We start from the raw sequence: 55,888 nt of genomic DNA, 5'->3' as shown, positions 1-55,888 counted from the left end.
GACGGTGTCGAACGACATCAGCGGCTCGGCCAGGACCGTTCGACGGAGTCGGCGAACTGGCGGGTGCTCGCGCCGCCGATCCAGTCGACGGATCCCTTCCAGAACGTCCCGGCGCCGACCGACGCCGGCATCAGGTCCGAACCGTCGAACCGGAACTGTGCCTTGGGATCCTGGAGCAGCTGGATGGAGAGCCTGTCGACCGGGGTCGCGGCGTTCGCCGGATCCACGCCCCGGTTCGCCGAGACGAAAGGGCCCTTCTTCATGCGTGCGTTCGCGAAGTCCGCGGAGGACAGATACTCCTGGAACGCCCGCACTTCGGGGCGGTCGGCGAACGCCGCGGTGAACACCCCGCCGCCCAGTACGGGGTGGCCGGCCGGCCCGGATCCTGGCATCAGGAAGGCGTAGACGTCCTTGTCCGGTCCGATCTTCGTGCCCTTCGGCCACAGATCGGCGTAGAACGAGGCCTGGCGGTGCATCGCGCAGTCGCCGGCGAGAATCGGTGTGCCGGCCTCCTGGTAGGAGATCGACGCCATCGACCGGGCCGGGCCGAAACCGCCGTTGGCGTACCGGTCGTTCTTGAGGATGGACCCCACGGTGTCCATGGCCTGGATCACCCGCGGGTCATTGAACGGGATCTTGTGGGTGACCCACTGGTCGTAGACCTTGGTGCCCTGCTGGCGCAGCAGGACGTCCTCGATCCAGTCCGTCACGGGCCAGCCGGTCGCCTCGGCGGACTCAATGCCCGCGCACCACGGCTTGACACCCGACGCCGCGACCTTCTCCGTCACCGCCATCAGCTCGGACCACGTGCGGGGAACGCTCAGTCCCCGGTCGCGGAAGAACTTCGGGGAGTACCAGACGAACGACTTCACGTTCGCGACCAACGGCGTGCCGTAGAGGGTGCCGTCCACGGTCGCGTAGCTGTTCCAGTCGGCCGACCAGCCCTGCTTCGCGAGGGCCACGACGCCGGCGCTCGCGGGCTTGAGCTTCCCCGCCCGCGCGAAGCGCTCCAGGAGGCCGGGCTGGGGAAAGAACGCCATGTCGGGCGCGCTCCCGCCATCGACCCGAAGCTGGATCTGCGCCTCGAACTCCCCGTCCCCCTCGTACTGCACGTCGATTCCCGTGCAGTGCGCGAAGTCCGCCCACGTCTCTTCGAACAGGTCGGCTTCCCGGTCCCGGTTCTCCGCGTAGACGGTGACCTTGGTGCCGGAGTGCTTGCCGTACCGGGCGTATGAGCCGCAGTCCGCGGTGGGGTGTGACCGCGAAGCGCTGTCCTGGGAGACACCACAGCCGGCGCCGAGGGCGGCAACGGCGATGACGGCGAGCGCGGTCCTCACGCCGAACCTCATGGGTGGATCTCCTCCGATCGCCCGCCGAGGCTCGGGGGCGATCAGAAGCTACCAGCGCTCGAACAACATCGACTAATCGTTCGAGTCGGCCTGATCGGGCCCGTGGGCGGTGGACCGGATCGCGTCCTGGATCAGCTCCACCACGGCCTTGGGATGGGCCAGCATGACCAGGTGGGAGGAGTCGACCTCGACGGTGGTCATCCCGGCGCGCTCATAGCCGTAGCGCTCCACATCGGGGTTGATCGTGCGGTCACTGGAGGCCACCAGACCCCACGAGGGCTTGGTCTTCCACGCGGCGACAGGCGCCGCCTCGGTGAAGGCACGTGCGGCCAGAGGGCGCTGAGAGACGGCGAGCACCGCGGCGAGGCCGGGGTCGACGTCCGCGGCGAACAGGGCGGGGAACCGGTCGACCGCCACCGAGACGTCGGTGCCGCTCTCCGTGGAGCCGGCCACCGGGAACGGGGTGTGGACGAGCGCGTCGGCGAGGCCGGAGTCGGGGAAGCGGCCCTGCAGCTCGCCCAGGCTCTCGCCCTCCTCCAGCGCGTACCCGCCACGTACACCAGTGCACGGACGTTGTCCTGCGTTCCGGCGAGGGTGACGACGGCGCCGCCGTAGGAGTGCCCCACCAGGATCACGGGGCCGTCGACGGCACGTACCACCGAGGCGATGTACGCGGCGTCCTCGACGAGGCCGCGGTTGGGCACCGCCGGGGCCGCCACCTCCACGCCGGCGGCGATCAGGTCGGGGATGACGCGGGCGAAGTTGGAGGCGTCGGCGAAGGCGCCGTGGACCAGGACGACGGTGGGACGGGACGGGCCGCAGGTGGACGAGGGTTTTCAGGGGCGCGGGGCAAGACGCTGTTCGTGCCGTAGCGGTCGTGCCGGGTGAATCTTTATCCACACCCTGTGGATAAAGATTCACCCCGAAGGGCGCGCTTCACCTGCGACCCGGTGACCGGCTGACCGCGCAGTTCCCCGCGCCCCTGAAAACCCTCGTCCACCTGCGGCCCGTGGAGGGTTGCTCGCGCAGTTCCCCGCGCCCCTGAGGGGACGTGCGGCTCGGGCCCGAGTGGGCCCCCACGGCGCAGGACTTCACCTGCGGCCCGGTGGGGGCTGGCCGCGCAGTTCCCCGCGCCCCTAAAAGCCCGTGGCTGAGCTGGGTTCTCCGGCTACGGCGCACCCCCTAAGGGGCGCGGGGAACTGCGCGAGCAACCACCCACGGCCCGCAGGGGAAATCCGGCCCCTTCCGGGGCGCGGGGAACTGCGCGAGCAACCACCCACGGCCCGCAGGGGAAATCCGGCCCCTTCCGGGGCGCGGGGAACTGCGCGAGCAACCACCCACGGCCCGCAGGGGAAATCCGGCCCCTTCCGGGGCGCGGGGAACTGCGCGACCAGCCGACCACCGGGCCGCACGTGAAGTACCGGGCGAAGATCCATTGTGTACGGGCGCCCCGCCCGAAACGTCCCATTCACCGTGATCGCATACTGATGCCATGCGCGCACAGCCAAACGTGGACAACGCCCCGGCCGGCCGGGGACGGGTGCGGCTGGCGCCGCCCGAGTGGCTGGTCAGCGGGCTGCGCCCACAGAGCACCCCGATCGTGTGGCCCGCAGTTGCCCGCGCCGGAATCGGCCTCGCGGCCCCCCTCGCCGTCGGCTTCGCCACCGACCAGCCCACGTACGGCGCACTCGTGTCCATGGGCGCCCTCTCCGGAGTCATCGGCGACACCGCCGACGCGTACCGGATGCGGGTCTTCAACATCGCCGTGCCGCAGCTCTTCGGCGCGATCGGCGTCACGCTCGGCACCCTGGTGTACGGCGAGGGCTGGCTCGCGGTCGCCGCGCTCACCCTGGTCGCCCTCGTCTCCGGAATGATCTCGTCCATCGGCGCCGTGGCCTCCGTGTCCGGGCTGCTGCTCCTGCTGAACGCGGTGGTCGGCGCCGGGCTGCCGATGCCGTCGCCGTGGTGGAAGGCGCCGCTGCTGCTCACCCTCGGCGGGCTCTTCGTCCTGCTGCTCACCCTGCTCGGCTGGCCGCTGCGCAACCGGGTCCCGGAGCGGGCGGCCGTCGCCGCGACCTACCGGGCGGTGGCCGATCTGCTGGAGGCGGCGGGCACCCCGGCGTACGACGCCAGACGGCAGACGGTCACGCAGTCGCTCAACACGGCGTACGACCTGGTGCTTGCGCGCCGCACCCGCGACCACGGACGGCGCAGCCCGCTGGTGCGGCTGCTGGCGCAGCTGAACGTGGTGATCCCGCTGGTGGAGGCGGCCCCGGCGGCGCATCTGAGGGGACGGCCGCTTCCGCCCGAGATCCCGTCCGCCGTACGGGAGTTGGCGACAGCGGTGGAGCAGGCGCGCACGGGCCCGGTGCCGGACCTGGCGCTCCCCGAGCCCGCCAAGCCGTCGGAGCGGGCGGTGGACGCGGCGCTGCGGCACGCGGCCGTGGTGGTCCACAAGCCCGACCCCGACCCGTACAACGTCGACGACCGGCTCGGGCGCCCGGCGGCGCTGCGGATCCGGCTGCGGCGGGGCACGCGCAACGTGCTGTTCTCGCAGGCGTCCTGGCGGTACGGGCTGCGGCTCGCGCTCTGCATCGGGCTCGCCCAGGCGCTGGTGTCGCTGGTGGCGGTGCCGCGCTCGTACTGGGTGGCGCTGACCGTCACGTTCGTCCTCAAGCCGGACTTCGGGTCGGTGTTCTCGCGCGCGGTGCTGCGGGCGCTGGGGACGGCGGTCGGCCTGGTCACGGCGGCGGCCGTGCTGGCGGAGGTGCCGCGCGGGTGGTGGGACGTGCCGGTGATGGTGGTGCTCGCGGCCCTGATCCCGGCGTTCTCGGCGAAGGGCTACGCCTTCCAGACGGCGGCGATCACCCCGGTGATCCTGCTCCTCTCCGACGTCCTGAACCACCAGGGTTTCGGCCTGGTGCTGCCGCGCCTGTGGGACAGCCTGATCGGCTGCGGGATCGCGCTGGTGGCGGGCTATCTGCTGTGGCCGGAGAGCTGGCACACCCGGATCGGGGACCGGCTGGCGGACGCGGTGGAGGAGGCGGCGGCGTACGTGGAGTGCGCGTTCGCCTCGGACGGCGAGGACCAGGGGGAACGGGTCCGGCGCCGCCGCCGCATCTACCGCGACCTGTCGGTGGTGCGCTCCGAGTTCCAGCGCGCCCTGACCGAGCCGCCGCCGACGGGGGCGCGGGCGGCGGCGTGGTGGCCGCTGGTGGTGGCGGTGGAGCGGATCGTCGACGCGACGACGGCGGGGCGGGTACGGGTCAGGCGGCGCGGGAGCTGCGCGCGCTGGCGGCCGGACTCCGGGCCTCCGCCACCCTGGTGGAGGTACGCGCGTCCCTGACGGGCCCGGAGGAGGGCGTACTCGGCCCCCTCCGCCAGGAGGTCCGAGCGGCCCGCGCGATCGCGTCCCCGTCCACCTGAAGCTGCCTCACAAGCTGCGCGCCGAGATGTCCCCGTACGACGTGGTCGCGTGGATGTCCAGCGTCTCCGCACCCCCGGCGTTCTTGAGCGCGTTCTCGATCCGGCCGTAGCCGGTGCCCGCGTCCAGGGACGCGGAGGCGCCCGCCGCGGCGCCGACCGCGATGTCGCCCGCCTGGGTGCGCAGCACCACCGTGCCGCGCGTCGCCTCGGTGATCCGGATGGCGCCCTTCTGGGTGCTGATCTCGGCGGGGCCGCCGAGGCGGCCGACCAGGACGTCACTGTCGTGGGCGGTGAGGCGGACGCTCGCGGCCTCGTCGATCTTGACCGTGCCGTACGCGCCGTCGAAGGTGACGTCACCGAACCGTCCGACGGCCCGGAACTCGGTGGCCGCCGCCGTCACCTCGACGTGGGAGCCGGTGGGCAGCTGGACCGTCACCTCGACGGAACCGGAGTTCCCGAGGACCCGGTTCTTCGCCGACGGGGCATCGACCCGCAGGACGCCGTCGACGTATCCGACCGTGGTGAGCTCGGCCGCCTTCACGTCGCGGCTCTTGGAGGCGTTCGCGGGGCGGATCTCGACCGTGGTGTCCGCCCGGTCGGCGGCGATGAACTGGACGCGCCCGGCGGGGATGTCGAGAACGGCGGAGATCGGGGCGGTGGTGATGAACTTCTGCAAGGTGCTGTCCTTCAGCTCGTCGTTTCTGATGAGCGAAAAGCTACGTTGCGTTCGAAGATCTGGCAACACAATCGTTGCGCGGGAGCGGCATTTCAGCAGCTCACAGCCACATTTTCATTGCAATGGATCTGAATCTAATGCAACATTCGACATGGTGTCGTTGCAATGGGTCGAGAGTGAACGCTATGCCGGGGCACCTGAAGTGACATCAGGAGCCCGTCTCGGCCTCGGGCGGGCCCCGTACCCTGGACGGGACGCCCACCACCCGAGGAGCGCCCCTGTGGCCGAGGACACCGAGAAGAGCAAGGAACGCGGCATCGCGCTGCGCGCCGGGTTCTACATCTTCGGCACCCACCTCTTCGCCGGCTTCGTCTGGCTCCTCTTCTACGTGGGTGAGCACGCCCACAAGTAAGGAAGCAGGGAAGCGAGGAACGGCCGGAAGTCCCTCCCCTCGGGACCCGCGCCCCCCTTACACTCCTCGTATGACTTCCGTGCAGCAGCAGACGCAGATGCAGACGCATCTCAGCTGGTGGCGCTCCTCCTAGGAGCGGCCACCCCATCTGCACGCACGATCAAGGGCCGTTCGACACGGACGGCCCTTTCGCATGCCCGGACCCCTCTGGTCCCGGACCCCGGCCGTCCCCGACGACCGCCCGTCCACCGAACCCCCAGAGAGGCTCACCCCATGCCCAGCGCAGCGCCCCGCATCCTCACCGGCGACCGCCCCACCGGCCCCCTCCACCTCGGCCACTACTTCGGCACCCTCCACAACCGCGTCCGCCTCCAGAACGAAGGCGTGGAGCTGCTGCTCGTCATCCCGGACTACCAGGTGATCACCGACCGGGACGTCGCCGAGGACCTGGTCACCCATACCGAGAACCTTGTCGTCGACTACCTCGCCGCCGGATTCGACCCCACCCGCTCCACCGTCTTCACGCACAGCGCCGTCCCCGCCCTCAACCAGCTCCTCCTCCCCTTCCTCAGCCTCGTCTCCATCGCAGAGCTCGGCCGCAACCCCACCGTCAAGGACGAGATCGCGCACTCGCGCCAGTCGGCGGTCAGCGGCCTGATGTACACCTATCCCGTCCACCAGGCCGCCGACATCCTCTTCTGCAAGGCCGACCTCGTCCCCGTGGGCCAGGACCAGGTCCCCCACCTCGAACTCACCCGCACCATCGCCCGCCGCTTCAACGACCGTTACGGGCACGTCTTCCCGGAGCCCGAGGCGCTGCTCTCCGCAACGCCCCTCCTCCTCGGCACGGACGGCACCAAGATGAGCAAGAGCCGGGGCAACTCCATCCCCCTCGGCGCCACCCCCGACGAGACCGCCGCCCTCATCCGCCGCGCCACCACCGACGCGGACCGGCGCATCACCTACGACCCCGACAGCCGCCCCGGCGTCTCCGGCCTCGTCCAGCTCGCCGCCCTCTGCCAGGACCGCGACCCGCACGCCGTCGCCGCCGAGATCGGCGACGGCGGCGCCGCGGCGCTGAAGCGGACCGTCACCGAGGCCGTCAACACCTACCTCGCCCCGCTCCGGGCCCGCCGGGCCGAGTACGTCCGCGACCTCTCGTACGTACGAGAGGTCCTCCGCGAGGGCAACAAACGCGCCAACGCCATCGCGGAGGTGACGCTCGACGAGGTACGGGACGCGATGGGCGGCTTCCGCTAGCCCTCGCCCCGCGTGCCGCACTCGAACCACACCGTCTTCCCGCCCCACACGTGCGGCACGACCCCCCACCGGTCCGCCACCGTCGCCACAATGAGCAACCCCCGCCCTGATTCGGCCAGTTGGTCGGGGTGGACGGGCATCACGGGCAGCTTCGGGCAGTCGTCCGTGAGCTCCACCCGGAGTACGCCCGACCGCGCGAATATCACCACCTGGCACTGCCGGCCGGGCACATGGCGTACGACGTTCGCCATGAGCTCGGTCAGCGCCAGCTCGGCGTCGTCGGCCATCTCGGTCATCGACCAGTTGGCCAGATACTGGCGGAGGATCCGGCGTAAGTGCCGTGCGGAGTGGTCGCCCACGGTGAGGTTCATGCCGTAGCGCCCTCCAACTTCCGCCTCGGAAGAGTGAGTTGCGTGATTCACGCCACCAGGGTGCGGTCATCTGCTTACGCTCGGCTACGGGCCGAAAATTCAGGCCCACACATACGGTTGGGGGTGACCCTTCGTCATGGTCAACATCCGAGACCTCGATCCCAGCGCCTCACCGCTGGACTACTACGGTTCCGAGCTGCGCCGCAAGCGCGAAGCGGGCGGAATGACGCAGGAGCAGCTGGGCGCCAGCATCTTCTGCGCGGCATCGCTCGTCGGCCAGATCGAAACGGCGCGGAAGGTGCCGACCAGGGACATCTCCGAGCGCTTGGACGCGGCGCTCCTCACGGAGGGGTTCTTCGGGCGGTTGGTGGGGCTGGTGCTGCGCAGCCAGCTGCCGGTGTGGTTCCAGCAGTACGCGGAGATGGAGGCGAGGGCGGCATACATCTCGTCGTTCCACGCCCAGTTGGTGGATGGCCTGTTGCAGACCGAGGATTACGCGCGCGCCGTGCTCGGCGTCCGGGACGACGGCGACATCGACGCGCGCGTCGAAGCCCGCATGGAACGCCAACGGATCCTGGACCGCGAGACGCCCCCACTGATCTGGGTGGTCATGAGCGAGGCTGTTCTCCACCAGGAGATCGGCAGCGGCAAGGTCATGCGAGAGCAGCTTCAGCACCTGCTGGACCTGAACAGGAACCGGGAGTGGGTGAAGTTGCAGGTGCTGCCTTTCAAGGCTGGTCAGCACGCCGGCCTGATGGGCTCGTTCAACCTTCTGCGCTTCGATGATGACCCGGACTTGGTCTACACGGAGGACTTCATCTCGGGGCACATGACGGCCAACCCGCAAGCTATCAGGGAGGGTTCACTCCGTTACGATCACTTGCAGGCCGCCTCGCTCTCCGTGGAGGATTCGGCGGCACTGATCGCGCGCGTATTGGAGGAACGGTATGGGGACCAACCAGCACCTGACGGGCGCCGTCTGGCGTAAGTCGTCCTACAGTGGCGACACCGGTGGTCAGTGCGTCGAGTGCGCCCCCCTCGGCGCCGCCGCCTGGCAGAAGTCGTCGTACAGCGCAGACACCGGCGGCGAATGCGTAGAAATCGCCACCCAGCCCCACCGCATCGCCGTTCGCGACTCCAAGAACCCCGACGGCGGGGCCTTCACCATCAGCCCCGCCGCCTTCACCGCCTTCGTCCGGACCCTCTGACGGCTCCCGTCAGAGCAGCGGGCCCGTGACCGGCAGTACCACCTGGCACGGGATCGCCCGGGGATGCGCCGGGTCGAGCGCGTTCAGGACGTGCGTGAGCGCGATCGGGTCGTACGAGATCTCCGTGTGATCCGTACCGTCGAGCACGCACTGATCCTGCACGGTGATGTTGGTGACGTGCGGCCCGGCGGCCAGGAACGCCGACGTGTACGGGGTGGTGACCTCGTCGAACTTCGTCGCGATGTTCGTGTAGGTCACCCCCGGCACCGTCTCGCCGCCCGCGTTCAGCGCCTTGAGGAAGTCGGAGCCGACCTCCTGCTCCAGGCACGCGGGGCACGCCGGGCCGACGACGAACTCGTTCATGGGCTCCAGGATGTGGAGCGTGCGGCTGAGCTCGGTGAGGCCGTCAAGGGTCGTACCGTGGTGGGGAGTCGACAGCGCGACCAGGCGGTCGACCCTTCCCGTGCCGCCGAGGTTCTTGAGGTAGTAGCGCGAGGTCAGGCCGCCCTGGGAGTGGGCGACGAGGTCGACCTTGGGCGCGCCGGTCGCGGTCCGCACGCGCTCGACGAACGAGGCCAGCCCCGCCGCGCCCTCCTCCAGCTTGCCGGTGCCCTGGATCGGGGAAGTCGGGGTCGTACCGCCGTAGGTGAAGGCGAAGACGCAGTAGCCCTCGTTGGCGAGCAGCGGCGCCGCTCCCCGCCAGTTGTCGTTCATGCTCTCCATCGTTCCGTGCACCAGGACCACCGGGTTGGGGTGGGCCGTGGAGCGGCACGAGAAGTCGTTCGCCCCGGGCGGGGCCTCGCCGGGTTTGAGGAAACCGGCGAGGAAGCCTGAGCTGAAGTGGGTCTCCACGGGGAGCGTGGCGGCGGTTCCCGCCTCGGACGCTCCGGCCGGCGCCGCGCTCGCGGCGGCCAGACCGGTGACCGCCAGCGCGACCGTCGCACAGGCTCGGGAAATACGGGAAAGTGCAGCTCTCATGTCCGGTTCCGTCCCTGGTTCGCGGTTCTCTGGAATTCGACCAGGCGAAGCTAGGGTTCGTTTCGGGGGGCATGCAACGGATCTTTCGCCCTCTCGGGCAAGTCGTCAGACATATGCCAGGAACGGGAAAGGGGGCGGCGGGAAGTTGTCACCCAGGTGAGCACTCCGCCACTCGAAGGGTGCTGGAGCTGTAACTACCGGGCACGTCAGGGCTATTGACTGGTGAGTAACAACCGCTCATACTCGCAGCCATGGCCGGGCCATGGGCCGCTCTGCCGCGTAATCTTGCCGCCGAGCTGCGAAAAGAACAGCGCTCCACAGCGGCCGAGGTAATTCGACAGATAAGACAGCACGTGCCGGAATTCTCCCGGCCGCTGCACGGGAAATTCCGGCACGGAATCCAGATGGGAGTGGAAACCGCACTCGCCGAATTCGCGGACCTCGTGGAAGGCGGCGGCGACGTCCCGCCCGGTGACCGGGGCGAGGACCGGTGGCGGGTCTACTGGGTGCTGGGGCGCGGGGAGTTCGCCGAGGGCCGCAGCCTGGACGCGCTCCAGGCCGCGTACCGGCTGGGCGCCCGCGTCGCCTGGCGGCGCTACGCGCGCGCGGCGCGGCGGGCCGGGGTGGGGGCCGACCAGGTCGTGCTGCTCGCGGAGGCGGTGTTCGCGCACATCGACGAGATCTCCGCCATGTCGGTGCGCGGGTACGCCGAGGCGCAGGCCGACAAGGCGGCAGGTGAAGGCCGGGCCCAAAAGGGGCGCGGGGAACTGCGCGACCAGCCGACCACCGGGCCGCACGTGAAGTACCGGGCGAAGATCCATTGTGTACGGGCGCCCCGCCCGAAACGTCCCATTCACCGTGATCGCATACTGATGCCATGCGCGCACAGCCAAACGTGGACAACGCCCCGGCCGGCCGGGGACGGGTGCGGCTGGCGCCGCCCGAGTGGCTGGTCAGCGGGCTGCGCCCACAGAGCACCCCGATCGTGTGGCCCGCAGTTGCCCGCGCCGGAATCGGCCTCGCGGCCCCCCTCGCCGTCGGCTTCGCCACCGACCAGCCCACGTACGGCGCACTCGTGTCCATGGGCGCCCTCTCCGGAGTCATCGGCGACACCGCCGACGCGTACCGGATGCGGGTCTTCAACATCGCCGTGCCGCAGCTCTTCGGCGCGATCGGCGTCACGCTCGGCACCCTGGTGTACGGCGAGGGCTGGCTCGCGGTCGCCGCGCTCACCCTGGTCGCCCTCGTCTCCGGAATGATCTCGTCCATCGGCGCCGTGGCCTCCGTGTCCGGGCTGCTGCTCCTGCTGAACGCGGTGGTCGGCGCCGGGCTGCCGATGCCGTCGCCGTGGTGGAAGGCGCCGCTGCTGCTCACCCTCGGCGGGCTCTTCGTCCTGCTGCTCACCCTGCTCGGCTGGCCGCTGCGCAACCGGGTCCCGGAGCGGGCGGCCGTCGCCGCGACCTACCGGGCGGTGGCCGATCTGCTGGAGGCGGCGGGCACCCCGGCGTACGACGCCAGACGGCAGACGGTCACGCAGTCGCTCAACACGGCGTACGACCTGGTGCTTGCGCGCCGCACCCGCGACCACGGACGGCGCAGCCCGCTGGTGCGGCTGCTGGCGCAGCTGAACGTGGTGATCCCGCTGGTGGAGGCGGCCCCGGCGGCGCATCTGAGGGGACGGCCGCTTCCGCCCGAGATCCCGTCCGCCGTACGGGAGTTGGCGACAGCGGTGGAGCAGGCGCGCACGGGCCCGGTGCCGGACCTGGCGCTCCCCGAGCCCGCCAAGCCGTCGGAGCGGGCGGTGGACGCGGCGCTGCGGCACGCGGCCGTGGTGGTCCACAAGCCCGACCCCGACCCGTACAACGTCGACGACCGGCTCGGGCGCCCGGCGGCGCTGCGGATCCGGCTGCGGCGGGGCACGCGCAACGTGCTGTTCTCGCAGGCGTCCTGGCGGTACGGGCTGCGGCTCGCGCTCTGCATCGGGCTCGCCCAGGCGCTGGTGTCGCTGGTGGCGGTGCCGCGCTCGTACTGGGTGGCGCTGACCGTCACGTTCGTCCTCAAGCCGGACTTCGGGTCGGTGTTCTCGCGCGCGGTGCTGCGGGCGCTGGGGACGGCGGTCGGCCTGGTCACGGCGGCGGCCGTGCTGGCGGAGGTGCCGCGCGGGTGGTGGGACGTGCCGGTGATGGTGGTGCTCGCGGCCCTGATCCCGGCGTTCTCGGCGAAGGGCTACGCCTTCCAGACGGCGGCGATCACCCCGGTGATCCTGCTCCTCTCCGACGTCCTGAACCACCAGGGTTTCGGCCTGGTGCTGCCGCGCCTGTGGGACAGCCTGATCGGCTGCGGGATCGCGCTGGTGGCGGGCTATCTGCTGTGGCCGGAGAGCTGGCACACCCGGATCGGGGACCGGCTGGCGGACGCGGTGGAGGAGGCGGCGGCGTACGTGGAGTGCGCGTTCGCCTCGGACGGCGAGGACCAGGGGGAACGGGTCCGGCGCCGCCGCCGCATCTACCGCGACCTGTCGGTGGTGCGCTCCGAGTTCCAGCGCGCCCTGACCGAGCCGCCGCCGACGGGGGCGCGGGCGGCGGCGTGGTGGCCGCTGGTGGTGGCGGTGGAGCGGATCGTCGACGCGACGACGGCGGGGCGGGTACGGGTCAACCACGGGGCGCCGCCTCCCCCCGCCTCCGAGGTCGCGGAGGCGGCGCGGGAGCTGCGCGCGCTGGCGGCCGGACTCCGGGCCTCCGCCACCCTGGTGGAGGTACGCGCGTCCCTGACGGGCCCGGAGGAGGGCGTACTCGGCCCCCTCCGCCAGGAGGTCCGAGCGGCCCGCGCGATCGCGTCCCCGTCCACCTGAAGCTGCCTCACAAGCTGCGCGCCGAGATGTCCCCGTACGACGTGGTCGCGTGGATGTCCAGCGTCTCCGCACCCCCGGCGTTCTTGAGCGCGTTCTCGATCCGGCCGTAGCCGGTGCCCGCGTCCAGGGACGCGGAGGCGCCCGCCGCGGCGCCGACCGCGATGTCGCCCGCCTGGGTGCGCAGCACCACCGTGCCGCGCGTCGCCTCGGTGATCCGGATGGCGCCCTTCTGGGTGCTGATCTCGGCGGGGCCGCCGAGGCGGCCGACCAGGACGTCACTGTCGTGGGCGGTGAGGCGGACGCTCGCGGCCTCGTCGATCTTGACCGTGCCGTACGCGCCGTCGAAGGTGACGTCACCGAACCGTCCGACGGCCCGGAACTCGGTGGCCGCCGCCGTCACCTCGACGTGGGAGCCGGTGGGCAGCTGGACCGTCACCTCGACGGAACCGGAGTTCCCGAGGACCCGGTTCTTCGCCGACGGGGCATCGACCCGCAGGACGCCGTCGACGTATCCGACCGTGGTGAGCTCGGCCGCCTTCACGTCGCGGCTCTTGGAGGCGTTCGCGGGGCGGATCTCGACCGTGGTGTCCGCCCGGTCGGCGGCGATGAACTGGACGCGCCCGGCGGGGATGTCGAGAACGGCGGAGATCGGGGCGGTGGTGATGAACTTCTGCAAGGTGCTGTCCTTCAGCTCGTCGTTTCTGATGAGCGAAAAGCTACGTTGCGTTCGAAGATCTGGCAACACAATCGTTGCGCGGGAGCGGCATTTCAGCAGCTCACAGCCACATTTTCATTGCAATGGATCTGAATCTAATGCAACATTCGACATGGTGTCGTTGCAATGGGTCGAGAGTGAACGCTATGCCGGGGCACCTGAAGTGACATCAGGAGCCCGTCTCGGCCTCGGGCGGGCCCCGTACCCTGGACGGGACGCCCACCACCCGAGGAGCGCCCCTGTGGCCGAGGACACCGAGAAGAGCAAGGAACGCGGCATCGCGCTGCGCGCCGGGTTCTACATCTTCGGCACCCACCTCTTCGCCGGCTTCGTCTGGCTCCTCTTCTACGTGGGTGAGCACGCCCACAAGTAAGGAAGCAGGGAAGCGAGGAACGGCCGGAAGTCCCTCCCCTCGGGACCCGCGCCCCCCTTACACTCCTCGTATGACTTCCGTGCAGCAGCAGACGCAGATGCAGACGCATCTCAGCTGGTGGCGCTCCTCCTAGGAGCGGCCACCCCATCTGCACGCACGATCAAGGGCCGTTCGACACGGACGGCCCTTTCGCATGCCCGGACCCCTCTGGTCCCGGACCCCGGCCGTCCCCGACGACCGCCCGTCCACCGAACCCCCAGAGAGGCTCACCCCATGCCCAGCGCAGCGCCCCGCATCCTCACCGGCGACCGCCCCACCGGCCCCCTCCACCTCGGCCACTACTTCGGCACCCTCCACAACCGCGTCCGCCTCCAGAACGAAGGCGTGGAGCTGCTGCTCGTCATCCCGGACTACCAGGTGATCACCGACCGGGACGTCGCCGAGGACCTGGTCACCCATACCGAGAACCTTGTCGTCGACTACCTCGCCGCCGGATTCGACCCCACCCGCTCCACCGTCTTCACGCACAGCGCCGTCCCCGCCCTCAACCAGCTCCTCCTCCCCTTCCTCAGCCTCGTCTCCATCGCAGAGCTCGGCCGCAACCCCACCGTCAAGGACGAGATCGCGCACTCGCGCCAGTCGGCGGTCAGCGGCCTGATGTACACCTATCCCGTCCACCAGGCCGCCGACATCCTCTTCTGCAAGGCCGACCTCGTCCCCGTGGGCCAGGACCAGGTCCCCCACCTCGAACTCACCCGCACCATCGCCCGCCGCTTCAACGACCGTTACGGGCACGTCTTCCCGGAGCCCGAGGCGCTGCTCTCCGCAACGCCCCTCCTCCTCGGCACGGACGGCACCAAGATGAGCAAGAGCCGGGGCAACTCCATCCCCCTCGGCGCCACCCCCGACGAGACCGCCGCCCTCATCCGCCGCGCCACCACCGACGCGGACCGGCGCATCACCTACGACCCCGACAGCCGCCCCGGCGTCTCCGGCCTCGTCCAGCTCGCCGCCCTCTGCCAGGACCGCGACCCGCACGCCGTCGCCGCCGAGATCGGCGACGGCGGCGCCGCGGCGCTGAAGCGGACCGTCACCGAGGCCGTCAACACCTACCTCGCCCCGCTCCGGGCCCGCCGGGCCGAGTACGTCCGCGACCTCTCGTACGTACGAGAGGTCCTCCGCGAGGGCAACAAACGCGCCAACGCCATCGCGGAGGTGACGCTCGACGAGGTACGGGACGCGATGGGCGGCTTCCGCTAGCCCTCGCCCCGCGTGCCGCACTCGAACCACACCGTCTTCCCGCCCCACACGTGCGGCACGACCCCCCACCGGTCCGCCACCGTCGCCACAATGAGCAACCCCCGCCCTGATTCGGCCAGTTGGTCGGGGTGGACGGGCATCACGGGCAGCTTCGGGCAGTCGTCCGTGAGCTCCACCCGGAGTACGCCCGACCGCGCGAATATCACCACCTGGCACTGCCGGCCGGGCACATGGCGTACGACGTTCGCCATGAGCTCGGTCAGCGCCAGCTCGGCGTCGTCGGCCATCTCGGTCATCGACCAGTTGGCCAGATACTGGCGGAGGATCCGGCGTAAGTGCCGTGCGGAGTGGTCGCCCACGGTGAGGTTCATGCCGTAGCGCCCTCCAACTTCCGCCTCGGAAGAGTGAGTTGCGTGATTCACGCCACCAGGGTGCGGTCATCTGCTTACGCTCGGCTACGGGCCGAAAATTCAGGCCCACACATACGGTTGGGGGTGACCCTTCGTCATGGTCAACATCCGAGACCTCGATCCCAGCGCCTCACCGCTGGACTACTACGGTTCCGAGCTGCGCCGCAAGCGCGAAGCGGGCGGAATGACGCAGGAGCAGCTGGGCGCCAGCATCTTCTGCGCGGCATCGCTCGTCGGCCAGATCGAAACGGCGCGGAAGGTGCCGACCAGGGACATCTCCGAGCGCTTGGACGCGGCGCTCCTCACGGAGGGGTTCTTCGGGCGGTTGGTGGGGCTGGTGCTGCGCAGCCAGCTGCCGGTGTGGTTCCAGCAGTACGCGGAGATGGAGGCGAGGGCGGCATACATCTCGTCGTTCCACGCCCAGTTGGTGGATGGCCTGTTGCAGACCGAGGATTACGCGCGCGCCGTGCTCGGCGTCCGGGACGACGGCGACATCGACGCGCGCGTCGAAGCCCGCATGGAACGCCAACGGATCCTGGACCGCGAGACGCCCCCACTGATCTGGGTGGTCATGAGCGAGGCTGTTCTCCACCAGGAGATCGGCAGCGGCAAGGTCATGCGAGAGCAGCTTCAGCACCTGCTGGACCTGAACAGGAACCGGGAGTGGGTGAAGTTGCAGGTGCTGCCTTTCAAGGCTGGTCAGCACGCCGGCCTGATGGGCTCGTTCAACCTTCTGCGCTTCGATGATGACCCGGACTTGGTCTACACGGAGGACTTCATCTCGGGGCACATGACGGCCAACCCGCAAGCTATCAGGGAGGGTTCACTCCGTTACGATCACTTGCAGGCCGCCTCGCTCTCCGTGGAGGATTCGGCGGCACTGATCGCGCGCGTATTGGAGGAACGGTATGGGGACCAACCAGCACCTGACGGGCGCCGTCTGGCGTAAGTCGTCCTACAGTGGCGACACCGGTGGTCAGTGCGTCGAGTGCGCCCCCCTCGGCGCCGCCGCCTGGCAGAAGTCGTCGTACAGCGCAGACACCGGCGGCGAATGCGTAGAAATCGCCACCCAGCCCCACCGCATCGCCGTTCGCGACTCCAAGAACCCCGACGGCGGGGCCTTCACCATCAGCCCCGCCGCCTTCACCGCCTTCGTCCGGACCCTCTGACGGCTCCCGTCAGAGCAGCGGGCCCGTGACCGGCAGTACCACCTGGCACGGGATCGCCCGGGGATGCGCCGGGTCGAGCGCGTTCAGGACGTGCGTGAGCGCGATCGGGTCGTACGAGATCTCCGTGTGATCCGTACCGTCGAGCACGCACTGATCCTGCACGGTGATGTTGGTGACGTGCGGCCCGGCGGCCAGGAACGCCGACGTGTACGGGGTGGTGACCTCGTCGAACTTCGTCGCGATGTTCGTGTAGGTCACCCCCGGCACCGTCTCGCCGCCCGCGTTCAGCGCCTTGAGGAAGTCGGAGCCGACCTCCTGCTCCAGGCACGCGGGGCACGCCGGGCCGACGACGAACTCGTTCATGGGCTCCAGGATGTGGAGCGTGCGGCTGAGCTCGGTGAGGCCGTCAAGGGTCGTACCGTGGTGGGGAGTCGACAGCGCGACCAGGCGGTCGACCCTTCCCGTGCCGCCGAGGTTCTTGAGGTAGTAGCGCGAGGTCAGGCCGCCCTGGGAGTGGGCGACGAGGTCGACCTTGGGCGCGCCGGTCGCGGTCCGCACGCGCTCGACGAACGAGGCCAGCCCCGCCGCGCCCTCCTCCAGCTTGCCGGTGCCCTGGATCGGGGAAGTCGGGGTCGTACCGCCGTAGGTGAAGGCGAAGACGCAGTAGCCCTCGTTGGCGAGCAGCGGCGCCGCTCCCCGCCAGTTGTCGTTCATGCTCTCCATCGTTCCGTGCACCAGGACCACCGGGTTGGGGTGGGCCGTGGAGCGGCACGAGAAGTCGTTCGCCCCGGGCGGGGCCTCGCCGGGTTTGAGGAAACCGGCGAGGAAGCCTGAGCTGAAGTGGGTCTCCACGGGGAGCGTGGCGGCGGTTCCCGCCTCGGACGCTCCGGCCGGCGCCGCGCTCGCGGCGGCCAGACCGGTGACCGCCAGCGCGACCGTCGCACAGGCTCGGGAAATACGGGAAAGTGCAGCTCTCATGTCCGGTTCCGTCCCTGGTTCGCGGTTCTCTGGAATTCGACCAGGCGAAGCTAGGGTTCGTTTCGGGGGGCATGCAACGGATCTTTCGCCCTCTCGGGCAAGTCGTCAGACATATGCCAGGAACGGGAAAGGGGGCGGCGGGAAGTTGTCACCCAGGTGAGCACTCCGCCACTCGAAGGGTGCTGGAGCTGTAACTACCGGGCACGTCAGGGCTATTGACTGGTGAGTAACAACCGCTCATACTCGCAGCCATGGCCGGGCCATGGGCCGCTCTGCCGCGTAATCTTGCCGCCGAGCTGCGAAAAGAACAGCGCTCCACAGCGGCCGAGGTAATTCGACAGATAAGACAGCACGTGCCGGAATTCTCCCGGCCGCTGCACGGGAAATTCCGGCACGGAATCCAGATGGGAGTGGAAACCGCACTCGCCGAATTCGCGGACCTCGTGGAAGGCGGCGGCGACGTCCCGCCCGGTGACCGGGGCGAGGACCGGTGGCGGGTCTACTGGGTGCTGGGGCGCGGGGAGTTCGCCGAGGGCCGCAGCCTGGACGCGCTCCAGGCCGCGTACCGGCTGGGCGCCCGCGTCGCCTGGCGGCGCTACGCGCGCGCGGCGCGGCGGGCCGGGGTGGGGGCCGACCAGGTCGTGCTGCTCGCGGAGGCGGTGTTCGCGCACATCGACGAGATCTCCGCCATGTCGGTGCGCGGGTACGCCGAGGCGCAGGCCGACAAGGCGGGCGCGCTCGGGCGGCGGCGCCACCATCTGCTCGGGCGGATCGTGTCGGGCGCGACCGCGTCCGCACTCGAACAGGCGGCGGTGACGGCGGCTTGGACCCTGCCGGACACTGTGGCGTGTGTCGCGCTCGGACCGCCCGCCGAGCGCGACCGCACCCATCGCAGGCTGCCTCCGGCGGTGCTGGCCGACCTGGACAGTCCGGAGCCGTATCTGCTGGTCCCGGACCCGGAGACGGCCTTCGACGACCAGGCGTTCGCGGGGGCGCTGGATGTGCGCGGGGCGGTGGTCGGGCCGACCGTGCCGCTCGCCATGGCGGCGGACTCGCTGCGCTGGGCGCGCACGCTGCTCGCGCGGCTCGAACAGCCGGCGGGGATCGTCCGCTGCGAGGAGCGGCTGCCGGAGCTGCTGCTCCTCGGGGATCAGCCGCTGGTCAGACTCTTCACCGACCGGCGCCTTCGGCCGCTCGACGACCTCACCCCGAAACAGGCCACCCGGCTCGCCACCACGCTGCTGGTGTGGCTCCAGTCCCATCGGGGCAGCGCTCCCGAGGTGGCGGAGCGGCTTGAGCTGCACCCGCAGACCGTACGGCAGCGCTTGCGCCGTATCGAGGAGCTCTTCGGGGCCGCGCTCGACGACCCGGACGCCCGCTTCGAACTCGAAGTGGCCCTGCGATTCCGATTGTTGGGTTCGGCGTCCGGCGTGTCCGGGGCGCGACCGCCCGCGATCCCGTAACGTCTCCCGGTCGCTCCGCGCGACGGATCGTTTCCGCGCGGTGCCCCCCGTACGGCCCCCTACGTCACTCACGTGGCGGAACCTTTCACCTCCACTTAGCGTGATGAAGGGCGCGTATCCCCCGTAAGGAGACGTACGCCATGGGTCGTCACACCAAGGACGCCGTCGAAGAGGGCAGGGCGGAACGGATCGCCGCCGCTTCGGCACCGGAGGAGAGCGCCGAAGCGGCGGCCGGGGCGAGTCCCGACGGACAGCCGCTGCGCGGCGGGGGCGCGGCCACGGCCGCCGCCGCTGCCGCCGGGGGCACCGGCCACCAGGGCGCCGCCCACGAACACCGCTGGCTGGTCCTCGCGGTCATCGGCGTCGCCCAGCTCATGGTGGTGCTCGACGCCACCATCGTGAACATCGCTCTGCCCTCCGCGCAGAGCGATCTCGGCTTCAGCGACGGCAACCGCCAGTGGATCGTCACCGCGTACGCCCTGGCCTTCGGCTCCCTGCTGCTGCTCGGCGGCCGGGTCGCGGACCTGGTGGGCCGCAAGGCCGTCTTCCTGACCGGCCTCATCGGCTTCGCCGTGGCCTCCGCGATCGGCGGCGCGGCGCCCAGCTTCACGGTCCTGGTCATCGCCCGCGCCCTCCAGGGCGTCTTCGGCGCGCTGCTCGCACCGGCCGCGCTCTCCCTGCTCACCACGACGTTCACCGACCCGAAGGAGCGCGCCAAGGCCTTCGGGATCTACGGCGCCATCGCGGGCACCGGCGGCGCGGTGGGCCTGCTGCTCGGCGGTCTGCTCACCGAGTACCTCAACTGGCGCTGGTGCCTGTACGTGAACCTGATCTTCGCGGCGATCGCCTTCCTCGGCGCGCTGCGCCTGCTCCACCCCGGAGCCCCGGCCGACCGCCCGAAGCTCGACATCCCCGGCACGCTGCTGGTCTCGGCGGGTCTGTTCTGCATCGTCTACGGCTTCTCCAACGCCGAGAAGCACTCCTGGAGTTCACCGCAGACCTGGGGCTTCCTCGCGGCGGGCGGGGTCCTGCTGGTCGCCTTCGTCCTGTGGCAACTGCGCGCCACGCACCCGCTGCTGCCGCTGCGGGTGGTCCTCGACCGGGACCGGGGCGCCTCGTTCCTCGGCATGTTCGTCTCCGGCGCCGGGATGTTCGGCGTGTTCCTCTTCCTCACGTACTACCTGCAACAGGTGCTGCGCTACTCGCCCGTGAAGACCGGACTCGCCTTCATACCCATGGTCGTGGTCATGATCGTGTCCTCGGTGATCGCGCAGAACAGGTTCGTGCCGAAGATGGGCGCCAAGCCGATCGTGCCGCTGGGCATGGGCCTCGGCGCGGCGGGGCTGGTGTGGATGACGGCCCTGGACGTCGACAGCACATACGCGCCGCACGTCCTGCCGCCCCTCCTGGTGCTGGGCTGCGGCATGGGCCTGATCTTCGCCCCGGCGATGAACCTGGCCACGGCCGGGGTCGCCGCCCATGACGCGGGCGTGGCCTCCGCGATGGTCAACACCAGCCAGCAGGTCGGCGGTTCGGTGGGCACCTCGCTCCTGAACACCCTGGCCACCAGCGCCGCCTCCAGCTATCTGGTGGGCAAGCAGCCGACCCCGCAGGTCCTCGCCAAGGCCCAGCTGCACAGCTACGCCACCGCCTACTGGTGGTCGGCGGGCTTCTTCGCCCTCGGCCTGCTGCTCACGGTCGTCCTCTACCGCAAGGGCCCGCCCCATCCGCACCCGACGGAGGGCGGAGACGCGGGCCCGATCCACATGTGACGTGCGGCGGCAGGTCAGGCGACGCGCATCCAGTGCTGGTCACGGTTGTCGTTGCAGTCCCAGAGGATGACCGGGGTCTCGTTGCCGGTGTTGCCGTTCAGGGCACCGACGCACTTGTTGCCGGAGTCGTTCTTCCAGGCGGCGTAGCTGCGGAGGTTGGAGTACCGCGGGTCGCTCGACACCTTGTCGATGAACCAGAGCTGGTCGGGGTTGCCGTTGCAGTCCCAGCCGACGATGTTCGTGCCGTTGTCGGTCGAACCCTGCCAGGTGCCGAGACACTGGCCGTAGCCGTTCTTGATCTCGTAGTAGGCGCCGTTGCCGTCGTCGGCCTTCATTTCGGCGTGCCACTGCTGGTCGGGGTTGTGGTTGCAGTTCCACAGGATCCCGAGGACCTGGTACTCCTTGGCCATGTCGATGGCCAGGCAGCGGTTGCTGTTCTGGTTGACGAACTCGCTCGTGGAGCTGGCCGAAGCCGTCCCCGCGGTCGAGAGCGCCGCCCCGGCGGTCATCGCCAGAGCCGATGCGGCGATGGCCGCCGTCCTGAGAACGCGCATGTTTCCCCCGATCGTCGAGCGGGCCGTCCTTCGACCCGCTCGACGATCTTGACGGCACCCGCCAACAACTGAATAACAGCTCACTCACAGCGGGCGTTCACCGCGCGCACAGACGCCCCGGCGCCCTTGGCCGTCCTCAGACGAACAGGAACCCCGTCGCCGTGGCCGCGCCCAGCGCCGCGCCCGCCACCGTCTGGGCCACCGTGTGATAGCTCAGGGCCACCCGCGACCAGCACACGGCGACGGTCACTGCGTAGCCGAGCAGCCACAGCGGCTGGTGCTGGACGGCGGCGAGCAGGGCCACCACCGCCGACGCCACCGACGCGTCCACCGAGATCTTCCAGACCGTGTTCACCGTGAGCAGCCCGATCGTCATCACCCACAGCCCGAGCATCGCCGTGAGGATGCCGACGGGCGCGTCCCCGAGGACCATGACGAGCGAGCCGGTGCCGATCGAGCCGAGGATGACGAAGAAGATCGGCGCCCGCTTCGTACGGTCGACCACATGCCGGTCGCCCCAGGTGCCGCGCCCGCGCTCCCACTCGATGTAGCCGGCCGGGATCAGCCCCGCGCACAGCGCCCCGAGGAACCCCCACAGCAGCCCGGTCCAGTCGCCCGCCGCCGCGAACCCGATGCCGAGCATGCCGGCCAGGAGGCAGTTGCGGGGCTGCAGGACGTTGGTGACGGCGAGGGCGACGGGGCGCCGGGCGGGGTCGTCGAGCCCGGCGGTGCGGCTCTCGATGGTGCCGGTCACGCGGTGGCCTCCTGAGCGTCCTGAGCACCGGCCCGCGTCGACGCCAGCACCTGGCGGGCCCGGTCGTGCCCGATCGTCTTGTACGCGGACGCCACCCGCACCAGCCAGGCGACCTCGCCGTCCTGGTCCGTGGCGTGCTGCGGCTCGATGGCGGCGGCCCGGCCCGCGGGAGCCCCGTCGGCCTTGGCGGCGAGCGCGGCCTTGATCCAGTGCGCGTCGGCGAGGGGTCCGGTCGCCTCGCTCCCGGCGGCCCGCTTGGCGGCGTCCAGGAGCTCGTCCGGAACGTAGTGGCGCAGCTTCTCCACCGCGTCCGCGATGTCCGCCGCCCACCGGTCGATCCGCAGGTCGGCCGGGGTGTCGAAGCGCGTCAGCTCACGTACGAGCGAGGCGGGCGGCTCGAACGGCTGGTCCGGGAACGCCGTCATCAGCTCGTACCAGAGCGGGTGCAGCCGCGCCTGCGCCCGCCGCCCGCCACAGCCGCACCCGGCGCCAGCCCTTGTGGCACGCGGGAATGGACGCGCCGAGCGCGAAGAACGCGAACAGCACGATCTGCGAGGCCTCGGTGATCTCGTCGAAGCGCAGCGCGAACGACTTGCTCGGCCGGTCGATCACGCTCACCCACAGGAACAGCGTCCGGCTGAGGGTGTAGGCCACGCCGATGAACATGGCGAAGGTCATCATCCCCAGCCCGAGGCGCAGATGGCGCACCTTCGCGTTGCCGGTGGCCAGCGCCCACTGGTAGGCGCAGACGGCCGAGGAGGCGCCCAAGTACAGATAGAACACGCTCATGTAGAGCGTCGCGCCCCACTGGCCCGCGTGGTCGGAGACGAAGCGGTCGGAGGGCACGGAACGGTCGACGACCGTGAAGAACAGCACGGTCAGCAGGACCAGCGTGGCCGCGGACGCCTTGGCGGCGACCCGCTGCACGGTCCGCGCGAACCGCACGTGCCGGGGGACGGCGCCCTCGTCCGGGAAGTGGCCGTAGATCGCCACGATGTAGCTGAGGATCGCCAGGATGGCGATGGTGGCGGTGTAGTGCTTGATGAGGACGGCGAGGTCGGTGACCTCACTGTCGTTGAGTGTGATCCGTACGATCTTGGTCTTCGTCCACAGGGCGACGGCGAACCCGGCGTAACAGCCCCACAGGGCGCGGCGGCGTCTGTCCTCCTCGTCGCCCCACAGGGCGGCGGGCATACGCCACAGGGCGACGGCGGTCATCAGCGCGGCTATGAGATAGCCGGCGAGGTCGAGGGGGCTCACGGGTTCCTTCAAGCGGGGGGACGGGGAGGAGTTGGGGGTACGGGGAGAGGGGCACTCGTACTCCCTTCCGCCGGTGGATCTTTCTTGCGGATCCCAGGGTGAATTCGACCTCTTGTTTCGGCCGGTCCTATTCGCTTACGGTCACGCTCAAATCCGGATGGACCGCCGAATCCTGCCGCTGTCCGGAAACCTCCCACACACGAAAAGGCAGGAGCGGGGGACCCAGGTAGGCCGCCGAATCCGGATGACGGAACGGCTCGGGGTGAAGTCGCGTGCAGCGCGGCCGGGCAGCTCTCGCCCGAACCCGACAGCTCACCTCGCAGGCGAAGGAGAGGAATGCGCCATGCCTGCAAAGGGTAAGCACCGCCGCCCCAAGTCCAGCACCCTGACCCGGGGCATCGCCGCCGCGGGCACCGGTGGCGCCGCGCTCATCATCCCGGTGATCGGCGCGACCAGCGCCGGTGCCGCGACATCGGCCGCCCCGCACTCCGGCACCGCCGCGACGGCCGCGTCCGCCGTCACGGCCGCCGCCAAGGGCACGGTGTCAGCCGAGCCGATCGTGGCCAAGCAGGCCACCGCCGCGAAGGCCGCGGCGACGACCTACTCCGTCGTGGCCGGTGACTCCCTCTCCAAGATCGCCCAGGACCTCGACGTGAGCGGCGGCTGGAAGAAGCTCTACCAGGACAACCGCCAGGCCATCGGCGGCAACCCGGCCCTGATCCACCCCGGCCTCGCACTGTCGGTGGGCAAGAAGGCCCCGGCGTCCGCGGACCGTACGGCCACCTCGGACCGGGCCGACCGCTCGGCCCGTAAGGCCACGCCGCCCCAGAAGGCGACCGCCGCCGTGGCGAAGACGGCGACCTACGGCAACAACCTGGACGGCTGGATCCGGCAGTCGCTGGACATCATGGCCCAGCACGGGATCCCCGGCTCCTACGACGGCATCTACCGCAACGTCATGCGCGAGTCGTCGGGCAACCCGCTGGCCATCAACAACTGGGACTCCAACGCGGTGGCCGGCACACCCTCCAAGGGCCTCCTCCAGGTCATCGACCCCACCTTCCGGGCCTTCCACGTGCCCGGCACGTCGACGGACAGCTACGACCCCGTCGCCAACATCGTCGCCGCGTGCAACTACGCGGCCAACACGTACGGCTCGATCGACAACGTGAACGGCGCGTACTGAGGCGCTGACGGACATCTCCGCCCGATCGATCCCCCGCGTCGCGCGAAGCGTCGCGTGAGACGTCGCGTGAGACGTACGGACCATCTGGTCCATCAGGGACCAGATGGTCTGTTACGGTGGCGTGACCAGGCTCAGGGGAGGACCGTCATGCCACGCCCGACGCGCGCCGAGCTCGACGCCGAGATCGTCGAGGCCGCCGCCGAGCTCTTCACCGCGCAGGGCTATCTCGGCACCTCGGTGCAGGAGATCGCGGACCGGGTCGGCTACTCCAAGACCGGCCTGCTGCACCGCTTCCCCTCCAAGGAACGGCTGCTCGCGGCGACGCTGATCGGTCCGCTGACCGAGTTCGCCGCGCTGCGGGCCACCTGGGGCGCCCTGCCGGAGGGGCCCGAGCGGCACCGGCGGGCCTCGGCCGATCTGGTCGACCTGGCGCTGCGCCACCGCTCCCGGCTCGCTCTGCTCTTCAACTCCGGGCTGCCGGTGCTGCCCGGCGCGCTCGCCGGGGTGGAGGGCATGGGGGATCTGGGCGACCACCGCACGGAGACCCTCGCCGCCTTCGCGGACGCGGACGACCTGGACGGCACCATCCGGGCGCAGCTGGCCGTGACCGGGCTGCTCAGCACCGTCGCCGCCCGTCAGGACGTGCCGGACGACCTGCTGCGCGCCCCGCTGCTGAGCGCCTTCCGCGCCGCGTGCGGGATCGCCGCGCACCCCGTACCGCGTGAGGGATCGGCGTGCTGAGGCCGCGCCCCGTGGCGGGCCGGGCGCTGCGCGGGTGGCGCAAGTACGCGGTCGCCGCCGTCGTGCTCGCCGGGCTGGGCGTGGCGGGCGACCGGGCCGCGGCCGCCTGGACCGAACACCGCACGGCCGACGCCTTCCAGAAGGCTCAGGGGCTCAAGAGCGCGCCGCATGTGGAGGTGCACGGCTTCCCCGTACTGACCCAGTTGGCCGGGGGCACGCTCGACCGCGTCGACATCGAGGCCTCCGACATCCCCGCGGGCCGCGACGGCGGCAGACTCCCGATCACCACGCTGAACGTCGAGCTCGACCGGCTGCGCCGCTCCGCGGACGCCTCCGAGGCCCACGCCGCCTCCGCCAAGGCCACCGCCTTCGTGTCCTACCAGGACCTGTCCAAGGCGCTCGGCTTCGAGATCGGCTACAGCCGGGACAGCACGAAGGCCGAGCCGCGCGTCGCGGCCACCACCACCCTGCCGCTCGTCGGTAAGGTCGGGGCCAGCGCGCGGGTCGAGGTGGCGGGCGACCGCGCACTCGCGCTGCGGTCGGTGAAGGTCGGCGACGACCTGCCGAAGGCGATGCGGACGCTCGTCACCGGCATGCTGGAGCGCGAGCTGAAGCTCGACGGCATCCCGGACGGCCTGGCGCTCAAGTCCCTCACCACGACCGCCGACGGACTCACCGCGACGCTCTCCGGCGAGGACGTCACCTTCCGTACCGACGCCCGCGCCTGAGCACCGCCGGGCAGGTGCGACACCGGGTTTCGCGGCCGCCGACCGCCGCGATACGGCGTCCGCCGTGATACGCAGACCCCAGGACTCGTCGGGGTCAGGGGACTTCGCCGACCGGTCACGAGGGAAGGAGCGAGTCCATGGGTATCAAGGTGATCCTCTTCGGTGCGACCGGCATGGTCGGCCAGGGTGTCCTGCGGGAGTGCCTGCGCGACGACCGGATCGAGAGCGTCCTCGCGGTGGGCCGCACCCCGCTCGGCGACAAGCACCCCAAGCTGCGCGAACTCGTCCACCCCGACCTCGCGGCCCTGATGAGCCTGCCCGGCACACAGGACCAACTCACCGGATACGACGCCTGCTTCTTCTGTCTGGGCGTCTCCTCGGCGGGCATGGACGAGGCGGCCTACGGCCGTATCACCCACGACCTCACCCTCACGGTCGCACGCGCCCTCGCCTCCTGGAACCCGCGCTCCACCTTCGTCTACGTCTCCGGCCAGGGCACCGACAGCACCGAGCGGGGCCGCGTCAAGTGGGCCCGGATCAAGGGCAGGACGGAGAACGACCTGCTGGCGCTGGACCTGGACGCGTATATGTTCCGCCCCGGATACATCCAGCCCCTGCACGGAATCACCTCGAAGACCCGCCTCTACCGGGCCGCGTACGTGGTCACCACGCCGCTCTACCCCGTCCTGCGGCGACTGGCCCCGCACCACGTCACCACGACGGAGCAGCTGGGCCGGGCGATGATCGCGGTGGCGACCGAGGGGGCGCGCGTCCACGTCCTGGAGACCAGGGACATCAACAGCACGGCGTCCTGTCTCTGACGGAGCCTCACATGGCGGTCGCGGCGCCGCGGTACACCCTCAGCGCCGGGACCTCGAAGGACATCTCCGACACCTGTGGGTCCGGCGCCGGGTGGAAGCGGCCCGCGCTGACCGAGAGGTTGACGATGAGGTGGGCGTACCAGTGGCGGCCCACACCTCGGCGGTCGACGAAGACCCGGTCGCCGTTCACCCACCACGCCACCGAGCGGACGCCGAAGTCGACCCGCAGGTCGAGCAGGGCGCCGGGGGTGACGCAGGGGTCGCGGTAGGAGTGGTGGGAGCCCCGGACGTGGTTGGTCAGCTCCAGCAGATCGGGGTTGTCGGGGTGGTACTCGAACACGTCGACCTCCTGGCCGCCGTCCCGCCAGGTCCAGATCGCCGGCCAGGCCCCCCGCTCGCGCGGCAGCCGCACCCGGGCCTCCAGGACGTCGCCCGCGCGCACCGTGAAGTCCTCGTCGCTGCCCTCGGTGGTCAGCAGCCCCGTGCTCCAGGTGCCCTCGGGGCGGCGTCTCGCCAGGAACGTGCCGGTGCGGCTGTACGCGGCGTCGGGGACCAGGTGGTCGAGCTTGTCGTCGCCGGGGTTGACGGGGCCGCCCTCCGGATACGCCCAGGAGCGGCCCGCGACCCACTGCACGGGGGAGGTGAAGTCGGCCGTGAGGACGGGGAGCAGCGGGGCCTCGGTGAGCACGGCCACACTCTGGCACAGGCCGGACGCATACCTGCCGCGCCACCTGCGCGTCGCCCGGCCTCTCCGCCCCGTACCCCGAAAGTATGCTTTACGTAAGCAAATATCTGTTGTGGCAGGTAGGGGGCGCGTTCGGGCACTTTTTCCGTGGGGGGCGGGGATTCCGTGGCGCCCAGCCGAAAAAGTCGGCATTTGCTGTACGGGACGGCCACACCGTGCTACTGTTGATCCCAGTTGCAGTTGTGGTTCCCAAAGACTTCAAGTGCCTGGGCGGGCTTCTTTCCGTCGGGCACTTTTGTATTTCCGGTGCTTTATCCGGACGGGGCAATCATCGCGGCGACGCCGGGGTCCGCACAGTGTGGGCCCCAGGGCACTGCCCCGAAGGAGATATGACATGGCTACTGGCACCGTGAAGTGGTTCAACTCGGAAAAGGGCTTCGGCTTCATCGAGCAGGAGGGTGGCGGCCCGGACGTGTTCGCCCACTACTCGAACATCGCCACCCAGGGCTTCCGTGAGCTTCAGGAAGGCCAGAAGGTGAACTTCGACGTCACGCAGGGCCAGAAGGGCCCGCAGGCGGAGAACATCACCCCCGCCTGACGCCACTGAAGCGTAGGTATGACGCAGCTGGGGCCCGCACCTTGTGTACGGGCCCCAGCTCGTTGCTGTCTCCAGGCCACGCACCCTCGGGGCGTGCGCCCACCGCGCCGTGGACGGCACTCCACGACGCGCGGGACTCCGGGTGCCGCAGCCGTACGCGCCACCGCCCCAGCGGGTTCATCCCCTCGGGCCCGCGCGCGGCAGGTATTCCGAGGCCCGACGGCGGTCCGCGACACCGCGGCCGAACCGGGCTCGTTTTCGTCTTTTCTTTCGGCTCGTTCTTGCGATTCCCCGGCAGTCATTTCTGCCGCGAATTCCTCGATACGTGCCATATCGAGGAAGGTTCTGCATGAACCGATCAGCTCGCACGAATGACCGCTCGTACGGCGCCCGCAAGGGATCCGGCTCCGGTGGCGCCGAGCGCGGTGGCGCCCGCTATCGCGCGCAGGCACAGAGCCGCTCCGGCGGCCGCAGCCGGCGCCCTGCCGCCCCGCAGGGCGAGTTCGCCCTCCCCACCACGCTCACCCCGGCACTGCCGGCGGTCGAGGCGTTCGCCGACCTGGACATGCCCGCCCCGCTGCTCTCGGCGCTCACCGCCGAAGGTGTGACGGTGCCGTTCCCGATCCAGGCGGCCACCCTGCCGAACTCCCTCGCGGGCCGTGACGTCCTCGGCCGGGGCCGCACCGGCTCGGGCAAGACCCTCGCCTTCGGCCTCGCGCTCCTCGCCCGTACGGCAGGCCTCCGCGCCGACTCCAAGCAGCCGCTGGCCCTGATCCTCGTCCCCACCCGCGAGCTGGCCCAGCAGGTGACCGACGCGCTCACCCCGTACGCCAGGTCGCTCAGGCTGCGTCTGGCCACCGTCGTCGGCGGGATGTCGATCGGACGGCAGGCCGGGGCGCTGCGCTCCGGCGCCGAGGTCGTCGTGGCGACCCCCGGGCGTCTCAAGGACCTCGTCGAGCGCCGTGACTGCCGTCTGGACCGGGTGGACATCACCGTGCTCGACGAGGCCGACCAGATGGCTGACATGGGCTTCATGCCGCAGGTCACCGAGCTGCTCGACCTGGTGCGCCCGGACGGGCAGCGGATGCTGTTCTCGGCCACCCTGGACCGCAACGTGGACCTGCTGGTGCGCCGCTACCTCACCGACCCGGTGGTCCACTCCGTGGACCCCTCGGCGGCCGCGGTCACCACGATGGAACACCACCTGCTGCACGTGCACGGCACCGACAAGTACGCCACCGCCACGGAGATCGCCGCCCGTGAGGGCCGGGTGATCATGTTCCTGGACACCAAGCACGCCGTCGACCAGTTCACCAAGCACCTGATGAGCAGCGGTGTACGGGCGGCCGCGCTGCACGGCGGAAAGTCGCAGCCGCAGCGCACCCGCACCCTGGCCCAGTTCAAGGACGGGCACGTCACCACGCTGGTGGCGACCAATGTGGCGGCCCGGGGCATCCACGTCGACGACCTCGACCTGGTCGTCAACGTCGATCCGCCCGCCGACCACAAGGACTATCTGCACCGCGGCGGCCGCACCGCCCGGGCCGGTGAGTCCGGCAGCGTCGTCACCCTGGTGACGCCCAACCAGCGCCGCGAGATGAGCCGGCTGATGGCGGACGCGGGCATCCGGCCGCAGATCACCGAGGTCCGCTCCGGCGAGGCCGAGCTGAGCCGGATCACCGGCGCCCAGACCCCGTCGGGCGTCCCGATCGGCAACGCGCCGGCGGCCGAGCGCCCCAAGCGCGGCGGGGCCCCGTTCCGGGGCATCGGCACCACCCCCGGCCGTCCCGGCCGCTCCGGCGGTGGCCGCCGGGCCACCGAGGCCCAGCAGCTCGCCGACGCCCGCAAGGCGGCCCGCGTACGCCGCTCGGCCTAGGGCCTTACACACTGATGCGCCGCCCGGCCCCCGGCCGGGCGGCGCATCAGTGTGCGGGGGTGTGCGTGGGCGTGGCCGCCGGGTAGGTTTCGGCGAGCAGGGCGTCGAACAGCGTCGTGACGTCGTGTTCGCTCAGACCCTCCCCCCGCGCCTCGCGCAGCCACTCGCCGAGCCGGGTGCGCAGCGGTGACTCCGGTGCGGTCTGCGGGGTGGCGAGCGAGCGGGTGATGAACGTCCCCGCCCCCTGGCGCACTTCGACCAGACCGGAGCGCTCCAGCTCCCGGTAGGCCTTCAGCGTGGTGTTGGGGTTGACCTTCGTGGTGGCCGCCACCTGGGCCGCCGTCGGGAGTTTGTCGCCCTCGGCCAGCGCCCCCATGCGCAGGGCCTGCTCCACCTGGTGGACGATCTGGAGGTAGGCGGGCAGGCCGCTGCGGCGGTCCACGCGGAACATGACCATCGCACCTGCCTCCTTCGCTTCGGGTGTCTCGGGTATCTCGGACGGGTGTGCGCCCCGGGCTCGGTCGCCGGGGCGCAACACCCTTCGTACGGTGGCGTACAGCCTATGCCTGGTGGCTTCCCGATCCGGGCCGGTGACGGGCTAGAACGCCTGGCGGCGGGTGCGCCATACGGCCAGCGCGAGCAGCACCGCGCTCCCCACGGCCAGCAGGGCGGCCGCGGTCCACTGCAGGGTGGCCATCTGGTCGTAACCGAAGTAGTCCCACACCGAGTTGACGATGCCCTTCTTGGCACGGCAGCCGTCCGTGTCGCTTTCGTTGACGCAGGTGCCCCACCCGTAGAGCTTGCCGGAGGCGGTGCCGACCCACTGGTCCACCTGGACCGAGCCGTTGAGCACCGCCGGGTGGTCGCCCTCCAGGGGGAACGCGACCCGGCGCGAGGCGGCGAGGTGCGGCTTGAGGTAGTCGAAGGCCACCTCAAGCACGAACGTGCCGAAGAGGGTGAGCGCCATCGCGGGCACCGCACGGCGTACCAGGGCGCCGATGGCGATGCCGAGCGACGTGGTGAACAGCGCCTTGGCGAACAGGACGGGCCCCGTGTTGTCGAAGATCGTCGCGTCGATCCAGTCGGTGGAGACGAACGGCCGGGCCGCGTGCCAGTACCAGGTCAGCAGCGAGCCCAGGACCGCGGTGGTGACCGCGACGAGCGCCACGGCGAAGCCGACCTTCCACAGCAGCCAGCGCGAGCGGGTCACCGACTGGGTGGTGACCAGCCGCGCCGTGCCGTTCTCCTGGTCCGAGGAGAGGAGCGCGGCGCCCAGGAAGACACCGAAGAGCGCCGGGAGATACCCCACGTAGGCGGCGATGTCGGTGAACGCGTTCGCCATCCGCAGGCGCGCGGCGCCGTCCATGTCGTCGACGGGGGTGGCGGGCCAGCCGGCGGCGTGCGCGTTGTCCAGCAGGGCTCCACGCTGCTGGATGATCGCCACCGAGCCGAGCACGACGGCCGCCACGCAGGCGAGCAGGACGGTCCGGTGCTGGCGGGCCACCAGCCACAGGAGTCCGCGCAGCCTCCTGGGCCGCGTACGGGTCGGCTCCTCGGTGGCGGAGGGGTGGGTGAGCGTGCTCATACGGCGTACTCCTCTTGGTGGCCGGGAGCGGCGGCCGGGGAAAGCAGCGCGGGCGCCTCGGGGTTGCGGAGGTAGGCGAGCAGTACTTCTTCCATGCTGGGATCGGCGAGCTGCCAGTCGCCGGTCAGCGGGCCCTCGGTGCGCACCATCGCGGTGAACTGCCGTCCCGCGATGCGGGATTCGATCACGGTGTGGGTGGCCAGGGCGGTGGGCAGGCCCTGGTCCGCGGTGACCCCGGTGACCAGGGTGTGCATCGGCACCAGCTCGTCCGTCTCACCGGCCATCCGGACCTGGCCGGCGGCGAGGACGAGGAGGTAGTCGCACATGTGCTCAAGCTCGCTGAGCATATGGGAGGACATCAGGACGGTGGTGCCGCGCTCGCTGGCCTCGGACAGCAGCAGCGAGCTCAGCTCGTCGCGGGCGACCGGGTCGAGATCGGCCATCGGCTCGTCCAGGAGCAGCAGGTCGGGCCGCTTGCCGAAGGCGAGTGCGAAGGCCACCCGGGTGCGCTGGCCGCCCGAGAGGCTGCCGATCCTGGCACCCATCGGGATCCGCCCCGCGCGCACGATCCGCTCGGCCGCCGCCTGGTCCCAGCCCGGGTTCAGCTCCTGGCCCAGCCGCAGCGACTCGGCCACGGTGAACCGCTTGAACATCGGCTTGTCCTGCGCGAGATACGCGTACCGGGGCAGCGCGGCCGGGGAGTCGACCGGGATACCGAAGACCCGCAGCTCCCCGGCGCTCGGCTCGATGAGCCGGGTCGCCAGGTTCAGCAGGGTGCTCTTGCCGGCGCCGTTGGGTCCCACCAGGCCGCAGACGCGCCCGGCCGGAATCCGGAAGGTGCAGTCCCGCAGGGCCCAGCCCCGACGGTGCTTCCTCCCCAGCCCACGTGCTTCCAGGGCCCACCGGGTGTCGGCCGCGCCAGGAGCGGTCATGTCGCGCACGCGCCTCCCCCCTTTCCATGATTCCACTAGTTGACTAGTGGAATCATGGTGTCCGTGGCGAGGACGTGTCAAACCGTGCGGGCAGGTGCGGCCCGCACGCGGAGTGTCACAGCAGGGTGGAGTGCGCGGCCGGTGACCTGGCGGTGGCGGCCGGGACCACGACGGCCCAGTGGGGCACGGTGGTGGTGGCCTTCCTCTGAGCCGGGGTGAGCGGTGCCCGCGTGGCGGGTTCGCGCCCTTCCGCGCCACCCGCGCGGCACGTTACGCATGGATGCGCGCCCCATCGCGGCGCGCACGAGGCGGGGAAGGGCGGCGGCCATGACCGAGGCACAGCCGAAGGGCGACGTGCCCGCAGGGGACGACGTGTCGGGTACGGCCCACACGGGCGCCATGGGGATGACGCGGTTCGACGACGTCTACGACCAGCCGGACCCGCGCGGCTACTTCCGCGCCCTGCGCCCCTGGGGCTACCAGACCCCGCACCACGCGCAGCGCGTCTTCCGGCGCCTGCTCGCCGCACGTACGGCCGCCGGGCGCGAGCAGGGCCCGGCGACCGTGCTCGACCTCTGCTGCTCGTACGGCGTCAACGCCGCCCTCCTCCACCACGACCTGACCCTGGAGGACCTGTACGAGCACTACACCTCGCCGCACGCCGCCGCCCTCACCACCGCCGAGCTGAAGGAGCGGGACCGCTCCTTCTACGCGGCGCGCCGGCGCCCCGACGCGGTGCGCGCCATCGGGCTCGACCGGGCCGCGTCCGCCGTCTCCTACGCACGGGCGGTGGGCCTGCTCGACGAGGGCTTCGCCGAGGACCTGGAGGCGGCGCCGCCGAGTCGGGCGCTGCTGCGGGCCGTACGGAACACGCGTCTGATCACCGTCACCGGCGGGGCCGGCTTCCTCTCCGGCCGCACGTTCACCCCTCTCCTCACGAGGATCGAGGGCCCCGTGTGGGTGGCGGCGTTCGTGCTGCGCACCGGCTCCTACCGGGCCATCGCGCACAGCCTGGCCGCTCACGGCCTGGTCACCGAGAAGCTGGCCGCTCCCACCTTCCCGCAGCGCCGCTTCACCGGCGAACAGGAGCGGTGCTATGCCCTCGACGCGGTGGCCGCGACCGGCGAAGACCCCTGGGGCAAGGAGAGCGACGGCTGTTTCCACACCGCTCTGTATCTGTCGCGTCCCGCCGGCGAGGTGGCGGATGTCCCGCTTTCGGCGCTGATGGGCGGCGGTTTGTAACCGGCTCGCCACACCCGTGCGCACACGTGAACCATTGTCGCCGCCGCGGTGTGTTGTAGGGCGAGCGCCGGGTGTGCCGGCCATACCCTCGGGGGAGTCATGGACTACTCAAACGTGCGTCGGGCGATGACGGTGGCGGCGACGGCCGTGGTGGCCGGTGTGCTGGTGGTCGGCTGCGAGCCGGGCGGTGGCAACGGTTCCGGAACGGGCGCCGCGTCCCCCGTGATCCCCACCGCCAAGGCCACGCCGCACACCGCCGAGCCCACCGCGAAGGCACCCACCGCCCCGGGGACGGCGGGCACCGCCAAGCCCAAGCACGCGGCCCCCAAGTGCGGGATCAGCGACCTCAAGGTCACCCCGGGCCACCAGGCGGCCAACCGCCCGGAGGGCACGGGCGTCGGCGCGGCCGTGGTCGGCTTCGCCAACACCTCCGCGCACCCCTGCACGGTGAAGGGGTTCGTCACGGTGGGCGGCGCGGGCAACGGCGCACCGGACCACAACGTCCCGCTGGCCGCCACCCACGTCGGCACCGCCTCCACCGTCCTGCTCGCCCCGGGCGCCCGCGCCTGGACCAAGCTCACCTTCGTGCAGGTCCAGGGCGAGGGCGACGGGTACTGCGTGTCCGGGGCCAAGCCGTCCTCGTACCCGAGCGTCGTCCTCGGCGTGCCGGGCGCGGGGCATCACCAGACCGCCATGGACGACGGGGTGTTCGCCGAGTGCGACGACACCGTGAAGGTCAGCGCGCTCTCCGCGACGAAGCCCTCCTGAACCGCCCGGACCGGTTCGCTCAGCCGTCCTCGGGGCAGCAGACACTGACCCGCTGGACCAGGTTGTTGGCGAAACCGCCGCGGTTCCAGGGCTGGGTGAGCGGCTGGGTGGCGCCCCCGGCGTCGGTGGCGCGGACGCTCAGGACGTGGCTGCCGGGGGTGGCCGTCCAGGGCGCCCGCCAGCGCCGCCAGGCCCAGCCGTGGCCGACCGCCGGGGCGAGCTCGGCCTCGTACCAGCTGTTCCCGTCGTCCGTGCTCACCTCGACCCGGGTGACCGGCGCCCGCCCCGACCAGGCCCGGCCCTCCAGCAGGAGGCGGCCGGGGCGTACGACCCGGGTGCGGGACATGAAGTCGGGGAAGCCGGGCGGGATCATCAGGGCGCGCGGGGCGATCCGGGTGACCGGCTCGCCCGGATCCTGCGCCGACTGCCGGTAGCGGTACGCCACTTGCTGCTGGAAGCCGGTGAACTGGGTCGCGGTGAGCGTGATGGCGCGCAGCCACTTCACGTGGGCCATGCCGTACCACCCCGGCACCACCAGCCGCAGCGGGTAGCCGTGCTGCGGCGGCAGCGGGGCGCCGTTCATCTCGTACGCCACCAGCACCTCGGGGTCCCGGCCGAGGGCGTCCGTCAGCGGGAGACTGCGCTGGTAGTCCTGCTCCACACCACGCTCCACACCGTGGTCCGCGCCGGTGAACACGGCCTCGACGGCGTCCGGCTCCACCCCGGCCTCGGCGAGCAGTAGCGTGCGCAGCGGCACCCCGGTCCACTCGGCGGTGCCCACCCCCTCGACCAGCCACGGCTGGCTGACGGGGCGCGGCGCGAGCAGGGCCCGGCCGTTGCCCGCGCACTCCATCGTCACCCGGTGGGTGACCGCGGGGAAGGAGCGCAGCGTCGCCAGGTCCAGGGTGAGCGCGGTGCGCACCCGGCCGTCCACGGTGAGCTGCCAGCCGTCCGCGTCGGCGTGGGGGATGTCGTAGTGGACCAGTACGTAGTGGAGCCCGGGTGGGGTGACGTCGTAGCGCAGGGCCTCCAGGGGCAGCCCGTGGTTGCGGGCCGCGAGGGCGAGCTCCTCGGGGCTGACGCCCTCCTCCGGGTCGGCCAGGCGCCCCGGCGTGCTGATGTCACCGATACGGCGGTCCATACCCCCATCGTGCGCCCGCGACCGGGCCCGGTCACCTCCGGAGCCGGAGGCCGTGCGGGCCGGGGATTGCGAGTCTCCGCCGGCGGCGAGACGCTTGAGGTGTCAGCCCTGTGGCGCCCGTCAGCGGCCGAGGCCGGTGGGGACGCCGGGGCACCGGCGCGCACGACCCCACCGGCGGCCCAGCAGGGGTAGGGCCGGGCGGGTCCACGGACCTGCCGTGCCGGTGCAAGGAGCTCGCCATGGACGGCACGACGCTGGAGGCGATGCGGACCGTACTGCGCGGTCCGGTCATCGGCCCGCAGGACGCGGAGTACACCCGGGCCCGCACGATCTACAACGCGATGATCGACCGGCGGCCGGCCGCGCTCGTCCGGTGCGCGGACGCGGGCGACGTCATCGACGCGGTCGACTTCGTCCGTGACCACGGCCTCGAACTCGCCGTCCGCGGCGGCGGGCACAGCGGCCCGGGCCTGTGCCTGGTGGACGACGGGGTCACCCTCGACCTGTCGCCCATGCGGTGGGCACGTGTCGACCCCTCGGCGGAGATCGCCCAGGTCGGCGGTGGCTCCCTGCTGGGCGACCTGGACCACGCGGCCCACGCGTTCGGCCTGGCCACCCCGGCCGGCGTCATGTCGACCACCGGCGTCGGCGGGCTGACCCTGGGCGGCGGCCACGGCCATCTGACCCGCAAGTACGGTCTGACCATCGACAACCTGCTGGCCGCCGACGTGGTGCTCGCGGACGGCAGCTTCGTCACCACCAACGAGCGCAACCACCCGGACCTGTTCTGGGCGCTGCGCGGCGGCGGAGGCAACTTCGGTGTGGTCACCTCCTTCACCTTCTCGCTGCACCCGGTGCACACCGTGGTGCTCGGCGTCACCGTGTGGACGCTCGACCGCATCGGTGACGTGCTGCGGTGGTACCGCGAGTTCCTGCCGCAGGCGCCCGAGGACCTCAACGGGTTCTTCGCGGTGCTCGTCGTCCCGCCGGGGCCGCCGTTCCCGGAGGAGATCCACGGGCAGAAGATGTGCGGTGTGGTGTGGTGCTGGACCGGCGACCCGGACCAGGCCGACAAGGTCTTCGAGGCGGTGGGCGAACCCGGCCCGCCCGCCTTCCACTTCACGGCGCCCATGCCGTACCCGATGGTGCAGAGCATGTTCGACGAGCTGATCCCCAAGGGCCTGCAGTGGTACTGGCGCGGCGACTTCTTCGACCGGATCACCGACGGGTCCATCGACGTCCACGCCAAGTACGCCGAGGGCATTCCCACCGATCTGTCGACCATGCACCTGTACCCGGTCGACGGCGCAGCCCACCGGGTCAAGCCGGGCGAGACCGCCTGGGGCTACCGGGACGCCGTCTGGTCCGGGGTCATCGGCGGCATCGACCCCGACCCGGCCAACGCCGAGACCGTGAAGCAGTGGTGCGTGGACTACTGGGAGGAACTGCACCCGCACTCCATGGGCGGCGCCTACGTCAACTTCATCGGCGCGGGCGAGGGCCAGGAACGGGTCAGGGCCACCTACCGCGACCAGTACGACCGGCTGGCCGCGGTCAAGCGCGCCTACGACCCGCACAACCTCTTCCACGCCAACCAGAACATCGAACCCGCGCGGAGCTAGGCCCGTCCGGCGGCTTCGTCACACCGGCAGCAGCCGTGCGACGAGGCCGCCGAGCTGGTGCGCGTTGCGGCACACATGCATCTCGGCCACCTGGGCGTAGGCGAGCGCGGCGGAGTCCCCGGTCGACCACTGGGAGGCCGGTTCGGGGTTGAGCCAGTACACGCGGCGGGCGCGCTCGGCGATGCGGCGCAGCGCGGGAAGGTTCGGGTCGCTCATGTTCGTCCGGGCGTCCCCCAGGACGAAGACCGCGGTGCGCGGGCCGACGACGTCCAGGTAGCGCTCGGCGAACTCGCCGAGCGAGGTGCCGTAGTCGCTGCTGCCGTGCCAGCCGGTCACCGCCGCCTCGCCGGCGATGCGCTCGCCCAGACCCGCCGGATCCGCCGCGCCCTTGCGCAGCAGCCCGGTGACCTCGTCGACCCGGTTGACGAAGGCGAACACCCGCACCTTGCCGAACTGGTCGTGGAGCGCCTGGACGAGCAGCATCGTGAAGTTCGCGAACCCCGCGACCGAGCCGGACACATCGCAGAGCAGCACGAGTTCGGGGCGTACGGGACGGCGGCGGCGCAGGACCGGGCGCATGGGGACGCCGCCGGTCGACAGGGAGCCGCGCAGGGTGCGGCGCAGATCGATGCGGCCGCGGGCCGCGCGGCGGCGGCGCGCCGCGAGGCGGGTGGCCAGTTTGCGCGCCAGCGGATGCACCGACCTGCGCAGTTCGTCGAGCTGGGCGCGGCCCGCCACGAGGAAGTCGACCCGGTCGGCGGTGGGCCGCAGGGCCCGGCGCGCGATCTCCTCGGCGCCGCGCCGTTCCGCCACCCGGCGGCGTGCCTCGGTGCCCACCCGCGCGCGGAACCCCTCGATCCGGCGGCGGATCTCGTCGTCGGTCAGCCGGTCGGTGAAGGAGGCTTCCCGGGCGCCCTGGGCGAGCGAGGCCCGTACCCGCGCGAGCAGTGTCTGCGGGCGCAGCCGGTCGAGGGTCTGGTGCGCGGAGAAGCCGTCCGAGCCGGGTGAGGCACCGTATCCGCCGAGGCTGTCCACCGCCTCGGCCGCCAACTGGCCCAGCATCGCCTGGTCGTTGGCGGCGAGCGCGGCGGCCAGCCGGTCGCGCAGGTCCGCCGTGTCACCGCCGGTCGCCGCCGGTGCGCCGACGCGCAGCGGGAAGTACAGATCGAAGACGGGGTCGAAGACCGCCCGCTGGCCCTCGTTGTGGAGCAGCGCCGCCGCCAGCCCCTCGCGCATCCGCTCACGGTCGCCGAAGCCGAGCACCTCCAGGGCGGCCGCGGCGTCGACGGTCTCGCCCGGGCCGATCCGCAGCCCGTGCGTCCGCAGTGTCCGGACCAGCTCGGTGACCCGGTCGGGGAGCGCGGTCACACGGCGTCCAGGTCGAGTTTGGCGGCGGCCTTCAGGATGTCGTCCTGGTGCTTGAGGAGTACGCCGAGGCTGTCGCGCACCACGTTCTCGTCGAGGGTGTCCGCGCCGAGTGCGAGCAGCGTACGGGCCCAGTCGACCGTCTCCGAGACCGAGGGCACCTTGCGCAGGTCCATGGCCCGCAGCGCCCCGACCACCCGCACCACGGACGCGGCGAGCGCCTCGTCGAGCCCGGGCACCTTCATCCGGACGATCCGGCGCTCCAGCTCCTCCTCGGGAAAACCGATGTGCAGGAACAGACAGCGGCGGCGCAGGGCCTCGGAGAGCTCGCGGCTCGCGTTGGAGGTGAGCACCACGAACGGGCGGCGCGTCGCCGTGATCGTGCCGAGCTCCGGCACGGTGACCTGGAAGTCGCTCAGCACCTCCAGGAGCAGCCCCTCGACCTCCACGTCCGCCTTGTCGATCTCGTCGATCAGCAGGACCTTGGGGTCGCCGCCGCGGATCGCCGTGAGCAGCGGGCGGGAGAGCAGGAACTCCTCGCCGAAGATGTCGGTGCGGGTCTCGTCCCACGACTCGTCGCGGCCCGCGGTGATCCGCAGCAGCTGCTTGGCGTGGTTCCACTCGTACAGCGCGCGGGACTCGTCGACGCCCTCGTAGCACTGGAGCCGGATGAGCTCGGCGTCCGCGACCTGGGCGACCGCCTTGGCCAGCTCCGTCTTGCCGACGCCCGCCGGACCCTCCACCAGCAGCGGCTTGCCGAGCCGGTCGGCGAGGAAGACGGTGGTGGCGACGGCCCGGGACGCCAGATAGCCGGTCTCGGCGAGGCGCGCGGAGACATCGTCCACGGACGTGAAGTACCCGGTCGTCATGGGGTGTTCTCCTGGTCTCCCGCTGGGCCGGGCGGCTGCGCGGCGCTCGTACGTGATGTCGTACGTACTTGATCAGCTCCCCGGGCCGGTCCACAACGGGCGGGCACGGTTTGCGGCGAAGGTCACGGTCCCCACGGGAGGGGCGTCAGCGGGTGGCGCGGCGGGTGGTGAGCAGGAGCGCGATGTCGTCCGGGCGGTCGGTGGTCCGGCGGGCCTCGTCGATGAGCAGGTCCGCGGTGCCGCCCAGGGACGGGCCGGTGCGCCGGGTGGGGGTGGCGGCGCGGGCCAGGGCCGCGCGCAGCCGCTCGATGCCCTCGTCGATGTCCGTGCCCGGCCGCTCGACCAGCCCGTCGGTGTACAGGGCGAGCACCGCTCCCGGCTCCAGGTGCAGGTCCACCACCGGGTACACGGCGTCCGGGGCCACCCCGAGCACCACGCCGCCGGGCAGGTCCAGGACCTCGGTGCGGCCGTCGGGGTGGCGCAGCAGCGGCTGCGGATGTCCGGCGCGGGCCGCCCGGGCCTCGCCGGTGAGCGGGTCGAGCCGGATGTAGCAGCAGCTGGCGAACTGGCCCGGGTCGAGGTCGATGAGCAGCCGGTTGGTGCCGCTCATGACCTCCTCGGGCGGATGCCCGCCGAGCGCGAAGGCCCTTACGGCGCTGCGCAGTTGGCCCATGGTCGCCGCGGCCTGTACGCCGTGCCCCTGGACGTCGCCGATGACCAGGGCGAGACCGTCGCCCGCCTCGACGACGTCGTACCAGTCGCCGCCCACGTCCATGCCCTGGGTGCCGGGCAGATACCGGCCCGCCGTCTCCACCTGGGGGTGCACGGGGAGGCGGTGGGGGAGCAGGGCCGCCTGGAGGCCGCGGGCCAGGGCCGCCTCCGTGTCGTAGCGCTGGGCCCGCTCCAGGGCCTGCGCGACGAGCCCGGCGAGCGCGGTGAGGACCGTGCGCTCCTGCGGGCTGAAGCCGCGCGGCCGGTCGAAGCCGAGGATGCAGGAGCCGACCGGGCGGCCGGAGGCGATCAGCGGCAGGAAGGCGCGGGCGCCCTGCTCGGCGTCGAGGGCGATACCGGGATAGGCCGCCGCGAGCTGCTGCATGGACTCGAAGAAGAGCGGGCGGCCGCTGGTGAGCGTCTCGACGCCGGGCAGCCGCACATCCAGCGCCACCCCGTCGAAGGGATCGAGGAAGCCCTTGGGGAAGCCGCTCTCCCAGGCCAGGTAGAGATGGCGGTCCTGGAGGAGGTAGATGGCGAGGCGACGGCCGCCGAACGCGGGGAGCAGCTCCTGCATCACCACGGCGGAGACCTGGCGGGCGGTGACCGCCTCGCTCAGTGCCAGGGCGAGGAAGACCGGAGGGTAGAGGGAGTCCGTCCCGTTCACCGGGGCGGTGAGCGGGGCCGCGCCGTCCTCCACCGCGCCCGGGGCCGTCAGCGGCCCGAACGGCGGGTCGGTCCGCTCCTGCCCGGCTCCGGCGGTGCCGTCGGGGAGGGAGGCGGCGCCCGCGGCGTCCGCCTCCCGGCCCAGGGGGACCGCCGTGAAGGTCAGACCGTCGGAGCCCGGGTAGACGGACAGGGAGAGCCGGTCGCCGTACCGCTCCCCGGAACCCGGCCCGCCGTCGGCGGCCTGCGGGCGTCTGACCTGGAAGTGGACCGGGTCCCTCGACAGCAGTGCGCCGCGCAGATGGTCCTCGTAGGCGGGCTGCTCCAGCCACGGCACCGCGTGCCACAGGGACTGCCCGAGCAGTTCACCGGCCGGTCGGCCCAGGAGCAGCGCGGCGCGCGGATTGACGTAGGTGATCAGCCCGAGGCCGTCCAGGGTGAAGACGCCCTCGGGCAGCAGGTCGGCCGCGCGGTCCCCGGCCGCGTCACCGTCCGCGTGACCCGTCGACGCGCCGTTGGCCGGGGGCGGTACGCACAGCGGCTCGCCGTCCCAGACGACCGTGGGGCCGTCCGCCTCCAGTTCCAGGAGGGCGGCGCCCAGGCCCTGTGCCGCCTCCGTGAGGCGGTCGCGGTCGCGGGGCGCCGAGCCGGCGTCCGAGGTCGCGGGGCAGAGCACGGTGAGGACCCCGTACGCCGTCGACGCCCCCACCACCGGTACGTACACCGAGCCGAACCGGAACGGCAGCCCGGCCGCGAGCTGGGGGTAGCGGCGCATGGTCTCGGTGGGGTCGGCGAGCTGGATCTCGATGCCGAGGCGGTGGGCGTCGGCCACCGGGAACGGCCGGTCCACGTGCATGCGCCACCAGGGGCGGAACAGTGGTCCCGGCAGCCCCGCGAGCACGGCGAGCCGCAGGAGCCCGGGTGTGCTGGAGCGCAGGTAGACGCCGCCCACATGGCCGCCGACGGCGCGCATGGCCTCCGCCACGGCCCCGGTGAGCAGTGCGGTCAGCTTTCCCGGCGCCCAGCGCCGGCTCTCGGCGCTCTCAGTCATCGGTCTGCCCTCGTCCGCGCGCCGCGCGGTAGGTGATACAGCAAGAATGCGCCCCGGGGCCGGGGGCCCGCACCTCGTGGGGCCCCCGGCCCCGGGGCGCGGGGCCGTGTCGTCGTGCGGTTCCGCCGTGTGGGCGGCCGAGCGCCTAGCTCTGGGCGTGCCCGCTCGCCAGCGGCCACTCGCGGTGCAGCGCGCCGAGCGGAATCCGGCGCTCGATGATCGGTGTGCCGAACAGGGACAGCTGGAAGTGCAGCTGACCGCTCAGGTCGAACCCGCCGTACACGGCCCAGGCACCCGAGACGGACGCCTTGCCGTCGGTCGACGCGGTCGCCTTCGCGTCGGCCTCGCCGCGCAGATAGGGCGCGAAGTCGGCGCTGACGCCGACGGCCCCGTACAGGCCGACGGAGGCCTCGGCGCCGAGGGCGCCCTTGACACGCCCGGCCGCGGCGACGGTGGCCGTCACCGGCGAGCTGTGCACGGCGGAGGTGCTGACCGGGGTCCAGCCCTTGCCGGCGGCGTAGCTGCCGCCGACGCGGAAGTCGCCCTTGACGTCCTGCTGGACGTCGAGCGTGACGCGGCCGTCGGCCTCGACCTGGACGTAGCAGGTCAGGTCGAGGTTGACGACGACGGGGACCGGGCCGACCTGGATGACGGGCGCGCTGTGCAGCTTGGCGAAGGGGATGCGCTTGGGGGCGCCGGTGCTCGCGGCGGCGCGGCCCTTGAGCGCCCACTGCGAGGACCAGTCGCCGCTCATGCCGAGGAACGCGGAGCGCGGGGCGAGGCCGCCGGAGCTGCCGTCGTAGGAGAACTCCACCTCGGGGGCGAGCTGGACGAAGCCGGAGACCGAGGCGCCGGCGGAGGCGGGGGCGTCCTTGGCGGTGTCCACCGCGGCGTTCACGTCCAGGCGCAGATTGCCGAGGGGGAGCTTGGCGCCCTTGGGCCCGAACGTGAGGCCCTTGGTCTTGGCCCAGGAGAAGGTGACGCCCTTCATCAGGGGCTCGACCTTGACCGAGGACGGGTCGACCGGGACCTTGCCGTCGGCCTTGTCGTCCTTGAGGACCGACGCCAGCGTCGTGGAGGCGGTCTTCACCTCGGTGCCGCGGTCGGTCTTCCCGACGACCTCGGTGACCTTGGCGAGCAGTCCGTTGGGGGCGCCCGGCGCCGGAGCGCTGGCGATCACGTCGCCGACGGCGACGGGCTTGTCCGGCGCGGGGGAGTGGCTGGGCGTACCGGTGTGCCGCTGCGGGGCCGCGGATATGACGGCCCGTCGGCTGGTCTTGTCGTAGGAGGCGACCTTCAGCGAGGACTTCTCCGGCCGGCCCTTGCCGCTACCGGTGCGGGCCACCGCCGTCGGCGCGGACGCCTCCTGCGGCGCGGCGGCCACGTCGAGCTGCCGCGTGCCGTCGGCGGCCGCCGCGGTGGTGGCGGTGCTGCCCGGCTGGGCCGCCGCGCCGCTGTGCCCGGACGAGGAGCAGCCGGTGGCGGCGAGGGCCAGCGTGGCCAGGCCGGGCACCAGGAGACGTGTGGTGAACGTGCGCACGTAGATGTGACCTTCGGATGGGAGGAGGGGGGTCGTTACTCGGGAGTAACGCGAAGGCCGATCATGCCATGTGCGCCCGGCGCCAGTCATCTTGACGGTCCGCCAACTCGCCTGCCGCGCCGTACGGTTGAAGCTTCATCTACGGAGTGGAGTGCGCTCCCGGTCAGCCCCTGCCCCGACCGGTGGCCGGCGCGGTGCGCGTCCACGGGCGGGACCGCTCCAACTGGGCCACCAGGCCGAGGAGCTGGTGCTCGCTGCCGGGCCGGCCGACGAGCTGGACGGAGCCGGGCAGTCCCGTCGGCAGGGAGCCGAAGGGCATCGCGAGGGCCGGGTGGCCGGAGAGGTTCCACGGCGGGGTCATCGGCGAACAGGCGGTGTTGACCAGGACGTTGGCCAGCCAGCCGCGCTCGTGCCAGGCGTCGGCGGCCGGGCCGCGGCGGGCCAGCGCGGGCGTCAGCAGGACGTCGTACTCCTCGAAGAACGGCCCGAGCCGCCTGTTGAGCGCGCCCCGGTGGTCCGCGCGCAGCATCCCCAGCCGTCCGGCGGCCCGCCCGACGGCCGCGTGGCGCCGGGTACGCGGGGCGAGCAGCCGCGGGTCGAGCGGCTCGGCGTCCTGCGCGGTGCCCCCCGTCCAGCGGGCCAGGATGACCGTGCCGAAGCTGAGGGGGTAGGGCGGATGGGCGGCGGACACCCGGTGCCCGGCCTCCACGAGCGCCCGGGCCGCCTGGCGGGCGAGCGAGGCGTACGCGCGGCCGACGCGCACTCCGGCGATCGGGCTACGGGTGGAGACGGCGATCCTGAGCGCGCGCGGCGGGCCCGCCGGGTCGTCGCCGGCCGGTGTCTCGCCCGCGAGCACCGAGAACATCAGCCGCGCGTCGGCCGCCGTCGTCGCCAGCGGCCCGTTCTCCGACATCCCGAACCAGGCACCGCCGAGGTCGACGGGCACGCGCCCGGTGCCCGGCTTGAGGCCGATCAGACCGCAGTGCGCGGCCGGTATCCGCAGGGAGCCCATACCGTCGTTGCCGAGCGCGAGCGGCACCAGACCAGCCGCGACCGCGGCCGCGCTGCCCCCCGACGAGCCGCCCGCCGTACGCGAGGGGTCCCAGGGGTTGCGGGCGATGCCGTGCACCCCGTCGGTGGTCCCGAAGACGCACAACTCCGGTACGTGTGTGAGCCCCACCACCACCGCGCCCGCCTCCCGCAGCCGGGCGACGGTGACATGGTCCTCGGTCGCGGGCGTCTTTGGGGTGGCCGCGGAGCCGTTGCGGGTCGACTCACCGCGTACCGGCAGGTTGTCCTTGACGGCCACCGGAACACCGGCGAGCGGCAGCCGGGACAGGTCCGGGCGTGCCCCCACCGCGTCCGCCTCCGCCAGGGCGGCGGTGGCGCGCACCACGCGGAAGGCGCCGACGCGCCCGTTCCGCGCGGCGATCGCGGCCAGGTGATCGGCGACCACCTCGCGGGGTGTGACCACCTTCTGCCGTACGGCCTCGGCGATCTCGGTGGCGGTCCGGCCTGCCCACTTGGTCACGGTGGCTCCTCGGCGCTGCTGGCTCGGTCACGACGGACGGGAGGCCACTGTGTACGACCCGCGCGGCTCCTGTCGATACCCGTGGATCTTCGCCACGGTGTGATCGGGCCCGCCCGGCCCTGGACAGGTGGCACGGGCTGGGGCAGGCTCCGGCGCCATGAGCGCACACCAGTCGAGTGGGAACACCCTGCCTCCGGGGCTCGCCGACGCGATACGCGGCACCGCCGAGGACATCGCCCTGCTGCTGCGCGGGGCCCGTGACACGAGCGTCCCCGTACCGGGTCTCGCGTGGACGCTGGGGGAGACGGCGGCGCACCTGGCGCAGGCCAACCAGCTGATGGCCGAGATCGCGGCGGGCGGCGGCCGCGAGCACGGGGACGGCACACCCGGGAGCATCGCGGCGGCCAACGCGCGCGCCCTGGCCGAGTTCGGCGAACGGGCGGCCGAGCCGCTGGCCGCGATGATCGTGGCCCGGGCGACCGCCTACCTCGACGCGGCGGGCGCGGCGGACCCGGGTGGGGCCCGGCCGCTCACCACCCCGATGGGCACCATGGACCTGCCGACCCTGGGCGCGTATCTGCTCACGCACATGCTCGGCCACGGCTACGACATCGCCCGCGCGGTGGGCCGCCCGCACATGCTCGACCGGCGGCGCGTGGAGCTGACCCTGCCGTTCCTGCTCGCGGCGATGCCCCGGGTGGTCGACGCGGGTGCCGCGGCGGGCCGCGACGCGCGGTACACCGTCCGGCTGCGGGGCGGCGCCCGGTTCGGTGTGGAGTTCACCGACGGTGTGGCCTGCGTCGGCGAACGGCCGGCGGGCCGCCCGGACTGCACCATCCACATCGAGCCCGTCACGTTCCTGCTGATGGCGCTGGGCCGGGCCGACCCCCGTGCGGCCATCGCCCGGGGCCGTGTGCTGGCCTGGGGCCGCAAACCCTGGCTGGCACCGCGCTTCCCCACGTTGTTCAAGGCGCCCTGAACTCCGGGATGATGGGAGCCGGGCGCGTGACCACCACCGTGCACCCGCCCAGCCCCCCTGCCCCTGAACAGGAGTCCTTCTTGTCCCCGCAGCAACCGTCCCAGCCCACCACCCCCCGGACCCGCCGGAGCCGTACCGGAGCACGTGCGGGGTCAGTGGTTCAGGGCGGGTTCCTCCACGCGGGGCGTCGGCGCCGGCGCCGGGGCCGACGGGCGCGGGCGGCGCAGCAGGACCGCGCTGACCACCGCCGCCAGCAGCATCACCGCCGCCGAGATGACCAGGCACAGGTGGATGCCGTCGATGAACGCCTGGCTGAACGCGTGCAGCATCCGGGGCGTGTCCGCGCCCAGGTCGATGCCGTGCACCGCGCCGAACCCCGCGCTGTCGACCGCGCCCGTCACCTGGTGCTGCGCCTGAGCGCTCAGGCCCGCGTCCGAGAGGTGGCCCGGCAGCGCGTCGGTCACCTTGGTGGTGAGCAGCGCGCTCATCAGGGCCGGGCCGAGCGCCGCCCCGACCTGGCGGAACGCGTTGCTGCCCGCCGCCGCCATGCCCGCCAGCTGCTGCGGTACGGAGTTGATCGCCGTCGCCGTCATGGGAGCGAAGACCGCGCCGAAGCCGATCCCGAGGATGATCAGGCGCCACGCCAGATCGGCGAACGAGGTGGTGGCGTCGATGGACGTCAGCGACAGCAGGCTGCCCGTCGCCAGCAGCAGGCCCGTCGTGATCAGGATCCGCGCCGACACCTTGTGCATGATCTGGCCGAAGATCGGTCCCGCCACCATCGCGGTGAACGTGAACATCAGCATCCGGTAGCCCGCGTCCAGCGTGCCGAGCTGCTGCACCTGGCCCAGATACAGGCTGAGGACGAAGATGAAGCCGATCAGGCCGAGGAAGCTGATCATCGCGACCAGCGCCGTGGCGCTGAACGCGGGCGAGCGGAACAGCTTCAGGTCGAGCATCGGGCTCGCGCTGCGCAGCTCCGTGACGATGAAGGCCACCAGCGCCAGCGCCGAAAGGGCCAGCGCCACCAGCACGCGCGTCTCGGAGAAGGACTCGCCGCCGCCCTCGATGACCGCGTACACCAGCGCCGTGATGGCGACCGCGGCCGTGATCTGGCCCGGCCAGTCGAGCTTGCGGGATCCGGCGGCGCGCGAGTCCGCGACGTAACGGGAGGCCGCCGCCATGGTCAGCAGCGAGGCCGGGATGGGGGCCAGGAAGATCCAGCGCCAGGACGCGTTCTCCAGGATCAGGCCGGAGATCATCGGGCCGACGGCCAGCGCGCCCATCAGGGACGCGGTCCACATGCTGACGTACTTGGAGCGCTCGCGCGGGTTCGGCACCGCGTGGCTGATCAGTCCGAGGGTGGCGGGCAGCAGGGCCGCCGCTCCGATTCCCGCGAACGCCTGGCCGGTCCACAGGACTTCGACGCTGCCGAAGCCGTCGGCGCTCAGGGCTATCGCCGCGCCTATGGCACAGAAGGCGAGCCCGGCCTGGAAGACCTTGCGGCGGCCGTATACGTCACCGACGACTCCGGCCGTGAGGATCAGTGCCGCCATCGGCAGCACGAAGGCGTCGGTGACCCAGGACAGGTCGGCGGTCGAGGCGTCGAGGCTGCGCTGGATCGTCGGCAGGCTCACCGAGACCGTGGTGACCGGCAGATAGGCGACGAACACGCCGACGCAGGCCATGACGATGGTGGCGGTGCGGCTGTCGCGCCCGCCCCTCGCCGTGGTCGTGGCATTCACTGAGTACTCCTTTACGTCCCTGGGGGATGTGTCCCCGGGGAAGGGCATGACGGACGCCCTTCGGCAGGGGGTGAAGCACGTCCTGGCCGGGGCGGTGGGGGAGAAGTGACGGAAAGTCAGGGAGTGGGGACGGCGTACGACGCCACGTCGCGTCGTACGCCATGCCGGATGCCGCGAAGCCCTCAGAGCCTCGTGCTGACCTCCGTCAGATGGCAGCGGCCGATCTTCGCTCCGGCCACCGTGAAGTGCATGGCGATCGGGTTGAGACTCGTGTCGCAGCGGGCGAACCCGGTCACGACCGCGTCCTGGCCCAGGACCAGGAAGTCCCGGTCGGGCACGAGGACCTTGCCGAGCGTCGAGAAGAAGAGGGAGATGTCCGAACGGGTGGAGCCCGGGCCGAGCGCCCCGGCGTTCGCGGCGCCCGGCGCGAAGAAGTCGACGCGGTCCGCGAAGAGGTCCAGCAGGCCCGTGTGGTCCCCTGCGCGCTGCCGGGCGAAGAACGCCTCGACCACCGCCCGGGTGGTCGGAGATGTGAACGCGCGCGGCTGGGTGGGGTGTTGGGCCATCGGACGGTCCTCTCGACGCGCAGCCGCTCGGTCGGCGTTCCGGCTCTGGTGGTTCCCGTTCTCGGGTACGTCCACTCTGCGCCCGTCCGTATGTAGAAGTCCAACATCTACATTTTCTGCGAACTATAATCAGCAGTTATGGAGCTGCGTCAGCTGGAGTACTTCGTCACCGTCGCCGAGCTGGCGAGCTTCACCAAGGCGGCCGAGGCCCTGCACGTCGCCCAGCCCGGAGTCAGCGCCCAAGTGCGCAAACTGGAACGGGAGCTGGGCCACGACCTGCTCGACCGCTCCAGCCGTACGGTCCGGCTCACCCCGGTCGGGGTCTCCGTGCTGCCGCAGGCGCAGGCCGCGCTCGCCGCGGTCGCCGCCGTCCGTCAGACGGTGGACGAACTCAGCGGTCTGGTGCGCGGCCGGGTCACCATCGGCACCGTCATCTCCATGGGCAAGGCCATCGATCTGCCGGGGCTGCTCGCCTCCTTCCACGAGGCGCACTCGGGGGTGGAGATCGGGCTGACCGAGGACAGCTCCGAGCACCTCCTGGAGGCCCTGCACTCGGGCCGTATCGACCTCGCGGTGATCGGCCGCACCGGCACCCGGCCGCCCGGCATCACGCTCTACGACATCGTCGACGAGCCGCTGGTCGCCGCCGTCGGCCACCGGGACCCGCTGGCCGGCCGGGACCGCGTGGACCTCGTCGAGCTCGCCGACCGGGCCCTGATCTGCCTCACCCAGGGGACCGGGCTGCGCAGTGTCGTCGAGGCGGCGTGCGCCCGGGCCGGGTTCCGGCCGCACATCGCCTTCGAGGCCGCCGACCCGCACGTACTGGCCCAACTCGCCGGACGGGGGCTCGGGGTGGCCCTCATCCCGATCTCGCTGGCCCGCGCCAACGAGGCGGAGGTCCACCTCGTGGAGATCGACCGGCCGCGCATCCACGGCAGCCTCGCCCTCGCCTGGCGCACCGGCGGCCCCACCAGCCCGGCCGGGGCCGCGCTCATCGCCCACGCCCGCGCCCGGCTGCCCGAGGCGCGTTGAGACCGCGGCCCGCGCGGACTCCGTCAGGTCGGTACGTGGTCTCGCCGGTACTTGCCAAAGTCCCCGGTACCCGGTTGCCAGTGCGCCGCGGCCCGCGCGGACTCCGTCAGGTCGGTACGTGGTCTCGCCGGTACTTGCCAAAGTCCCCGGTACCCGGTTGCCAGTGCGCCGGGCCCCGGAACAGGGTCGCAGCACAGGACCCCGGTGCCCCGGCACGTACACCGGCCGACGCGGCGACCAGACGCGGCACGCCGACGCGGCACGCAGACGCGGCACGCAGACGCGGCACGCAAACACAGCCTTGGAGGACGAGCGATGTCGGAGACCACCCAGCCGCAGGCGTTCCAGGACGACGCGGAGCTCCGCAGGAGCAACCGCGCCATCGTCGAGCAGTACATGAACTGCCGTGGCGAGGACCGGCTGAAGCGCCATCTGCTGTTCACCGAGGACGGCGTCGGCGGTCTGTGGACCACCGACACCGGCGAGCCCATCGCCATCCGCGGCCGCGACACCCTCGGCGAGCACGCGGTGTGGTCGCTCAAGTGCTTCCCGGACTGGGTGTGGACCAACGTCGAGATCTTCGAGACGCAGGACCCGAACCGTTTCTGGGTGGAGTGCGACGGCGAAGGCAAGATCCTTTTCCCGGGTTACCCCGAGGGGTACTACCGGAACCACTTCCTTCATTCCTTCGAGTTCGAGAACGGGAAGATCAAGCTGGAGCGGGAGTTCATGAACCCGAACCAGCAGCTGCGCGCCCTGGGGATCCCGGTCCCGTCGGTGAAGCGCGAGGGAATCCCCACCTGATCCCCGCTCCCGCCTTTTCGCACTCCCCCTCCAGGAGACCCCGTTCCATGCATGAGTACACGGTGGTGGACGCCTTTTCGCGTACCCCGCTCGAAGGCAATCCGGTGGCCGTGTTCTTCGACGCCGGGGACCTCACGGCCGAGGTGATGCAGCGGATCGCCAAGGAGATGAACCTCTCCGAGTGCACCTTCGTGCTCCCGGCCGAGCAGGGCGGCGACGCGCGCATCCGGATCTTCACGCCGGTCAACGAGCTGCCGTTCGCCGGGCATCCGATCCTGGGCACGGCGGTCGCCATCGGCCGCCCGCGCAAGGCGGACCGGCTGGTCCTGGAGACCGCCATGGGCGCCGTCCCCTTCGAGCTGGTCCACGACGACGACGCCACCTCCGTACGGATGGCCCAGCCCATCCCCGTGTGGGAGCCCTACGAGCACACCGAGGCGCTGCTCGCGGCGCTCGGCCTGGACGCGTCGGTCACCCCCGTCGAGGCCTACCGCAACGGGCCCCGGCACGTGCTGGTCGGCCTGGAGAGCGTCGAGGCGCTCTCCGCCCTGACCCCGGACCACAACGCGCTGCGCGCCTTCCCGGACATGTCGGCCTACTGCTTCGCGGGCTCCGGCACGCACTGGCGGTCGCGGATGTTCTCCCCGGCGTACGGCGTCGTCGAGGACGCGGCGACCGGCTCCGCGGCCGGCCCCGTCGCCATCCACCTGGCGCGCCACGGGTTCGCCTCCTACGGCCAGGACATCGAGGTCCTCCAGGGCGTCGAGATGGGCCGGCCTTCCCCCATGTACGCCAACGTCGAGGGCGAGGGGGACCGGGTCGACGCGGTGTACGTCGGCGGCCACGGTGCGGTCCTCGCCCGCGGCACGATCTACGTATAGAGAGGCTGTCCAGTGAGCGTGCCCGTAGACATCGCCGGTGAAGGCCCGGTCCTCGACCAGGAGTCGGCGGGCTACGCCGAGGAGGTCGCCGCCTACCAGCTCGGGTTCGGCCAGCGGCCGGACGTCGTGGTCGGCGCCAAGGGGCCGGACGACGTCCGCGCCGCCGTCCGGCTGGCCGCCGGGCGGGGGCTGCCCCTCGCGGTGCAGTCCACCGGCCACGGCCTGCCCGGCGACCGGGCCGGCGGCGTCCTGGTGACCACCGCGCGGATGCGCGGCGTCGAGGTCGACCCCGGCACCCGCGTCGCCCGCATCCAGGCCGGAACCCCGTGGGGCGACGTGATCCGGGAGGCGGCGCTGCACGGCCTCGCGCCGCTCTCGGGCAGCACGCTCGGCGTCGGCGCGGTCGGCTACACCGTCGAGGGCGGCATCGGCCTGCTGGCCCGCACCCACGGCTTCGCCGCCGACCGGATCAGGGCGGCCGAGATCGTCACCGCCGACGGCGAGCTGCGGCACGTCACGGCCGACAGCGACCCGGACCTGTTCTGGGCGCTGCGCGGCGCCGGGGGCAACTTCGGCGTGGTCACCTCGCTGGACGTGGAGCTGGTCCACCAGCCCCGGATCTACGGCGGCGGACTGTACTTCGCCGAGCGGTACGTGCCCGACGCCCTGCGCTCCTGGCTGGAGTGGACGGCGGGCGTGGGCGAGGAGATGACCTCCTCGATCGGCCTGGTGCCCTTCCCGGACAAGCCCGCGGTGCCCGAGCCGGTACGCGGCCAGTACACCGCGCACATCCGGATCGCCCACACCGGCAGCACCGCGGACGGCGAGGCGGCGGTCGCCCCGCTGCGCGCGATCGGCCCGTACGTCCTCGACACGCTCACCGAGATGCCGTACACCGACTCGGACTCCATCTACCGCGACCCGCCGACCCCGATGGCGTACTACGGCACCAACGTCCTGGTCGACGACCTCGACGCGGAGACGGCCGCGCGGATCCTGGAGCTGACCGGGCCGGGCTCCGGCCTCAACTGCGTCGTCCAGATCAACCACATGGGCGGTGCGATGGCCCGCCGCCCCGAGGTGCCCTCCGCGGTCGGCCACCGCGACGCCCGCTTCCTGGTGCGGGTGCTGAGCCGTATCCCCGCCGGTGCGGGCGACGACGTGGCCGCCGCCGAGCGGGCCGGCCACGAGCGGGTCTACGAGCTCTTCGGCGACCGGATCCTCGGTGTCGCGCCCAACTTCCTGCTCGGCGGCCCCGTCACGGCCGAGCAGCTGCGGGCCTGCTACGACGAGGCCGACTACGAGCGGCTGGCCGCGCTGAAGGCCGTGTACGACCCCGGGAACCTGTTCCGCGGCTACCACAACATCCCCCCGGCCCGCTGATCTCTGCTTCAGGAAAGGACCACCACATGCCCAGCATCGGCGTGATCGGATGCGGAACCGTGGGGGCCACGATGGTGGCCGCGCTCGCCGCCCGGCACGAGCAGTTCGGCGGGCCGGGCGAGCTGGTCCTCGTGGACCGCCCCGAGGGCCGCTGGCGCGGCCGCGCCTACCAGCGCGACACCGAGGCGGTCCTCGCCAACGGGCCGATGATCGGCATGTCGCTGTACCTCAACGACGCCCAGCACGGCGTGCGGTGGGCCGAGGCCAAGGGCCTCGCCGTGCACCCGGACGAGCGGGGCGTGCACCGCTTCCTGTCCCGGCCGGTCTACGGGGACTACCTGGAGGACGGGGTCGAGGAGGCCCTGGAGACGCTGCGCGCGGCCGGGTGGAGCATCCGCTCGGTCGAGGAGACGGCCACCGGGGTCGAGCGCGACGGGGCGGGCGTCGTCATCCGGTACGCGAGCGGGAGCGTACGGGTGGACCAGGCGGTGCTGTGCGTCGGCGGGCGGGCCGACGACGACGCCTACGGGCTGAACGGCACCCCGGGCTACATCGACGACCCGTACCCCCTGCGCGAAGCCCTCGCCGAGGTCCCGCAGGACGCGGAGATCGCGGTCATCGGCTCCGGCATGATCGCCACCGATGTACTGATGGCCCTGCGCGCCTTCGGCCACCGGGGACGCGTCACCCTGGCCTCCCGGTCCGGGCTGCTGCCCTCGGTGCGCCGCAAGGCGGCCCGTGTGCTGCCGGCGGTGCTGACCGCCGAACGGCTCGCGGCGCTGCCCAGGCCGGTGCGGATGGCGGACATCGCCGCGCTCGCCCGCGAGGAGGTCGAGGCGGCGGGCGGCGACTTCGCCGCGGTCGCCGCCGACATCATGGACCCGGCCCCGGCCGAGGAGCGGCTGCGCCGCCAGCTCGACGACGCTCTCTCCGACGACATCGGCACCCAGCTCCTCCAGCGCGCGGTCATCGAGATCGGCCAGGACCTGTGGCTCGCCCTGGACGAGGGCGACCGGGAAGAGGTGCTGCGCACCCTGCACTCCCGGCTGTGGAGCTTCGCCTCGCCCATCCCGCAGTCCACCGCCGTCAAGCTGGTCGAGCTGTGCGACGAGAAGCGGCTGCGGGTGCGCGCCGGGATCGAGACCGTCGAGCGGGACGGAGACGGCTTCCTCGTGCGGTACGAGGACGGTGCCGCGGACCGCGCCGACCTGGTGGTCAACGCGGTCACCTCGGTCTACCGGCCCGAACCCCCGTCGGCCGGAGGCATGTTGGGGCTGGCCCGCACCTCCGGCCTCCTCGCCGACCACCCGCACGGCGGCATCCGGGTCGACGAGGTGACCGGCCGGGCGCTGGACACCTCCGGGCAGGCCGACGACCACCTCTTCGTGCTCGGCGAACTGACGCGCGGCGCCTACTACTTCGTCAGCGCCGTCGCCGCGTTCACCCGGCGCGCCGACGAGATCGCCGCCGCCCTCGCCGAGCTCCCGGCGCCGCGGGCACGGGACGCCGTGCCCGCCGCCGGCTGAGCCGGGCCGATCCCGCCTTCCCGGGCCGCTATGACCTGCGGCCCGGGAAGGCGGCGCCGGTCAGCGCGAGCAGCGGCGCCGATTTCACCGCCGTCTCCTCGAACTCGGCCTCCGGGTCCGACAGGGCGACGATCGCCCCGCCGACCCCGTACCTGACCCGGCCCGGGGTGAGCACCGCCGTACGGATCGCCACGCTCAGATCGGCGGCGCCGGAGAGCGAGAAGTAGCCGATGGCGCCGGAGAAGACGCCCCGGGGGCCCGCCTCCAGGGCGTCGATGAGGCGCATGGTGCGGATCTTGGGGGCGCCGGTCATCGAGCCCGCCGGGAACGCGGCACGCACACAGTCCACCGCGCTGCGGTCCGGCCGGAGCCGGGCCCGTACCGTGCTCACCAGCTGGTGGACGGTGGCGTACGTCTCGACGTCGAAGAGGCGCGGCACCTCCACCGAGCCGATCTCGGCGTTGCGGCCCAGGTCGTTGCGGACCAGGTCCACGATCATCAGGTTCTCCGCCCGGTCCTTCTCGTCCGAGCGCAGCTGGGCCACGAGCGCCGCGTCCTGCTCGGGCGTCGCCCCGCGCGGCCGGGTGCCCTTGATGGGTTGGGAGGTCGCCGTGCCGTCCGCCTCCACCCGCAGGAACCGCTCGGGCGAGGTGCTGAGCACACCGAGCCGCCCGAACCGCAGCAGCGCGCCGTACGGGGCGGGACTGACGCGGCGCAGCAGCCGGTACGCCTCCCACGGGTCGCCGTCGAACGCGGCCTCGGCCTGGTTCGTCAGACACACCTCGTAGGTCTCGCCCGCCGCGATCTCCTGCCGGCAGGCATCGATGAGGCGCAGATACGCGTCCCGTTCGTGCCGCAGCCGGATGGCGGAGGGCGCGGCGGGGGCGGCCGGTTCGCCCAGTTCCTCGCCCGCCGCCGACTCCAGGGCCCGCGCGGTCGCGCCCAGCCAGGCGTGGGCCGCGTCCTCGTCCCCCTCCTCGGTGAGCGCGAGCAGATGGGTGAGGCCGGTGAGGTGGTCGAGGACCACCGCGCGGTCGGCGAAGACCAGGGCGGCGTCCGGGTCCTCGGAGCGATGGGCGCTCTCGCCGCCGCACTGCGCCTTCAGCTCGTAGCCGAGATAGCCGACCCAGCCGAGCGCGAAGTCGAAGGGCAGGTCGGGGAGTTCGACATGGACGGCCTTCAGGTCGCGGTCCAGCCAGTCGAGGAAGTCGGCGGTGATGGTCCGCCGCCCCGCCGCGCACTCCAGCGTGACGGTGCCGTCGTGCGCGTCGGCGCGCGCCACCCGGGCCAGCGGTCCCGCCGCGTCGCCGAGCACCGAGAAGCGGCCCGCGTCCGCGTCGGGCCGGCTGCTGTCCAGCCAGAAGGCGTTGGCGCTGCGGCCGAACAGCCGGTGGAAGGCCACCTCGTCGCTCCAGCGGGTGGGCAGCCGCGCTTCCAGGACGCGCAGTTTCCGCGGCGCGGCCTCGTCCGGCTCCGCCGCCGCACCGAGGGTTTTCACCGGACGCGGGAGGGTGCTCCGGACCGCTCCCGTACCGTGTGCGCGGTGCCACTCCCGCGTCAACTCCGTGAAATTCAGGAGAAGTTCATCCCCGAACTCGGTCAGGATCGACTCGGGGTGGAACTGGAGCCCCCACAGCGGCCGGTGCCGGTGGCGGTGTCCCATGAGGACGCCGTCGGCCGTCCAGGCCACCGCCTCCATCTCCTCGGGCAGCGAGGTGACGGTCAGCGAGTGGTAGCGCACCGCCTCGAACGGCGAGGGGACACCCCTGAACAGGTCCTCACCGGTGTGCCGTACGGGGGAGGTGCGGCCGTGGCGCGGTTCGGGAGCACGCTCCACGACGGCGCCGTGCAGCAGCGCCGTTCCCTGGTGGCCCAGGCAGATTCCGAGGAGCGGAATCTCCGTCCGTTCGACGATCTCCCGGCAAATCCCGAAGTCGGCCGCGCGGCCGGGATGGCCGGGTCCCGGGGAAAGCACGACATTGTCGAATTCACTGAGGCGCGCGGAATCCCATCCCGGATCGTCATTGCGGACGACCACCGGTTCCGCCCCGCCCGCCCGGGCGAGCGAGTGGTAA

52 protein-coding genes, 3 pseudogenes and 1 riboswitch (2 of these 56 cut by a window edge) are annotated in these 55,888 nt (G+C 71.9%); of the genes and pseudogenes, 28 read left to right on the top strand and 27 right to left on the bottom strand.

What is annotated here, in order from left to right; genetic code table 11:
* The 4 genes and pseudogenes from A8W25_RS15560 to A8W25_RS35710 form a co-directional block, all read right to left on the bottom strand.
* Positions 1–18, bottom strand: the start of a protein-coding gene (locus A8W25_RS15560; RefSeq protein ID WP_067161874.1) for a carbohydrate ABC transporter permease. The gene continues 948 nt to the left of window position 1, outside the view; 18 of the gene's 966 nt are visible here — the first part of the coding sequence; the start codon lies at positions 16–18; its stop codon lies beyond the left edge, outside the window.
* Positions 18–1,349 (bottom strand): ABC transporter substrate-binding protein, encoded by a 1,332-nt coding sequence (locus A8W25_RS15555; RefSeq protein WP_067161872.1) that lies wholly within the window; start codon positions 1,347–1,349, stop codon positions 18–20. The genes A8W25_RS15560 and A8W25_RS15555 overlap by 1 nt, the downstream gene beginning before the upstream one ends.
* 72 nt (positions 1,350–1,421) lie before the next feature.
* On the bottom strand, positions 1,422–1,802 hold the full coding sequence (locus A8W25_RS35715; RefSeq protein ID WP_420708467.1) for an alpha/beta fold hydrolase: 381 nt from the start codon (positions 1,800–1,802) through the stop codon (positions 1,422–1,424).
* A gap of 71 nt (positions 1,803–1,873) precedes the next feature.
* A pseudogene (locus A8W25_RS35710) lies at positions 1,874–2,089 on the bottom strand (alpha/beta fold hydrolase); the annotation flags it as partial.
* A gap of 752 nt (positions 2,090–2,841) precedes the next feature.
* Between A8W25_RS35710 and A8W25_RS15545 the strand changes: the two are divergent.
* Positions 2,842–4,775: pseudogene (locus A8W25_RS15545) on the top strand (FUSC family protein).
* Between the two features lie 7 nt (positions 4,776–4,782).
* Here the strand turns inward: A8W25_RS15545 and A8W25_RS15540 are convergent.
* The gene (locus tag A8W25_RS15540; protein ID WP_067161866.1) at positions 4,783–5,451 is read right to left on the bottom strand and encodes a DUF4097 family beta strand repeat-containing protein; all 669 of its coding nucleotides are present in this window, start codon (positions 5,449–5,451) and stop codon (positions 4,783–4,785) included.
* Positions 5,452–5,731: 280 nt separating this feature from the next.
* Here A8W25_RS15540 and A8W25_RS34905 point away from each other — a divergent pair, with 280 nt between their 5' ends.
* Positions 5,732–5,863, top strand: coding sequence for a DUF6126 family protein (locus tag A8W25_RS34905; RefSeq protein ID WP_234386472.1), 132 nt, complete (start codon positions 5,732–5,734; stop codon positions 5,861–5,863).
* Positions 5,864–6,136: 273 nt separating this feature from the next.
* Positions 6,137–7,123, top strand: coding sequence for a tryptophan--tRNA ligase (gene trpS, locus A8W25_RS15535; protein ID WP_067161865.1), 987 nt, complete (start codon positions 6,137–6,139; stop codon positions 7,121–7,123).
* On the opposite strand, the gene A8W25_RS15530 is transcribed toward trpS (A8W25_RS15535), so the two are convergent.
* Positions 7,120–7,494, bottom strand: a complete 375-nt coding sequence (locus A8W25_RS15530) for an ATP-binding protein (protein ID WP_067161862.1) — start codon at positions 7,492–7,494, stop codon at positions 7,120–7,122. The two genes, trpS (A8W25_RS15535) and A8W25_RS15530, sit on opposite strands and share 4 nt — an antisense overlap.
* A gap of 136 nt (positions 7,495–7,630) precedes the next feature.
* Between A8W25_RS15530 and A8W25_RS15525 the strand changes: the two genes are divergently transcribed.
* On the top strand, positions 7,631–8,482 hold the full coding sequence (locus tag A8W25_RS15525) for a helix-turn-helix domain-containing protein (RefSeq protein WP_067161859.1): 852 nt from the start codon (positions 7,631–7,633) through the stop codon (positions 8,480–8,482).
* Positions 8,442–8,702: a DUF397 domain-containing protein gene (locus A8W25_RS15520; protein ID WP_067161857.1), complete on the top strand. Its 261-nt coding sequence runs from the start codon at positions 8,442–8,444 to the stop codon at positions 8,700–8,702. The genes A8W25_RS15525 and A8W25_RS15520 overlap by 41 nt, the downstream gene beginning before the upstream one ends.
* A gap of 9 nt (positions 8,703–8,711) precedes the next feature.
* Here A8W25_RS15520 and A8W25_RS15515 read toward each other — a convergent pair whose 3' ends face one another.
* Entirely contained in the window at positions 8,712–9,680 is a 969-nt protein-coding gene (locus A8W25_RS15515; RefSeq protein WP_067161854.1) for an esterase/lipase family protein, read from the bottom strand.
* A gap of 212 nt (positions 9,681–9,892) precedes the next feature.
* Complete coding sequence (locus A8W25_RS15510) at positions 9,893–10,501, bottom strand: hypothetical protein (protein WP_158942559.1); 609 nt, start codon at positions 10,499–10,501, stop codon at positions 9,893–9,895.
* Positions 10,502–10,557: 56 nt separating this feature from the next.
* Between A8W25_RS15510 and A8W25_RS15505 the strand changes: the two genes are divergently transcribed.
* Complete coding sequence (locus tag A8W25_RS15505; protein ID WP_079126108.1) at positions 10,558–12,531, top strand: FUSC family protein; 1,974 nt, start codon at positions 10,558–10,560, stop codon at positions 12,529–12,531.
* A gap of 7 nt (positions 12,532–12,538) precedes the next feature.
* Here the strand turns inward: A8W25_RS15505 and A8W25_RS15500 are convergent, their stop codons facing one another.
* A complete protein-coding gene (locus tag A8W25_RS15500; RefSeq protein WP_067161866.1) occupies positions 12,539–13,207 on the bottom strand; it encodes a DUF4097 family beta strand repeat-containing protein in 669 nt (222 codons plus the stop codon).
* Between the two features lie 280 nt (positions 13,208–13,487).
* On the opposite strand from A8W25_RS15500, the gene A8W25_RS34900 reads away from it, so the two are divergent.
* Together A8W25_RS34900 and trpS (A8W25_RS15495) are read left to right on the top strand one after the other, a co-directional pair.
* Positions 13,488–13,619 carry a DUF6126 family protein gene (locus A8W25_RS34900; protein WP_234386472.1) on the top strand — a complete coding sequence of 44 codons (132 nt, stop codon included), beginning with the start codon at positions 13,488–13,490 and terminating at the stop codon, positions 13,617–13,619.
* 273 nt (positions 13,620–13,892) lie between these two features.
* Complete coding sequence (gene trpS, locus A8W25_RS15495) at positions 13,893–14,879, top strand: tryptophan--tRNA ligase (RefSeq protein WP_067161865.1); 987 nt, start codon at positions 13,893–13,895, stop codon at positions 14,877–14,879.
* Here the strand turns inward: trpS (A8W25_RS15495) and A8W25_RS15490 are convergent.
* Entirely contained in the window at positions 14,876–15,250 is a 375-nt protein-coding gene (locus A8W25_RS15490) for an ATP-binding protein (protein ID WP_067161862.1), read from the bottom strand. The two genes, trpS (A8W25_RS15495) and A8W25_RS15490, sit on opposite strands and share 4 nt — an antisense overlap.
* Before the next feature lie 136 nt (positions 15,251–15,386).
* On the opposite strand from A8W25_RS15490, the gene A8W25_RS15485 reads away from it, so the two are divergent.
* Both A8W25_RS15485 and A8W25_RS15480 read left to right on the top strand, forming a co-directional pair.
* Positions 15,387–16,238: a helix-turn-helix domain-containing protein gene (locus A8W25_RS15485; RefSeq protein ID WP_067161859.1), complete on the top strand. Its 852-nt coding sequence runs from the start codon at positions 15,387–15,389 to the stop codon at positions 16,236–16,238.
* Complete coding sequence (locus A8W25_RS15480; protein ID WP_067161857.1) at positions 16,198–16,458, top strand: DUF397 domain-containing protein; 261 nt, start codon at positions 16,198–16,200, stop codon at positions 16,456–16,458. Before A8W25_RS15485 ends, A8W25_RS15480 begins: the two co-directional genes overlap by 41 nt.
* Before the next feature lie 9 nt (positions 16,459–16,467).
* Here the strand turns inward: A8W25_RS15480 and A8W25_RS15475 are convergent, their stop codons facing one another.
* Positions 16,468–17,436 (bottom strand): esterase/lipase family protein, encoded by a 969-nt coding sequence (locus tag A8W25_RS15475; protein WP_067161854.1) that lies wholly within the window; start codon positions 17,434–17,436, stop codon positions 16,468–16,470.
* A gap of 404 nt (positions 17,437–17,840) precedes the next feature.
* Between A8W25_RS15475 and A8W25_RS15470 the strand changes: the two genes are divergently transcribed.
* Positions 17,841–18,899, top strand: coding sequence for a helix-turn-helix domain-containing protein (locus tag A8W25_RS15470; RefSeq protein WP_234386471.1), 1,059 nt, complete (start codon positions 17,841–17,843; stop codon positions 18,897–18,899).
* A gap of 374 nt (positions 18,900–19,273) precedes the next feature.
* Entirely contained in the window at positions 19,274–20,671 is a 1,398-nt protein-coding gene (locus A8W25_RS15465; protein WP_067164101.1) for a DHA2 family efflux MFS transporter permease subunit, read from the top strand.
* Between the two features lie 14 nt (positions 20,672–20,685).
* Here A8W25_RS15465 and A8W25_RS15460 read toward each other — a convergent pair whose 3' ends face one another.
* From A8W25_RS15460 to A8W25_RS15450, 3 genes and pseudogenes are all read right to left on the bottom strand, one after another.
* Positions 20,686–21,225 (bottom strand): RICIN domain-containing protein, encoded by a 540-nt coding sequence (locus tag A8W25_RS15460; RefSeq protein WP_079126107.1) that lies wholly within the window; start codon positions 21,223–21,225, stop codon positions 20,686–20,688.
* A 136-nt stretch (positions 21,226–21,361) separates the two neighbouring features.
* A complete protein-coding gene (locus A8W25_RS15455; RefSeq protein WP_107470747.1) occupies positions 21,362–21,868 on the bottom strand; it encodes a hypothetical protein in 507 nt (168 codons plus the stop codon).
* Positions 21,869–21,975: 107 nt separating this feature from the next.
* A pseudogene (locus tag A8W25_RS15450) lies at positions 21,976–23,239 on the bottom strand (MAB_1171c family putative transporter).
* A gap of 153 nt (positions 23,240–23,392) precedes the next feature.
* Positions 23,393–23,578, top strand: a riboswitch (cyclic di-AMP (ydaO/yuaA leader).
* A gap of 4 nt (positions 23,579–23,582) precedes the next feature.
* Here A8W25_RS15450 and A8W25_RS15445 point away from each other — a divergent pair.
* From A8W25_RS15445 to A8W25_RS15430, 4 genes are all read left to right on the top strand, one after another.
* Positions 23,583–24,425 (top strand): transglycosylase SLT domain-containing protein, encoded by an 843-nt coding sequence (locus A8W25_RS15445; RefSeq protein WP_067161844.1) that lies wholly within the window; start codon positions 23,583–23,585, stop codon positions 24,423–24,425.
* Between the two features lie 147 nt (positions 24,426–24,572).
* The gene (locus tag A8W25_RS34395; RefSeq protein ID WP_067161842.1) at positions 24,573–25,166 is read left to right on the top strand and encodes a TetR/AcrR family transcriptional regulator; all 594 of its coding nucleotides are present in this window, start codon (positions 24,573–24,575) and stop codon (positions 25,164–25,166) included.
* Positions 25,160–25,894 (top strand): DUF2993 domain-containing protein, encoded by a 735-nt coding sequence (locus A8W25_RS15435; RefSeq protein WP_158942557.1) that lies wholly within the window; start codon positions 25,160–25,162, stop codon positions 25,892–25,894. Before A8W25_RS34395 ends, A8W25_RS15435 begins: the two co-directional genes overlap by 7 nt.
* Before the next feature lie 137 nt (positions 25,895–26,031).
* Positions 26,032–26,715: an epimerase gene (locus tag A8W25_RS15430; protein ID WP_067161839.1), complete on the top strand. Its 684-nt coding sequence runs from the start codon at positions 26,032–26,034 to the stop codon at positions 26,713–26,715.
* Positions 26,716–26,722: 7 nt separating this feature from the next.
* Here A8W25_RS15430 and A8W25_RS15425 read toward each other — a convergent pair whose 3' ends face one another.
* Positions 26,723–27,403 carry a family 16 glycosylhydrolase gene (locus tag A8W25_RS15425; RefSeq protein WP_234386469.1) on the bottom strand — a complete coding sequence of 227 codons (681 nt, stop codon included), beginning with the start codon at positions 27,401–27,403 and terminating at the stop codon, positions 26,723–26,725.
* 391 nt (positions 27,404–27,794) lie between these two features.
* Between A8W25_RS15425 and A8W25_RS15420 the strand changes: the two genes are divergently transcribed.
* Positions 27,795–27,998 (top strand): cold-shock protein, encoded by a 204-nt coding sequence (locus A8W25_RS15420; RefSeq protein ID WP_067161837.1) that lies wholly within the window; start codon positions 27,795–27,797, stop codon positions 27,996–27,998.
* 349 nt (positions 27,999–28,347) lie between these two features.
* On the top strand, positions 28,348–29,874 hold the full coding sequence (locus A8W25_RS15415) for a DEAD/DEAH box helicase (protein ID WP_067161834.1): 1,527 nt from the start codon (positions 28,348–28,350) through the stop codon (positions 29,872–29,874).
* Positions 29,875–29,920: 46 nt separating this feature from the next.
* On the opposite strand, the gene A8W25_RS15410 is transcribed toward A8W25_RS15415, so the two are convergent.
* The 3 genes from A8W25_RS15410 to A8W25_RS15400 form a co-directional block, all read right to left on the bottom strand.
* Positions 29,921–30,331, bottom strand: coding sequence for a GntR family transcriptional regulator (locus A8W25_RS15410; protein WP_067161831.1), 411 nt, complete (start codon positions 30,329–30,331; stop codon positions 29,921–29,923).
* Between the two features lie 141 nt (positions 30,332–30,472).
* Positions 30,473–31,459 carry an ABC transporter permease gene (locus A8W25_RS15405; RefSeq protein ID WP_067161829.1) on the bottom strand — a complete coding sequence of 329 codons (987 nt, stop codon included), beginning with the start codon at positions 31,457–31,459 and terminating at the stop codon, positions 30,473–30,475.
* Positions 31,456–32,400 (bottom strand): ABC transporter ATP-binding protein, encoded by a 945-nt coding sequence (locus tag A8W25_RS15400; protein WP_420708466.1) that lies wholly within the window; start codon positions 32,398–32,400, stop codon positions 31,456–31,458. The genes A8W25_RS15405 and A8W25_RS15400 overlap by 4 nt, the downstream gene beginning before the upstream one ends.
* Positions 32,401–32,465: 65 nt before the next feature.
* Here A8W25_RS15400 and A8W25_RS35450 point away from each other — a divergent pair, with 65 nt between their 5' ends.
* From A8W25_RS35450 to A8W25_RS15390, 3 genes are all read left to right on the top strand, one after another.
* Positions 32,466–32,600, top strand: coding sequence for a hypothetical protein (locus A8W25_RS35450; RefSeq protein WP_267890379.1), 135 nt, complete (start codon positions 32,466–32,468; stop codon positions 32,598–32,600).
* A 118-nt stretch (positions 32,601–32,718) separates the two neighbouring features.
* On the top strand, positions 32,719–33,633 hold the full coding sequence (locus tag A8W25_RS15395) for a hypothetical protein (RefSeq protein ID WP_079126105.1): 915 nt from the start codon (positions 32,719–32,721) through the stop codon (positions 33,631–33,633).
* 99 nt (positions 33,634–33,732) lie between these two features.
* Positions 33,733–34,401, top strand: a complete 669-nt coding sequence (locus A8W25_RS15390; protein WP_067161826.1) for a DUF4232 domain-containing protein — start codon at positions 33,733–33,735, stop codon at positions 34,399–34,401.
* Positions 34,402–34,420: 19 nt separating this feature from the next.
* Here A8W25_RS15390 and A8W25_RS15385 read toward each other — a convergent pair whose 3' ends face one another.
* Positions 34,421–35,542, bottom strand: coding sequence for a sulfite oxidase (locus A8W25_RS15385; protein ID WP_067161824.1), 1,122 nt, complete (start codon positions 35,540–35,542; stop codon positions 34,421–34,423).
* Between the two features lie 239 nt (positions 35,543–35,781).
* Here A8W25_RS15385 and A8W25_RS15380 point away from each other — a divergent pair, with 239 nt between their 5' ends.
* Entirely contained in the window at positions 35,782–37,164 is a 1,383-nt protein-coding gene (locus tag A8W25_RS15380) for an FAD-binding oxidoreductase (protein WP_067161821.1), read from the top strand.
* An 18-nt stretch (positions 37,165–37,182) separates the two neighbouring features.
* On the opposite strand, the gene A8W25_RS15375 is transcribed toward A8W25_RS15380, so the two are convergent.
* From A8W25_RS15375 to A8W25_RS15355, 5 genes are all read right to left on the bottom strand, one after another.
* Positions 37,183–38,532, bottom strand: a complete 1,350-nt coding sequence (locus A8W25_RS15375) for a VWA domain-containing protein (protein ID WP_067161819.1) — start codon at positions 38,530–38,532, stop codon at positions 37,183–37,185.
* The gene (locus A8W25_RS15370; protein ID WP_067161816.1) at positions 38,529–39,398 is read right to left on the bottom strand and encodes an AAA family ATPase; all 870 of its coding nucleotides are present in this window, start codon (positions 39,396–39,398) and stop codon (positions 38,529–38,531) included. Before A8W25_RS15370 ends, A8W25_RS15375 begins: the two co-directional genes overlap by 4 nt.
* A 145-nt stretch (positions 39,399–39,543) precedes the next feature.
* On the bottom strand, positions 39,544–41,748 hold the full coding sequence (locus tag A8W25_RS15365) for a SpoIIE family protein phosphatase (protein WP_420708499.1): 2,205 nt from the start codon (positions 41,746–41,748) through the stop codon (positions 39,544–39,546).
* Between the two features lie 223 nt (positions 41,749–41,971).
* Positions 41,972–43,366 carry a hypothetical protein gene (locus A8W25_RS15360; RefSeq protein WP_067161810.1) on the bottom strand — a complete coding sequence of 465 codons (1,395 nt, stop codon included), beginning with the start codon at positions 43,364–43,366 and terminating at the stop codon, positions 41,972–41,974.
* A gap of 163 nt (positions 43,367–43,529) precedes the next feature.
* The gene (locus tag A8W25_RS15355) at positions 43,530–44,897 is read right to left on the bottom strand and encodes an amidase (protein WP_067161807.1); all 1,368 of its coding nucleotides are present in this window, start codon (positions 44,895–44,897) and stop codon (positions 43,530–43,532) included.
* Between the two features lie 157 nt (positions 44,898–45,054).
* On the opposite strand from A8W25_RS15355, the gene A8W25_RS15350 reads away from it, so the two are divergent.
* Entirely contained in the window at positions 45,055–45,876 is an 822-nt protein-coding gene (locus A8W25_RS15350) for a maleylpyruvate isomerase family mycothiol-dependent enzyme (RefSeq protein ID WP_067161804.1), read from the top strand.
* A 152-nt stretch (positions 45,877–46,028) separates the two neighbouring features.
* Here A8W25_RS15350 and A8W25_RS15345 read toward each other — a convergent pair whose 3' ends face one another.
* Together A8W25_RS15345 and A8W25_RS15340 are read right to left on the bottom strand one after the other, a co-directional pair.
* On the bottom strand, positions 46,029–47,621 hold the full coding sequence (locus A8W25_RS15345; RefSeq protein ID WP_067161800.1) for an MFS transporter: 1,593 nt from the start codon (positions 47,619–47,621) through the stop codon (positions 46,029–46,031).
* Positions 47,622–47,803: 182 nt separating this feature from the next.
* Positions 47,804–48,187 (bottom strand): nuclear transport factor 2 family protein, encoded by a 384-nt coding sequence (locus A8W25_RS15340; RefSeq protein WP_067161797.1) that lies wholly within the window; start codon positions 48,185–48,187, stop codon positions 47,804–47,806.
* Positions 48,188–48,325: 138 nt separating this feature from the next.
* Between A8W25_RS15340 and A8W25_RS15335 the strand changes: the two genes are divergently transcribed.
* The 5 genes from A8W25_RS15335 (at position 48,326) to A8W25_RS15315 (ending at position 53,813) form a co-directional block, all read left to right on the top strand.
* Positions 48,326–49,219 carry a LysR family transcriptional regulator gene (locus A8W25_RS15335; RefSeq protein ID WP_067161794.1) on the top strand — a complete coding sequence of 298 codons (894 nt, stop codon included), beginning with the start codon at positions 48,326–48,328 and terminating at the stop codon, positions 49,217–49,219.
* A 315-nt stretch (positions 49,220–49,534) separates the two neighbouring features.
* Positions 49,535–50,023 carry a PhzA/PhzB family protein gene (locus A8W25_RS15330; protein WP_067161791.1) on the top strand — a complete coding sequence of 163 codons (489 nt, stop codon included), beginning with the start codon at positions 49,535–49,537 and terminating at the stop codon, positions 50,021–50,023.
* Between the two features lie 47 nt (positions 50,024–50,070).
* Positions 50,071–50,904 carry a PhzF family phenazine biosynthesis protein gene (locus tag A8W25_RS15325; protein WP_067161788.1) on the top strand — a complete coding sequence of 278 codons (834 nt, stop codon included), beginning with the start codon at positions 50,071–50,073 and terminating at the stop codon, positions 50,902–50,904.
* Between the two features lie 12 nt (positions 50,905–50,916).
* Positions 50,917–52,287 carry an FAD-binding oxidoreductase gene (locus A8W25_RS15320; RefSeq protein ID WP_234386468.1) on the top strand — a complete coding sequence of 457 codons (1,371 nt, stop codon included), beginning with the start codon at positions 50,917–50,919 and terminating at the stop codon, positions 52,285–52,287.
* 26 nt (positions 52,288–52,313) lie between these two features.
* Positions 52,314–53,813, top strand: coding sequence for an FAD/NAD(P)-binding protein (locus tag A8W25_RS15315; protein ID WP_067161785.1), 1,500 nt, complete (start codon positions 52,314–52,316; stop codon positions 53,811–53,813).
* A gap of 28 nt (positions 53,814–53,841) precedes the next feature.
* On the opposite strand, the gene pabB is transcribed toward A8W25_RS15315, so the two are convergent.
* Positions 53,842–55,888, bottom strand: the 3' portion of a protein-coding gene (pabB, locus tag A8W25_RS15310) for an aminodeoxychorismate synthase component I (protein WP_067161783.1). It continues 59 nt past the right edge of the window; 2,047 of the gene's 2,106 nt are visible here — the last part of the coding sequence; its start codon lies beyond the right edge, outside the window; the stop codon is at positions 53,842–53,844.

The sequence above is a fragment of the Streptomyces sp. ERV7 genome, from assembly GCF_001653515.1.
Taxonomy (GTDB): Bacteria; Actinomycetota; Actinomycetes; order Streptomycetales; family Streptomycetaceae; genus Streptomyces.
Note: the sequence above shows the minus strand (reverse complement) of the source record. Positions and strands in the feature narration are given on the sequence as shown.

Bases quoted from the DNA above. Each gene is read 5' to 3' on its own strand.
- A8W25_RS15510 (WP_158942559.1), bottom strand. From the start codon at position 10,501: ATGGATCTTCGCCCGGTACTTCACGTGCGGCCCGGTGGTCGGCTGGTC.
- A8W25_RS34395 (WP_067161842.1), top strand. From the start codon at position 24,573: ATGCCACGCCCGACGCGCGCCGAGCTCGACGCCGAGATCGTCGAGGCC.
- trpS (WP_067161865.1), top strand. From the start codon at position 13,893: ATGCCCAGCGCAGCGCCCCGCATCCTCACCGGCGACCGCCCCACCGGC.
- A8W25_RS15330 (WP_067161791.1), top strand. From the start codon at position 49,535: ATGTCGGAGACCACCCAGCCGCAGGCGTTCCAGGACGACGCGGAGCTC.
- A8W25_RS15465 (WP_067164101.1), top strand. From the start codon at position 19,274: ATGGTGGTGCTCGACGCCACCATCGTGAACATCGCTCTGCCCTCCGCG.
- A8W25_RS15460 (WP_079126107.1), bottom strand. From the start codon at position 21,225: ATGCGCGTTCTCAGGACGGCGGCCATCGCCGCATCGGCTCTGGCGATG.
- A8W25_RS15315 (WP_067161785.1), top strand. From the start codon at position 52,314: ATGCCCAGCATCGGCGTGATCGGATGCGGAACCGTGGGGGCCACGATG.
- A8W25_RS15485 (WP_067161859.1), top strand. From the start codon at position 15,387: ATGGTCAACATCCGAGACCTCGATCCCAGCGCCTCACCGCTGGACTAC.
- A8W25_RS15410 (WP_067161831.1), bottom strand. From the start codon at position 30,331: ATGGTCATGTTCCGCGTGGACCGCCGCAGCGGCCTGCCCGCCTACCTC.
- A8W25_RS15380 (WP_067161821.1), top strand. From the start codon at position 35,782: ATGGACGGCACGACGCTGGAGGCGATGCGGACCGTACTGCGCGGTCCG.
- A8W25_RS15370 (WP_067161816.1), bottom strand. From the start codon at position 39,398: ATGACGACCGGGTACTTCACGTCCGTGGACGATGTCTCCGCGCGCCTC.
- A8W25_RS15475 (WP_067161854.1), bottom strand. From the start codon at position 17,436: ATGAGAGCTGCACTTTCCCGTATTTCCCGAGCCTGTGCGACGGTCGCG.
- A8W25_RS15520 (WP_067161857.1), top strand. From the start codon at position 8,442: ATGGGGACCAACCAGCACCTGACGGGCGCCGTCTGGCGTAAGTCGTCC.
- A8W25_RS15415 (WP_067161834.1), top strand. From the start codon at position 28,348: ATGAACCGATCAGCTCGCACGAATGACCGCTCGTACGGCGCCCGCAAG.
- A8W25_RS15455 (WP_107470747.1), bottom strand. From the start codon at position 21,868: ATGCTCGGCATCGGGTTCGCGGCGGCGGGCGACTGGACCGGGCTGCTG.
- A8W25_RS15470 (WP_234386471.1), top strand. From the start codon at position 17,841: ATGGGAGTGGAAACCGCACTCGCCGAATTCGCGGACCTCGTGGAAGGC.
- A8W25_RS15420 (WP_067161837.1), top strand. From the start codon at position 27,795: ATGGCTACTGGCACCGTGAAGTGGTTCAACTCGGAAAAGGGCTTCGGC.
- A8W25_RS15430 (WP_067161839.1), top strand. From the start codon at position 26,032: ATGGGTATCAAGGTGATCCTCTTCGGTGCGACCGGCATGGTCGGCCAG.
- A8W25_RS15490 (WP_067161862.1), bottom strand. From the start codon at position 15,250: ATGAACCTCACCGTGGGCGACCACTCCGCACGGCACTTACGCCGGATC.
- A8W25_RS15530 (WP_067161862.1), bottom strand. From the start codon at position 7,494: ATGAACCTCACCGTGGGCGACCACTCCGCACGGCACTTACGCCGGATC.
- A8W25_RS15350 (WP_067161804.1), top strand. From the start codon at position 45,055: ATGAGCGCACACCAGTCGAGTGGGAACACCCTGCCTCCGGGGCTCGCC.
- A8W25_RS15515 (WP_067161854.1), bottom strand. From the start codon at position 9,680: ATGAGAGCTGCACTTTCCCGTATTTCCCGAGCCTGTGCGACGGTCGCG.
- A8W25_RS15325 (WP_067161788.1), top strand. From the start codon at position 50,071: ATGCATGAGTACACGGTGGTGGACGCCTTTTCGCGTACCCCGCTCGAA.
- A8W25_RS15340 (WP_067161797.1), bottom strand. From the start codon at position 48,187: ATGGCCCAACACCCCACCCAGCCGCGCGCGTTCACATCTCCGACCACC.
- A8W25_RS15405 (WP_067161829.1), bottom strand. From the start codon at position 31,459: ATGAGCACGCTCACCCACCCCTCCGCCACCGAGGAGCCGACCCGTACG.
- A8W25_RS15525 (WP_067161859.1), top strand. From the start codon at position 7,631: ATGGTCAACATCCGAGACCTCGATCCCAGCGCCTCACCGCTGGACTAC.
- A8W25_RS15445 (WP_067161844.1), top strand. From the start codon at position 23,583: ATGCCTGCAAAGGGTAAGCACCGCCGCCCCAAGTCCAGCACCCTGACC.
- A8W25_RS15365 (WP_420708499.1), bottom strand. From the start codon at position 41,748: ATGCGCGCCGTCGGCGGCCATGTGGGCGGCGTCTACCTGCGCTCCAGC.
- A8W25_RS15555 (WP_067161872.1), bottom strand. From the start codon at position 1,349: ATGAGGTTCGGCGTGAGGACCGCGCTCGCCGTCATCGCCGTTGCCGCC.
- A8W25_RS15385 (WP_067161824.1), bottom strand. From the start codon at position 35,542: ATGGACCGCCGTATCGGTGACATCAGCACGCCGGGGCGCCTGGCCGAC.
- trpS (WP_067161865.1), top strand. From the start codon at position 6,137: ATGCCCAGCGCAGCGCCCCGCATCCTCACCGGCGACCGCCCCACCGGC.
- A8W25_RS15390 (WP_067161826.1), top strand. From the start codon at position 33,733: ATGGACTACTCAAACGTGCGTCGGGCGATGACGGTGGCGGCGACGGCC.
- A8W25_RS15395 (WP_079126105.1), top strand. From the start codon at position 32,719: ATGACCGAGGCACAGCCGAAGGGCGACGTGCCCGCAGGGGACGACGTG.
- A8W25_RS15480 (WP_067161857.1), top strand. From the start codon at position 16,198: ATGGGGACCAACCAGCACCTGACGGGCGCCGTCTGGCGTAAGTCGTCC.
- A8W25_RS15335 (WP_067161794.1), top strand. From the start codon at position 48,326: ATGGAGCTGCGTCAGCTGGAGTACTTCGTCACCGTCGCCGAGCTGGCG.
- A8W25_RS15505 (WP_079126108.1), top strand. From the start codon at position 10,558: ATGCGCGCACAGCCAAACGTGGACAACGCCCCGGCCGGCCGGGGACGG.